This is a genomic window from Mycobacterium sp. NGS39 (genome assembly GCF_059812765.1).
On the sequence record NZ_JCALDH010000007.1, the window covers coordinates 224,183 to 275,454 of the forward strand.

Annotated in this window: 53 protein-coding genes (1 of these 53 cut by a window edge); 26 read left to right on the forward strand and 27 right to left on the reverse strand. The window is 66.1% G+C overall.

Annotation, left to right across the window (positions count from 1 at the left end; translation table 11 throughout):
- The 5 genes from AC5Y39_RS12295 to AC5Y39_RS12315 form a co-directional block, all read left to right on the forward strand.
- Positions 1–187 carry the 3' portion of a (2Fe-2S)-binding protein gene (locus AC5Y39_RS12295; RefSeq protein WP_499909511.1) on the forward strand. 26 nt of this gene lie to the left of the window's left edge, so only the last 187 of its 213 coding nucleotides appear in the window; its start codon lies off the left edge, out of view; its stop codon occupies positions 185–187.
- A gap of 172 nt (positions 188–359) precedes the next feature.
- Entirely contained in the window at positions 360–1,277 is a 918-nt protein-coding gene (gene cysD / locus AC5Y39_RS12300; RefSeq protein ID WP_500018504.1) for a sulfate adenylyltransferase subunit CysD, read from the forward strand.
- Positions 1,277–3,136, forward strand: a complete 1,860-nt coding sequence (gene cysC / locus AC5Y39_RS12305) for an adenylyl-sulfate kinase (protein ID WP_500018502.1) — start codon at positions 1,277–1,279, stop codon at positions 3,134–3,136. The genes cysD and cysC overlap by 1 nt, the downstream gene beginning before the upstream one ends.
- Positions 3,133–3,861: a 3'(2'),5'-bisphosphate nucleotidase CysQ gene (locus AC5Y39_RS12310; protein ID WP_500018500.1), complete on the forward strand. Its 729-nt coding sequence runs from the start codon at positions 3,133–3,135 to the stop codon at positions 3,859–3,861. Before cysC ends, AC5Y39_RS12310 begins: the two co-directional genes overlap by 4 nt.
- Positions 3,862–3,873: 12 nt before the next feature.
- On the forward strand, positions 3,874–4,350 hold the full coding sequence (locus AC5Y39_RS12315; protein ID WP_500018498.1) for an Rrf2 family transcriptional regulator: 477 nt from the start codon (positions 3,874–3,876) through the stop codon (positions 4,348–4,350).
- Here AC5Y39_RS12315 and AC5Y39_RS12320 read toward each other — a convergent pair.
- Both AC5Y39_RS12320 and AC5Y39_RS12325 read right to left on the reverse strand, forming a co-directional pair.
- Positions 4,335–5,726, reverse strand: a complete 1,392-nt coding sequence (locus AC5Y39_RS12320) for a hypothetical protein (protein ID WP_500018496.1) — start codon at positions 5,724–5,726, stop codon at positions 4,335–4,337. The genes AC5Y39_RS12315 and AC5Y39_RS12320 overlap by 16 nt on opposite strands.
- A gap of 50 nt (positions 5,727–5,776) precedes the next feature.
- The gene (locus AC5Y39_RS12325) at positions 5,777–6,571 is read right to left on the reverse strand and encodes a (2Z,6E)-farnesyl diphosphate synthase (RefSeq protein WP_499909499.1); all 795 of its coding nucleotides are present in this window, start codon (positions 6,569–6,571) and stop codon (positions 5,777–5,779) included.
- A gap of 251 nt (positions 6,572–6,822) precedes the next feature.
- Between AC5Y39_RS12325 and trhA the strand changes: the two genes are divergently transcribed.
- Complete coding sequence (gene trhA / locus AC5Y39_RS12330) at positions 6,823–7,563, forward strand: PAQR family membrane homeostasis protein TrhA (protein ID WP_500018828.1); 741 nt, start codon at positions 6,823–6,825, stop codon at positions 7,561–7,563.
- 88 nt (positions 7,564–7,651) lie between these two features.
- On the opposite strand, the gene AC5Y39_RS12335 is transcribed toward trhA, so the two are convergent.
- Genes AC5Y39_RS12335 through mca form a run of 4 tightly spaced genes read right to left on the reverse strand, consistent with a single transcriptional unit; the run spans position 7,652 to position 11,159 of the window.
- Entirely contained in the window at positions 7,652–8,017 is a 366-nt protein-coding gene (locus AC5Y39_RS12335; protein ID WP_500018494.1) for a nuclear transport factor 2 family protein, read from the reverse strand.
- A 10-nt stretch (positions 8,018–8,027) separates the two neighbouring features.
- Positions 8,028–10,022: a thioredoxin domain-containing protein gene (locus AC5Y39_RS12340; RefSeq protein ID WP_500018492.1), complete on the reverse strand. Its 1,995-nt coding sequence runs from the start codon at positions 10,020–10,022 to the stop codon at positions 8,028–8,030.
- Complete coding sequence (locus AC5Y39_RS12345; protein WP_500018490.1) at positions 10,006–10,290, reverse strand: hypothetical protein; 285 nt, start codon at positions 10,288–10,290, stop codon at positions 10,006–10,008. Before AC5Y39_RS12345 ends, AC5Y39_RS12340 begins: the two co-directional genes overlap by 17 nt.
- On the reverse strand, positions 10,287–11,159 hold the full coding sequence (gene mca, locus AC5Y39_RS12350; RefSeq protein WP_500018488.1) for a mycothiol conjugate amidase Mca: 873 nt from the start codon (positions 11,157–11,159) through the stop codon (positions 10,287–10,289). The genes AC5Y39_RS12345 and mca overlap by 4 nt, the downstream gene beginning before the upstream one ends.
- 86 nt (positions 11,160–11,245) lie before the next feature.
- Between mca and AC5Y39_RS12355 the strand changes: the two genes are divergently transcribed.
- The 3 genes from AC5Y39_RS12355 (at position 11,246) to AC5Y39_RS12365 (ending at position 13,059) form a co-directional block, all read left to right on the forward strand.
- Positions 11,246–11,662: a DUF4307 domain-containing protein gene (locus AC5Y39_RS12355; protein WP_500018486.1), complete on the forward strand. Its 417-nt coding sequence runs from the start codon at positions 11,246–11,248 to the stop codon at positions 11,660–11,662.
- Between the two features lie 222 nt (positions 11,663–11,884).
- A complete protein-coding gene (greA, locus tag AC5Y39_RS12360) occupies positions 11,885–12,373 on the forward strand; it encodes a transcription elongation factor GreA (RefSeq protein WP_500018484.1) in 489 nt (162 codons plus the stop codon).
- Between the two features lie 29 nt (positions 12,374–12,402).
- The gene (locus AC5Y39_RS12365; RefSeq protein ID WP_500018482.1) at positions 12,403–13,059 is read left to right on the forward strand and encodes a GOLPH3/VPS74 family protein; all 657 of its coding nucleotides are present in this window, start codon (positions 12,403–12,405) and stop codon (positions 13,057–13,059) included.
- Here AC5Y39_RS12365 and AC5Y39_RS12370 read toward each other — a convergent pair.
- Positions 13,051–14,199, reverse strand: coding sequence for a cystathionine gamma-synthase (locus AC5Y39_RS12370; protein ID WP_500018481.1), 1,149 nt, complete (start codon positions 14,197–14,199; stop codon positions 13,051–13,053). The two genes, AC5Y39_RS12365 and AC5Y39_RS12370, sit on opposite strands and share 9 nt — an antisense overlap.
- Positions 14,200–14,284: 85 nt before the next feature.
- Positions 14,285–14,872 carry a TetR/AcrR family transcriptional regulator gene (locus AC5Y39_RS12375; RefSeq protein WP_500018479.1) on the reverse strand — a complete coding sequence of 196 codons (588 nt, stop codon included), beginning with the start codon at positions 14,870–14,872 and terminating at the stop codon, positions 14,285–14,287.
- 97 nt (positions 14,873–14,969) lie between these two features.
- On the opposite strand from AC5Y39_RS12375, the gene AC5Y39_RS12380 reads away from it, so the two are divergent.
- Both AC5Y39_RS12380 and AC5Y39_RS12385 read left to right on the forward strand, forming a co-directional pair.
- Positions 14,970–15,929: an NADP-dependent oxidoreductase gene (locus AC5Y39_RS12380; protein WP_500018826.1), complete on the forward strand. Its 960-nt coding sequence runs from the start codon at positions 14,970–14,972 to the stop codon at positions 15,927–15,929.
- A 100-nt stretch (positions 15,930–16,029) separates the two neighbouring features.
- Positions 16,030–17,199, forward strand: coding sequence for an acyl-CoA dehydrogenase family protein (locus tag AC5Y39_RS12385; protein ID WP_500018477.1), 1,170 nt, complete (start codon positions 16,030–16,032; stop codon positions 17,197–17,199).
- Between the two features lie 21 nt (positions 17,200–17,220).
- Here AC5Y39_RS12385 and AC5Y39_RS12390 read toward each other — a convergent pair whose 3' ends face one another.
- The 4 genes from AC5Y39_RS12390 to AC5Y39_RS12405 all read right to left on the reverse strand — a co-directional run bounded on the left by AC5Y39_RS12390 (position 17,221) and on the right by AC5Y39_RS12405 (position 21,192).
- The gene (locus AC5Y39_RS12390) at positions 17,221–18,171 is read right to left on the reverse strand and encodes a hypothetical protein (RefSeq protein ID WP_500018475.1); all 951 of its coding nucleotides are present in this window, start codon (positions 18,169–18,171) and stop codon (positions 17,221–17,223) included.
- Positions 18,172–18,223: 52 nt separating this feature from the next.
- On the reverse strand, positions 18,224–18,574 hold the full coding sequence (locus AC5Y39_RS12395; RefSeq protein ID WP_500018473.1) for a DUF4190 domain-containing protein: 351 nt from the start codon (positions 18,572–18,574) through the stop codon (positions 18,224–18,226).
- Positions 18,575–18,680: 106 nt separating this feature from the next.
- Positions 18,681–20,087 carry a cystathionine beta-synthase gene (locus AC5Y39_RS12400; protein WP_500018471.1) on the reverse strand — a complete coding sequence of 469 codons (1,407 nt, stop codon included), beginning with the start codon at positions 20,085–20,087 and terminating at the stop codon, positions 18,681–18,683.
- Between the two features lie 52 nt (positions 20,088–20,139).
- Positions 20,140–21,192, reverse strand: a complete 1,053-nt coding sequence (locus AC5Y39_RS12405; protein WP_500018469.1) for an alpha/beta hydrolase fold domain-containing protein — start codon at positions 21,190–21,192, stop codon at positions 20,140–20,142.
- Positions 21,193–21,386: 194 nt separating this feature from the next.
- Between AC5Y39_RS12405 and AC5Y39_RS12410 the strand changes: the two genes are divergently transcribed.
- Together AC5Y39_RS12410 and AC5Y39_RS12415 are read left to right on the forward strand one after the other, a co-directional pair.
- Positions 21,387–22,346: an SGNH/GDSL hydrolase family protein gene (locus tag AC5Y39_RS12410; RefSeq protein WP_500018823.1), complete on the forward strand. Its 960-nt coding sequence runs from the start codon at positions 21,387–21,389 to the stop codon at positions 22,344–22,346.
- 41 nt (positions 22,347–22,387) lie between these two features.
- The gene (locus tag AC5Y39_RS12415; RefSeq protein ID WP_500018467.1) at positions 22,388–23,605 is read left to right on the forward strand and encodes an acetyl-CoA C-acetyltransferase; all 1,218 of its coding nucleotides are present in this window, start codon (positions 22,388–22,390) and stop codon (positions 23,603–23,605) included.
- Between the two features lie 42 nt (positions 23,606–23,647).
- On the opposite strand, the gene AC5Y39_RS12420 is transcribed toward AC5Y39_RS12415, so the two are convergent.
- Both AC5Y39_RS12420 and AC5Y39_RS12425 read right to left on the reverse strand, forming a co-directional pair.
- Complete coding sequence (locus AC5Y39_RS12420) at positions 23,648–24,469, reverse strand: type IV toxin-antitoxin system AbiEi family antitoxin (protein ID WP_500018465.1); 822 nt, start codon at positions 24,467–24,469, stop codon at positions 23,648–23,650.
- A gap of 200 nt (positions 24,470–24,669) precedes the next feature.
- A complete protein-coding gene (locus AC5Y39_RS12425) occupies positions 24,670–25,512 on the reverse strand; it encodes a Bax inhibitor-1/YccA family protein (RefSeq protein ID WP_500018463.1) in 843 nt (280 codons plus the stop codon).
- A 136-nt stretch (positions 25,513–25,648) separates the two neighbouring features.
- Between AC5Y39_RS12425 and AC5Y39_RS12430 the strand changes: the two genes are divergently transcribed.
- Genes AC5Y39_RS12430 through AC5Y39_RS12440 form a run of 3 tightly spaced genes read left to right on the forward strand, consistent with a single transcriptional unit; the run spans position 25,649 to position 29,204 of the window.
- On the forward strand, positions 25,649–26,707 hold the full coding sequence (locus AC5Y39_RS12430) for an enoyl-CoA hydratase/isomerase family protein (RefSeq protein WP_500018462.1): 1,059 nt from the start codon (positions 25,649–25,651) through the stop codon (positions 26,705–26,707).
- 6 nt (positions 26,708–26,713) lie between these two features.
- Positions 26,714–27,487, forward strand: a complete 774-nt coding sequence (locus AC5Y39_RS12435) for an enoyl-CoA hydratase (RefSeq protein ID WP_500018460.1) — start codon at positions 26,714–26,716, stop codon at positions 27,485–27,487.
- A 10-nt stretch (positions 27,488–27,497) separates the two neighbouring features.
- Positions 27,498–29,204 (forward strand): alpha/beta hydrolase, encoded by a 1,707-nt coding sequence (locus tag AC5Y39_RS12440; protein ID WP_500018458.1) that lies wholly within the window; start codon positions 27,498–27,500, stop codon positions 29,202–29,204.
- Here the strand turns inward: AC5Y39_RS12440 and AC5Y39_RS12445 are convergent.
- Together AC5Y39_RS12445 and AC5Y39_RS12450 are read right to left on the reverse strand one after the other, a co-directional pair.
- On the reverse strand, positions 29,116–29,586 hold the full coding sequence (locus AC5Y39_RS12445) for a rhodanese-like domain-containing protein (RefSeq protein WP_500018456.1): 471 nt from the start codon (positions 29,584–29,586) through the stop codon (positions 29,116–29,118). The two genes, AC5Y39_RS12440 and AC5Y39_RS12445, sit on opposite strands and share 89 nt — an antisense overlap.
- Entirely contained in the window at positions 29,583–30,155 is a 573-nt protein-coding gene (locus tag AC5Y39_RS12450) for a cysteine dioxygenase (protein ID WP_500018454.1), read from the reverse strand. Before AC5Y39_RS12450 ends, AC5Y39_RS12445 begins: the two co-directional genes overlap by 4 nt.
- 106 nt (positions 30,156–30,261) lie before the next feature.
- On the opposite strand from AC5Y39_RS12450, the gene lpqV reads away from it, so the two are divergent.
- Positions 30,262–30,687 (forward strand): lipoprotein LpqV, encoded by a 426-nt coding sequence (lpqV, locus tag AC5Y39_RS12455; RefSeq protein ID WP_500018452.1) that lies wholly within the window; start codon positions 30,262–30,264, stop codon positions 30,685–30,687.
- A gap of 19 nt (positions 30,688–30,706) precedes the next feature.
- A complete protein-coding gene (locus AC5Y39_RS12460; RefSeq protein ID WP_500018450.1) occupies positions 30,707–31,735 on the forward strand; it encodes a patatin-like phospholipase family protein in 1,029 nt (342 codons plus the stop codon).
- Positions 31,736–31,749: 14 nt separating this feature from the next.
- Here the strand turns inward: AC5Y39_RS12460 and AC5Y39_RS12465 are convergent, their stop codons facing one another.
- The 4 genes from AC5Y39_RS12465 to AC5Y39_RS12480 form a co-directional block, all read right to left on the reverse strand.
- The gene (locus tag AC5Y39_RS12465) at positions 31,750–32,241 is read right to left on the reverse strand and encodes a DUF4383 domain-containing protein (RefSeq protein WP_500018448.1); all 492 of its coding nucleotides are present in this window, start codon (positions 32,239–32,241) and stop codon (positions 31,750–31,752) included.
- Positions 32,242–32,322: 81 nt separating this feature from the next.
- Positions 32,323–33,189, reverse strand: coding sequence for a patatin-like phospholipase family protein (locus AC5Y39_RS12470; protein WP_500018446.1), 867 nt, complete (start codon positions 33,187–33,189; stop codon positions 32,323–32,325).
- A gap of 155 nt (positions 33,190–33,344) precedes the next feature.
- Entirely contained in the window at positions 33,345–34,976 is a 1,632-nt protein-coding gene (locus AC5Y39_RS12475) for a fatty acid--CoA ligase (RefSeq protein WP_500018821.1), read from the reverse strand.
- A gap of 14 nt (positions 34,977–34,990) precedes the next feature.
- On the reverse strand, positions 34,991–36,616 hold the full coding sequence (locus AC5Y39_RS12480; RefSeq protein ID WP_500018819.1) for a fatty acid--CoA ligase: 1,626 nt from the start codon (positions 36,614–36,616) through the stop codon (positions 34,991–34,993).
- 105 nt (positions 36,617–36,721) lie between these two features.
- On the opposite strand from AC5Y39_RS12480, the gene AC5Y39_RS12485 reads away from it, so the two are divergent.
- Positions 36,722–37,828, forward strand: coding sequence for an NDMA-dependent alcohol dehydrogenase (locus tag AC5Y39_RS12485; protein WP_500018444.1), 1,107 nt, complete (start codon positions 36,722–36,724; stop codon positions 37,826–37,828).
- 7 nt (positions 37,829–37,835) lie between these two features.
- Here the strand turns inward: AC5Y39_RS12485 and AC5Y39_RS12490 are convergent, their stop codons facing one another.
- A complete protein-coding gene (locus tag AC5Y39_RS12490; RefSeq protein ID WP_500018442.1) occupies positions 37,836–38,867 on the reverse strand; it encodes an MmpL3/TtfA transport complex stabilizer in 1,032 nt (343 codons plus the stop codon).
- Positions 38,868–39,220: 353 nt separating this feature from the next.
- Here AC5Y39_RS12490 and AC5Y39_RS12495 point away from each other — a divergent pair, with 353 nt between their 5' ends.
- Positions 39,221–39,922, forward strand: a complete 702-nt coding sequence (locus tag AC5Y39_RS12495; RefSeq protein WP_500018440.1) for an EthD domain-containing protein — start codon at positions 39,221–39,223, stop codon at positions 39,920–39,922.
- Positions 39,923–39,968: 46 nt separating this feature from the next.
- On the opposite strand, the gene mbp1 is transcribed toward AC5Y39_RS12495, so the two are convergent.
- Positions 39,969–40,202, reverse strand: a complete 234-nt coding sequence (gene mbp1 / locus AC5Y39_RS12500) for a microaggregate-binding protein 1 (RefSeq protein WP_499909439.1) — start codon at positions 40,200–40,202, stop codon at positions 39,969–39,971.
- A gap of 151 nt (positions 40,203–40,353) precedes the next feature.
- A complete protein-coding gene (locus tag AC5Y39_RS12505) occupies positions 40,354–43,092 on the reverse strand; it encodes a glycoside hydrolase family 2 protein (protein ID WP_500018438.1) in 2,739 nt (912 codons plus the stop codon).
- A 331-nt stretch (positions 43,093–43,423) separates the two neighbouring features.
- Between AC5Y39_RS12505 and AC5Y39_RS12510 the strand changes: the two genes are divergently transcribed.
- The 3 genes from AC5Y39_RS12510 to AC5Y39_RS12520 all read left to right on the forward strand — a co-directional run bounded on the left by AC5Y39_RS12510 (position 43,424) and on the right by AC5Y39_RS12520 (position 45,082).
- Positions 43,424–43,804, forward strand: coding sequence for a DUF4189 domain-containing protein (locus AC5Y39_RS12510; RefSeq protein WP_500018436.1), 381 nt, complete (start codon positions 43,424–43,426; stop codon positions 43,802–43,804).
- A gap of 162 nt (positions 43,805–43,966) precedes the next feature.
- Complete coding sequence (locus AC5Y39_RS12515; protein ID WP_500018434.1) at positions 43,967–44,611, forward strand: DUF3060 domain-containing protein; 645 nt, start codon at positions 43,967–43,969, stop codon at positions 44,609–44,611.
- 60 nt (positions 44,612–44,671) lie between these two features.
- Positions 44,672–45,082, forward strand: a complete 411-nt coding sequence (locus tag AC5Y39_RS12520; protein ID WP_500018432.1) for a hypothetical protein — start codon at positions 44,672–44,674, stop codon at positions 45,080–45,082.
- 76 nt (positions 45,083–45,158) lie between these two features.
- On the opposite strand, the gene AC5Y39_RS12525 is transcribed toward AC5Y39_RS12520, so the two are convergent.
- The 4 genes from AC5Y39_RS12525 to AC5Y39_RS12540 all read right to left on the reverse strand — a co-directional run bounded on the left by AC5Y39_RS12525 (position 45,159) and on the right by AC5Y39_RS12540 (position 48,436).
- On the reverse strand, positions 45,159–45,560 hold the full coding sequence (locus AC5Y39_RS12525; protein ID WP_500018430.1) for a GGDEF domain-containing protein: 402 nt from the start codon (positions 45,558–45,560) through the stop codon (positions 45,159–45,161).
- Entirely contained in the window at positions 45,557–46,249 is a 693-nt protein-coding gene (locus AC5Y39_RS12530) for a hypothetical protein (RefSeq protein WP_500018428.1), read from the reverse strand. Before AC5Y39_RS12530 ends, AC5Y39_RS12525 begins: the two co-directional genes overlap by 4 nt.
- Before the next feature lie 287 nt (positions 46,250–46,536).
- Entirely contained in the window at positions 46,537–47,190 is a 654-nt protein-coding gene (locus AC5Y39_RS12535) for a TetR/AcrR family transcriptional regulator (protein ID WP_500018426.1), read from the reverse strand.
- Positions 47,183–48,436 (reverse strand): cytochrome P450, encoded by a 1,254-nt coding sequence (locus tag AC5Y39_RS12540; RefSeq protein ID WP_500018424.1) that lies wholly within the window; start codon positions 48,434–48,436, stop codon positions 47,183–47,185. The genes AC5Y39_RS12535 and AC5Y39_RS12540 overlap by 8 nt, the downstream gene beginning before the upstream one ends.
- Positions 48,437–49,039: 603 nt before the next feature.
- Here AC5Y39_RS12540 and AC5Y39_RS12545 point away from each other — a divergent pair.
- The 3 genes from AC5Y39_RS12545 (at position 49,040) to AC5Y39_RS12555 (ending at position 51,012) form a co-directional block, all read left to right on the forward strand.
- A complete protein-coding gene (locus tag AC5Y39_RS12545; RefSeq protein WP_500018422.1) occupies positions 49,040–49,222 on the forward strand; it encodes a hypothetical protein in 183 nt (60 codons plus the stop codon).
- 116 nt (positions 49,223–49,338) lie between these two features.
- A complete protein-coding gene (locus tag AC5Y39_RS12550) occupies positions 49,339–50,130 on the forward strand; it encodes a hypothetical protein (RefSeq protein ID WP_500018420.1) in 792 nt (263 codons plus the stop codon).
- Between the two features lie 195 nt (positions 50,131–50,325).
- Positions 50,326–51,012 carry a TIGR02391 family protein gene (locus tag AC5Y39_RS12555; RefSeq protein ID WP_500018418.1) on the forward strand — a complete coding sequence of 229 codons (687 nt, stop codon included), beginning with the start codon at positions 50,326–50,328 and terminating at the stop codon, positions 51,010–51,012.
- The last annotated feature ends 260 nt before the right edge of the window (positions 51,013–51,272 follow it).

The following is a 51,272-nucleotide window of genomic DNA, read 5'->3' on the forward strand; positions in this document are numbered from 1 at the left end:
CACCACCGAGGCGGTGCGCGACGCCGTCGACAGCGGCGCGTCGACGTCGCGCCAGGTGGCGGCGGCCTGTGGCGCCGGTTCTCAGTGCGGCCGCTGCCGGCGCACGGTGCGGGCGATCATCGCCTCGCGGACGGACCCGTCACCGCGGCACGGCCTGTGGTCGCGGGTCAAACATCTCAGCGCCTGACGGCGCCGACTGATCTCTCCCAGCGTGAGCTGATTGCGGACCGCTCCGGCGTGTCGCAGCGGTGAGCTCACGTTCGCGCAAGAGATCGCGATATTGACAGCGCCGCTCGCCGTCTGGTTCCATAAATTACTATCTTGGCTAGCTTTACCAGATTAACCCGGGAGATGCCGCGATGGCTTCATTGCTCGAAGCGGGCCACTATGAGCTCAGCCACCTGAGATCTCTGGAGGCCGAGGCGATCCACATCATCCGCGAGGTCGCTGCCGAGTTCGAACGGCCGGTGCTGCTGTTCTCCGGCGGCAAGGACTCGATCGTGATGCTTCACTTGGCGCTCAAGGCTTTTCGGCCCGCACGGCTGCCGTTCCCAGTGATGCACGTCGACACCGGGCACAACTTCGACGAGGTGATCGCCACCCGCGACCAACTGGTCGCCACCCACGGCATCCGGCTGGTGGTGGCCTCCGTGCAAGACGACATCGACGCTGGCCGCGTCGTCGAGACCGGGCCCTCGCGAAACCCGCTGCAAACCGTGACGCTGCTGCGCGCAATCCGCGAGAACAAGTTCGACGCGGCATTCGGCGGCGCCCGTCGCGACGAGGAGAAGGCCCGCGCCAAGGAGCGGGTGTTCTCGTTCCGCGACGAGTTCGGACAGTGGAATCCGAAAGCCCAGCGGCCCGAACTGTGGAACCTCTACAACGGCCGGCACCGCAAGGGTGAGCACATACGGGTGTTCCCGCTGTCGAACTGGACCGAGTACGACATCTGGTCCTACATCGGTGCCGAAGACATCACGCTGCCCTCGATCTACTACGCCCATCGCAGGCCGGTGTTCGTCCGCGACGGCATGCTGCTTGCGGTGCACCGCTTCATGCAGCCCCGGCCCGACGAAGAGGTCTTCGAAACCAGCGTGCGGTTCAGGACCGTCGGCGACGTGACCTGTACCGGCTGCGTGGAATCCACCGCAGCCACCGTCGACGAGATCATCGCCGAAACCGCAGTCACGCGGCTGACCGAGCGGGGCGCCACCCGCGCCGACGACCGCATCTCCGAGGCCGGCATGGAAGACCGCAAGCGGGAGGGGTACTTCTGATGACCACGTTGTTGCGCATCGCCACCGCCGGGTCGGTCGACGACGGCAAGTCCACGCTGATCGGCCGGCTGCTGTACGACTCCAAGGCCGTGATGGAAGACCAGTTGGAGGCCGTCGAGCGGACGTCCAAGGAACGGGGCAACGACTACACCGACCTCGCGCTGGTGACCGACGGCCTGCGCTCAGAACGCGAGCAGGGCATCACGATCGACGTCGCGTATCGCTACTTCGCCACGGCCAAGCGGAAATTCATCATCGCCGACACGCCGGGCCACATCCAGTACACCCGCAACATGGTCACCGGCACGTCGACGGCGCAGCTGGTGATCGTGCTCGTCGATGCGCGGCACGGGCTGCTCGAGCAGTCACGCCGGCACGCCTTTCTGGCGTCGCTGCTCGGCGTGCAGCACATCGTGCTGGCCGTCAACAAGATGGATCTGATCGACTGGGACCGAGAGCGATTCGAGAAGATCCGCGACGAGTTCCACACATTCGCCGCGCGCCTCGACGTGCACGACGTAACGACGATCCCGATGTCGGCGCTGCACGGCGACAACGTCGTCAGCAAGTCGGACAAGGCGCCGTGGTACGAGGGCCCTGCGCTGCTGTCACACCTGGAAGAGGTGTACATCGCCGGCGACCGCAACCTCGTCGACGTCAGGTTCCCGGTCCAGTACGTGATCCGGCCGCAGACCCTCGAGCACCGCGACCACCGCAGCTATGCCGGCACCGTCGCCAGCGGCGTGATGCAGGTTGGCGACGACGTGGTCGTACTGCCGAGTGGCAAGACCACCCGCATCACCGCGATCGACTCGCCGACCGGCCCTGTGACAGAAGCGTTTCCGCCGATGGCGGTCTCGATCACGCTTGCCGACGACATCGACATCTCCCGCGGAGACTTGATCGCGCGCACCAACAACCAGCCGCGGGTGACACAGGAATTCGACGCGACCGTGTGCTGGATGGCCGACGACTCGGCGCTGGAGCCCGGCCGCGAGTACGTCATCAAGCAGACCACCCGGACCACCCGCGCGATCGTCACCGCGCTGCACTACCGGCTCGACGTCAACACTTTGCACCGCGACAAGAGGGCAACGGCGTTGAAGCTCAACGAACTCGGCCGGATCACCGTTCGCACTCAGGTTCCACTGATGCTCGACGAGTACACGCGCAACTCGAACACCGGCTCATTCATCCTCATCGACCAGGCCACCAACGGCACCGTGGCCGCCGGTATGGTGCTGCGCGACATGTCGGCCCGTGACGCCGCCGTGCGCGCGTCGAGCCCCAACACGGTCAGGCACAAATCCCTTGTGAGCGCGGCAGATCGGCTGTCACGCGGAGTCACGGTGTGGTTCACCGGGCTGTCCGGCTCAGGCAAGTCCTCGGCGGCCATGCTGGCCGAGCGCCGGTTGCTGGAATCGGGGCGCCCGGCCTACGTGCTCGACGGCGACAACCTGCGCCACGGCCTGAACGCCGATCTCGGGTTCTCGATGGCCGACCGTGCCGAGAACCTACGCCGGCTCGCGCACGTCGCGACGCTGCTCGCCGACTGCGGACAGGTGGTGCTGGTGCCGGCGATCAGCCCGCTGGCCGAGCACCGGGCGATGGCCCGGCGCATCCACGAGGAAGCCGGTGTACCGTTCTACGAAGTGTTCTGCGATACCCCGCTGGCCGAGTGCGAGAGGCGAGATCCCAAAGGCCTTTACGCGAAAGCGCGTGCCGGCGAAATCACCCACTTCACCGGTATCGACAGCCCGTACCAGCCGCCGAAGAACCCGGATCTGCGCCTGACGCCCGATCGCACCCTCGACGAATTGGCGCAGGAGATCATCGCACTGGTCGAGTCGCAGCAATGACGGACCATGACGTGGCGGCTCGGTTGGCCACCGAGGCGGGCCGGCTGCTGCTTGCCGTGCGCGAAGAATTCGCCGGTGCGTCCACCGCTGAGCGAAAAGCCGCTGGCGACAAGCGATCCCACGATTTCTTGATGGCGGCGCTGGCCGCCGAGCGGCCCGGCGATGCGGTGCTGTCGGAAGAGGGTGTCGACGACCCCGCGCGGCTGTCGGCCGACCGGGTGTGGGTTGTCGACCCGCTGGACGGCACCCGCGAGTTCTCCGAATTAGGCCGCACCGACTGGGCGGTGCACGTAGCGCTGTGGCACTCGGGCGACCTGGTGGCCGGAGCGGTTGCCCTTCCCGCACAAGGGATTACGCTCGCCACACCGCACGTACCCACGCCGCCGCCCGCCCCGTCGGCTCCGCGGATCGTGGTGTCGCGCACCCGCCCGCCTGCGATCGCGCTCGACGTGCGGGACCGTCTCGGCGGCACGCTGGTCGAAATGGGTTCGGCCGGAGCCAAGGTGGCGGCGATCGCGCAAGGCGTCGCGGACGTGTATGTCCACGCCGGCGGCCAGTACGAGTGGGACAACGCCGCCCCGGTGGCGGTCGCGCGCGCGGCCGGCCTGCACGCGTCGCGCATCGACGGCTCTGCGCTCGAGTACAACCGGCCCGATCCGCTGCTGCCGGACATCGTCGTCTGTCGACCGGAGTTGGCCGACGCGGTGCTGGCCGCGGTCAGCTGAGACAATCGGCGTATGCGGATGTCGGCCAAGGCGGAGTACGCGGTGCGGGCCATGGTCGAGTTGGCGACCGTCGACGAAGGCGTGCTGCTCAAGACCGAGGAGTTGGCGCACGCCCAGGGCATTCCCGCGCAGTTTCTGGTCGACATCCTGTCCGACCTTCGCACCGACCGCTTGGTCCGAAGCCGCCGCGGCCGCGACGGCGGCTACGAGCTCGCGCGGCCGGCTGCCGAGATCAGCATCGCCGACGTGCTGCGCTCGATCGATGGCCCGCTGGCCAGCGTCCACGACACAGGGCTGGGAGATCTGCCGTATTCCGGAGCCACCACCGCATTGACGGACGTGTGGCGCGCATTGCGGGCCAGCATGCGTTCGGTGCTCGAGCAGACCAGCCTCGCCGATGTGGCGGCGGGACAGCTGCCCGCCCACGTCGGAAAGCTCGCCGAGGACTACCTCGACCAGGAAGGGCAGCGCGGTCACCGCACCGGTTGAGGTGCCTCGCTGTTCTGGCCGACCGGGATGCGGCCACGCAGGTCGGCCGCGATCAATCGCGCCGCCGCGTTCTGCCAGTTGTGCAGCGACCGCTGCGGTACCTCGGTGACGAACCACTGCCACGCCCGCCGCGCTACCGGGTCCAGCCCTGCGGCGGTGGCGTTCTGCGCGTAGGCCCGCACCCCCACGACGTAGGGGAAATACAGCGCGTTGTAGTACCGCCATTCGTCGGTGGTGCCGAAGTCGCCGCCGTCGCGGGGCTTGAGCCGGGCGATGCTGTCGGCGAGCAGGGCCTTCAATTCGTTGGCCCGTTCCAGCGGCTGGTCGGGCGCGCCGCGACGGGCCAGCCGCTCGTCGATCTCCGGCAGCGCGGTCAGCGGGCTGGCCACGAGCTTGGACAGGTCGCCGTAGTGGCCGAGTGCGCGGCGGGTCAAGCGCACGAACGTCTCGTCGTCGAGGTCGTCGAGTGGGCTGGCCTTGCGCAACGGCAGCGCGGCCTCGGTGCTGCGAAGCGTGGCCCGGTCGGCCCGCAGGGTCGGTGAGCGCCAGAACGCCAGCCGGTCCAGAATCCCGGCGAGGGGGTCGGCGAACACGTGGATGCCGATCGCGACCGCCAGGCTGGTGAACAACAGCACGGTCAGCGCGGTCCGGCCGGAGCCGTCGGCGACGACGGCCACCCCGATCAGCGCCTGCCCGCCGAACAGCGTGGCCACCACGACCGTCGCTGCGAACGACCGCAGCATGTCCGCGCGCAGCGCCTGGCCTTCGTCGAACGCGTCCCACAGCGCGACCGCAACTCCGAGCAGCGCCACGTCGAACCCCGTCGACGCCAGCGCCAGCCAGCTGGGCATTAATCCCAGCGGAATGATCAGGATTGCGTTGCCGAGCGCGAAGAACAGCGTCGCGACGATCACGAAACCCGCGACCGGGCCCGGTTGCCTCCGGCGCAGGACCGCGACCAGCATTGCGCCGAGCGTCGACACCGAGATCACGGCGAACATCATCCAGTGGCCGGCGCGCAGGGGCCCGTCGACGCTGCCGGCCACCACCGCGCCCGCCAGCACACCGGTGGCCACGACCGCAATCACCAGGATCTCCCTCGCGCGGCTGCGCCAGCTGTCGCACGGCCGCGACAGCTCCACAAGTACCGCGAACCACGCGACGGCGGGCACCGCGACGAGGTAGATCTCGACGCGGCTCAGCGTCTCGGCGTGCGTCGTGCTGACGACCCGAACCGCGTCGAGCGCCACCACAGCCGCGAAACTCGTCAGCCCGAGCGCGGCGAGGACCAGGACCGGCTTACGCGGGTCGCGGGCCAGCAGATACAGGCCCAGCCACCAACTCAGCGTGAACACCAGCGCCGACAGGGCAGCCATGGCTCAAAGTGTCCCACGCGATGAGCCGCGTGGGCGAAGAGCAGAAGGCTCTACATGCCGTATCGGCGGTGCCGAGCGCTGTAGTCGCGCAGCGCGCGCAGAAAGTCCACCCGCCGGAACGCCGGCCAATACGCCTCGGTGAACCACATCTCCGAATACGCGCTCTGCCACAGCAGAAAACCGGACAGTCGCTGTTCTCCGCTGGTGCGGATAACGAGGTCGGGGTCGGGCTGGCCGGAGGTGTAGAGGTTTTCCGATATCGCGTCGACAGTCACGGCCTCGATCATCTGCTCGGGCGTTGCGCCGTTGGCGAGCTCCTTGGACAGCAGTGCGCGCACGGCGTCGGCGATCTCCTGGCGGCCGCCGTAGGCGACTGCGACGTTGACGTGGAAGGTTCCGGCGGGTGCCGTCGTCGTCGACTCGACGGCTTCGCGCAGCCGCCGGGCCGGCTCTTCTCCGATCAGCTCGAGGTCGCCGACGGTCTGGACGCTCCAGCGGTACGCCGGCGCGCAGATCTCCTCGACGACATCGGTGATGATTTCGATCAGCGCGTTGAGTTCGTCGCGATCGCGCTGCAGGTTCTCGGTCGACAACAGATACACCGTGGCCATCTCGATGCCGGCGTCGGCGCACCACCGCAGCATCTCGGCGATCTTCGCCGCGCCCACGCGATAGCCGTAGCTGACGTCGTTGTAACCAAGCTCACGGGCCCAGCGCCGGTTGCCGTCGCAGAGGACCGCAATGTGGCGGGGGAGCTCGGATTTTGACCGTTCCAGCCCCTGCCGCAGACGCATCTCGTAGAGCCGGTAGAGCGGATCCTTGAGGCGCGGCGGAATAATCTCCACGGAAAGCCAGACTACTGTGACGAAGTGAAGATTCTGTCGTGAAACTGTGGCCGATGAGCGCTTGCGCGAAGAGCAACAAACGACCGATGAGCGCTTGCGCGAGAAGCACACAACAGCCGATGAGCGCTCGCGCGAAGAGCAACCACGGCCGATGAGCGCTCGCGCGAAGAGCAACCACGGCCGATGAGCGCTCGCGCGAAGAGCAACCACGGCCGATGAGCGCTCGCGCGAAGAGCAACAACGGAGGTGACATGGCCCTCGAAACCACCCGAGACACCCCCACCTCGACGACCCCGCGGGCGCCTGACGCGGAAGACTTCCCCGAAGCCGTCGTCGACGGGGTCGCCCAGTTCCTCAACAAGCCGCGGGCGCGCGGGTGGATCCACGTGTACGCCGCGGTGGTCGCGCTCATCGCGGGCGCCGCGCTGGTGTCGGTGTCATGGGCGGTCGAATCGACGCGCGCCGGGCTGGCCACGCTGATCTACACGTTCACGATCGTCGCGATGTTCGCGGTCAGCGGCGCCTATCACCGCGTCGACTGGAAATCCGCGACCGCGTGCAAGTGGATGAAGCGCGCCGACCACTCGATGATTTTCGTCTTTATCGCGGGCAGCTACACGCCGTTCGCGCTGCTCGCACTGCCGCAGCACAGCGGGATGGTGTTGTTCTGGATCGTCTGGGGTGGAGCGCTGGCTGGGGTGGCGCTCAAGATGTTGTGGCCGTCGGCGCCCCGATGGGTCGGCGTGCCGCTGTATCTGGTGCTCGGCTGGGTGGCGGTGTGGTTCATCGGGCCGATCACGGAAGGCGCCGGGGTGGCGGCGACGGTGCTGCTGGCGGTCGGCGGTGCGCTGTACAGCGTCGGCGGCGTGCTGTACGGGTTGAAGTGGCCCGATCCGTGGCCCACCACGTTCGGCCACCACGAGTTCTTCCACGCGTGCACCGCGGTGGCGGCGATCTGCCACTACATCGCGATGTGGTTCGCGGTCTTTTGACGCACTGCCGATCGGCGCGAGCGTGCGCTGCGGTACGCGTCAGGCGGCGTGTCGGTGTACAGACACGCACCCTCGCGGCAGTAGGGGACTAGAGGAGGGCGAGGTCGTCTGACGACCAGAACGCCCGCATCGACGTGATCTTGGAGTCGCCGTCGAACGTCATCACGCTGATCGGCTCGACGCGGGTCCGGTTGTCGCCCATATCGACGGTCAGCCGCCACAGGAACGCGGCCTCGTTGGGCCCGACCTTCAGCGCCACCAATTCGGCTTGCTTGCCGAGGTTCTCGATCGCGGCATAGAACTCGCGAATGGCCGCGTGCCCGCGACGCAGCTCGGAGCCGACCGGGTCCTCGATTGTGGCGTCCTGCGCATAGAGTGCGACGACGTCGTCGGCGCTGCCCTTGGCGAGTACGTCGAGATAGCGGTTCACAGTCGCGGCGGGGTCACTCGGCATGAGCCGCAGGCTACACGGGCACGCCCAGCGCCGACGCCAGCTGTTCGGCGCTGGTGACCGGCAAGTCGCAGACCGGCCCGCGGCACACGTAGGCGGCATCGGCGCCGTCGACCCGGCCACGGCCCGCGAGCAGTTCCGACGAATCGGGTGGCCCGCCGACGACGATCGCGCCGCCGGGTGCCAGCACGCGCGCCTGTGCCAGCAGCTGCGACGACGAAGACTCGCATGCCACTGCGATCTGCAGCGGCCCACGGACTGCCGCCTCGGCGACGGCGAGCCAGTGCCCGGCTGCGCGGGGTGCCCGCTCGATCAGCAGGGCGTGTGCGGCCAGTGTCTGCTCGGCGGCCTGCCGGTACCGGTCGCCGTCGGGAGCAAGGTAGCCCGCGGTCAGCAGCGCCTCGGTGATCAGCGCCGCGCCGGAGGGGGTGGCGCCGTCGGCCGGATCTGAGGGGCGGGCCACCAGCTGCTCGGCGTCGGCTGCCGTGTCGAACCACCGGCCGGGGCTGTCCGGGTCGGCGTACTGGGCCAGCGCGGTGTCAAGCAAGTCGGTGGCGGCCATCAGCCACGACGCTTCGCCGGTGATCTGGTGCAGATTCAGTAGACCGGTGGCCAGCGCTCCGTAGTCCTCCAGGATCGCGGGGCTGTCCCCCACCACACCGCCGAGGCTGGCACGCCGCAGCCGCCCGTTGACCAGATGCAGGATCAGCAGCGAATCCGCGCACCGCGCGGCTGCGTCGATCAGCTCCGGCCGACGCAGCGCGACACCCGCCTCGGCCAGCGCGGTGATCGCCATGCCGTTCCAGGCGGTGACCACCTTGTCGTCGCGGTCGGGCTGCACGCGGCGCTGCCGCGCAGCCAGCAGTGTGGCACGGACGCGGGCGAACCGGTCGTCGTCGTCGGGATCCTGCGGAAGTTGCAGCACCGAGCTGCCGTGCTCGAATGTGCCCTCCGGCGTGACCGCGAAAACTGTTGCGGCCCAAGCTCCGTCGTCGTTACCCAATACCTCGCGCAACTCGGCTGGCGTCCAGACATAGGTGGAGCCCTCCCGGCCCGCGGCGTCGGCGTCCAACGATGACGCGAACATCCCTCCGGTCTCGAGCGCGTCGAGGAGGAAACGCGCGGTCTCGACTGCGACCCGGCGGGCAAGCGGGTCACCGGTGCGTCGCGCCCAATGCGCGTAGGCCCGTAACAACAGCGCGTTGTCGTACAGCATTTTCTCGAAGTGCGGCACCACCCACGACGCGTCGACGCTGTAGCGGGCGAAGCCCCCGGCCAGCTGGTCGTAGATGCCGCCACGGGCCATCGCGGTCGCCGTGCGCTGAACCGCCGCCAGCGGCGCAGGGCCGCCCGTGCGTTCGTAGGTCCGAAGCAGCGCTTCCAGCAGCGCCGACGGCGGAAACTTGGGCGCGCCGCCGAACCCGCCGCGCGCCACGTCCTCGTCGGCCAAGATCGCCTGCACCGCGCCGTCGCACAGCGCCGGCGTGACTTCCGGTCCGCCGCCCGGCAGTCCCGACGACATGCGGCGCAGTTCGACGGCAATCTGGTCGCCGGCCTGTTCGACTTCATCGCGGCGTGTGCGCCAGGTGTTGGTCACCGCCGAAAGCAGCTGCAGGAACTGGGGTTTCGGGTAGTAGGTGCCGCAGAAGAACGGCCGGCCGTCGGGAGTCAGGAAGCACGTCATCGGCCAGCCGCCCTGCCCGGTCAGCGCCACCGTGGCGTTCATGTACACCGCGTCGAGGTCGGGGCGCTCCTCCCGGTCCACCTTCACGCAGACGAAGTTGGCGTTCATCACGGCCGCCACCTCGTCGTCCTCGAACGACTCGTGCGCCATCACGTGGCACCAGTGACAGGCGGCGTAACCGATCGACAGCAGGATCGGCACGTCCCGTTCGGCGGCTTCGGCGAGCGCGTCCGGCGTCCACTGCTGCCAGTGCACCGGATTGTCGGCGTGCTGACGCAGATAGGGACTCGTGGCCTGCGCGAGAGTGTTAGCCGCCGGGCTCACGGCGCGAGTCCTTACTGTCAGCACTGTCAGCGCTGTCCGCGTCGGCGTCGGCGGCGTCTGCCTCTTCGGATCCGGGTTCCTCGCCGTCGAATCGCGACGGAAGCCGCTTCAAATGCCGGTTCATCGACCAAATCAAGGCGAACGTGCCGATCAACAACAGCACGACGATCAGCAGGCCGACCGGGCTCGCCTTACCGAAATCCGGACCGGTGTTGCGCGGCGCGTCGTCGGCGAGCAGCACCAGCGCCGCGACGGCCATGCCGGTCATGATTCGGGCTCGATTCCGGCGAACAAGTCGGTCTCCGGCAATTCCACCGGCACCCTGGATCGAGCGAGCTCGAATTCCTCTGTGGGCCAAAGCCGTTGCTGCCATTCGATGGGCGCGGCGAAGAAGTCGCCGTTGGGGTCGATCTGGGTGGCATGTGCCCGCAACGCGTCGTCACGCTGACTGAAGTACTTCGAGCATTCGATGCGGGTGGTGACGCGGTGGGCGAACACGTCGTGCTCGGGATCCCAATGCTTGAGCCACTTTTCGAACGGACCCTTCTGACCGTGCTTGGCGAATTCGTCTTGAAGCAATTGCATCCGCTTCCTCAGGAACCCGTGGTTGTAGTAGAGCTTCTTCACTTCCCACGGCTCGCCGGCGTCGGGAAACCGGTCCGGGTCACCCGCGGCTTCGAACGCTGCGACGGAAACCTGGTGGCAGCGAATGTGATCCGGGTGCGGATAGCCGCCGTTCTCGTCGTAGGTGGTCATCACGTGGGGCTTGAACTCGCGGATGACGCGCACCAGCGCCTCGGTGGGCACCTCGAGCGGGACGAGCGCGAAACAGCCTTCCGGCAGGGGCGGCGGCGGGTCGCCTTCGGGCAGTCCGGAGTCGACGAAGCCGAGCCAACGGTGTTCGACGCCTAGGATCTCGGCAGCCTTGGCCATCTCGTCGCGCCGGATCTCGGCCATCCGCGCCTTGACTTCGGGGAGATCCATCGCGGGGTTGAGAATGCTGCCGCGCTCGCCGCCGGTCAGCGTGACCACCAGCACGCGGTTGCCTTCCGCGGCATAGCGCGCCGTCGTGGCCGCGCCCTTGCTGGACTCGTCGTCCGGGTGCGCATGCACGGCCATCAACCGAAATCCACTCACGTCTGCTCTACCCTGGTCCTTCGCTGTCTTGACGGTTCCTATAGTTCCAGTCCTACTGTCTCCCCTCGACCGATGGGCACCCAAACATGACCGAGCGTCCGTCCACCCGGTACGGGCGAACCCCACGGCGCGCCCGTCGTTGGATCATCGTCGGCCTGACTCTGGCGGTCCTCGCAATAGGTGTCACGGTCGCCCTGGTCGGTTACCACCGGCTCGGCCGCAGCGACATCGAGGGCACGCTTGGCGGCTACCGGCTGATCGACGACCAGACCGTGGAGGTGACCGTCAACCTCACCCGCGACGACCCGTCGCGACCGGCCGTCTGCATCGTGCGCGCCAAATCCAAAGACGGCAGCGAGACGGGCCGGCGCGAGGTCCTGGTGCCGCCGTCGACATCAGCTGCAGTGCAGGTGACCACCGTGGTCAAGACCAGTCGGCCACCGGTGATGGGCGACGTGTACGGCTGCGGCTACGACGTGCCCGGCTATCTGGTGGCGCCCTGAGCGGCCGGCCCGAATATTGCCGAACGCTGAATTGCCGGTGACGACGCGGTGGTACCCTCGATGAATACACGGTTCCTGCTGGGACCGTGTATTGCTGCATTTGCGCTGATTACGAGTCCGCCAAAACGGCAATACACGCGGGGTGTCCGCATGCTCCCGGCAGTGAGGCGGTGAACCGCTGCCGCGAGCATTCGCGGCACGAGGAGCAAGGAGCGCGACAAGATGACCGATACCCAGGTGACCTGGTTGACCCAGGAGGCGTACGACCGCCTCAAGGCGGAACTCGACCAGTTGATCGCCAACCGCCCGGTCATCGCCGCCGAGATCAACGATCGGCGCGAAGAGGGCGACCTGCGCGAGAACGGCGGCTATCACGCCGCGCGTGAGGAGCAGGGCCAGCAGGAGGCGCGCATTCGTCAGCTGCAGGAGTTGCTCAGCAACGCCAAGGTCGGTGAGGCGCCCAAGCAGTCGGGCGTGGCGCTGCCGGGCTCGGTGGTCAAAGTGCGCTATGACGACGGCGACGAAGAGGAGTTCCTCATCGGCACCCGTCAGGAAGGCATCACCGACGGAAAGCTCGAGGTGTATTCGCCGAACTCGCCGCTGGGCGCCGCGCTGATCGACAAGAAGGTCGGCGACAAATGCAGCTACCAGCTTCCCAGTGGGAAGACGGCCACTGTAGAGCTGCTCAGCGCCGAGCCGTACCACGAGTAAGGGATTCCCGGGCGGTTAGAGTCCCGCCCATGGCGCACATCGCCGAAGACCTTTTGCTGCTGCTGCTCGACAACGCGACCAATCGGCCGGCGCTGGCACGAGAGCGCCGCGAGAAGCTGCTGGCCGCCGCGGTGCTGCTGGATCTGGCGTACGCGTGCAGGATCCGCCCGTCCGTCGACGGCGAACCGATCCCGCCGGGAAGGCTGCTATTGCTCGCGGGGCCGGACCTTGGCGACCCGATCCTTGATCCGGCGGTGCGGCGCCTGCAGCGCCGGCCGCTGAAACCGCAGACCGCGGTGGGCAAGCTGCGCCGCGGCGTCGAGCCGGCATTGTTGACCACGCTGCAAGGCCGCGGCTACGTCCGGCCAATTCACCGGCAGCGCAACCGTTCTCGGCTGTGGCCGATAGCTGACCGGTCTCGTGTCGACCACGCCCGGGCGCAGCTGCTTTCCGTGCTGTTCGACATGCGCGCGCCCACTCCGGCGACTGCGGCGATCATCTCGCTGTTGCACGTCACGGACGGCCTGGGCGCCCTGCTGAGCCTCAACGACCGGGGCCGGCGCTGGGTGCAGGCCCGTGCCGGCGACATCGCGGCGGGATGCTGGGTCGACGAATCGGGTGTGCCGGGCCTGCCGCAGGTGAACCTCGCGGTGACGACGTCGGCGCTGCGGCCTGCGTTAACCTAGCGCCTGCTCAAGATCGCCGATCAGGTCGGCGACGTCTTCGATGCCGACAGACAGCCGGACCAGGTCGTCGGGAACTTCCAGCAGCGACCCGGCTGCCGAGGCATGCGTCATCGCGCCGGGATGCTCGATGAGCGACTCCACACCGCCGAGCGACTCAGCGAGAATGAATACCTCTGTGCGAGAACACAATTCAAGTGCTGCCTGGCGACCGCCGCGCAGCCGCACAGACAGCATGCCGCCGAATCCGCTCATCTGGCGCGCGGCGACGTCGTGGCCTGGATGACTGGGCAGGCCCGGATACAACGCGACGCTGACCGCGGGATGGTCGGCGAGGAATTCGGCTACCCGCGTGGCGTTTTCGGTGTGCCGCTGCATTCGAACCACGAGCGTTTTGAGCCCCCGAAGGGTCAGGTATGCGTCGAACGGACCCGGCACCGCGCCTGCTCCGTTCTGCAGGAACCCAAACGCGGTGTCCAGTTCCTCGTCGTTGGTCAGCAGCGCACCGCCGACCACGTCGGAGTGCCCGCCGATGTACTTGGTGGTGGAATGCAGTACCACGTCCGCGCCCAGGGTGAGCGGACGCTGCAATGCGGGCGAAGCAAAAGTGTTGTCGACCAAGACTTTTGCCGAGTGCTCATGGGCCAGTTCGGCGATTGCGGCGATGTCGGCGATCGACATCAGCGGATTCGTCGGCGTCTCGACCAGAATCAGCCTGGTGGCGTCGGTGATCGCGTCGCGCACCGCGTCCAGATCGGACTGCGGCACTGCGGTATACGTCAGACCCCACAGCGTGAACACCTTGTCGATGAGCCGGAACGTTCCGCCGTACGCGTCGTTGGGGATCACGACGTGATCGCCCGGACGCAGCATCGCACGCAGCGCACAATCGGTGGCCGCCATGCCGGAACTGAAGGCTCGGCCGAACGTCGCCTCGTCGACTGCCGCCAGCGCGGTTTCCAGCGCGGCGCGAGTGGGGTTGCCCGTGCGTGAGTATTCGAAGCCGCCGCGGAGGCCGCCGACACCGTCCTGGGCGAACGTCGAGCTGGCGTAGATAGGGGCGTTGACGGCGCCGGTCGCCGGATCGGGCCGGTAACCGGCGTGGATGACCCGCGTGGCCAGACCCCTGCGCTGCTCGCTCATGAGCCACAAGCCTATGGGGACCCGCGGCCCCGACAGCGCGAAGCCCCGACCACTTCGGCAGATCACGTCCCTGAAGGCCCCGCGATTACAGCGGGTCGGCGGAAGATCTGGAGCGGAGGCCGTCCATGAAGATGTTCAACAGGCGGCTCGCCCGGGCGTCGTGGTCGGGCGGCTTCGCCATGGTGAAGATCCCGATGAGGCCCGCGGCGACGTCCTCGGCGCTGACATCGGCACGGAGTTCGCCCGTCACGCGACCGGCTTCGAGGATGTCGTCGATGGCCGCGAGCAATTGGGTCCGGGTTTGGGCGTGGGCGATCTCGCCGGCTTCGATCATCGCGGACAGCGTGTCGAGCATGCCGTTCTTCGTCGCGATCCAGTCACCGAACAGGTCCATCCAGCGCCGCATCGCCGCCGGCGGGGGAAGCTGCGCGAGCAGTTCTTGCGCGCCCGTAGTGAGCCGCGCGACCTGATCGCGGTAAACCGCGTCGACCAACGATTCGCGGGTCGGAAAGTGCCGGTAGAGGGTGGCGATACCGACCCCGGCTTCGCGCGCGATTGCGCGCATCGACGGCTCGATGTCCGAGGAGGCGAACACGCGCGTCGCCGCCTCGAGAAGTTGGGCGCGGTTGCGAGTCGCGTCCGCTCGCGGCCGACGATCCTCCGAGTCGTCCAAAGTGGATCGCGCTCCGTTTTATGTTAAGGTGAGTTGTACAAGCGGAGCATAGTCCACTTTCGCTGCACTCATCCCACCGAAGGAGAGACCAGTGAGCATTCAGGAACAGGGCGTCGACACGCCGGTGTCCACCGGCCGGGTAGTCCGCGTCGAGTCGTTCGGCGGCCCCGAGGTGCTGACCCTCCGCCAAGAGCCAGCACCGAACGCCAGCGCGGGGCAGATCCGCGTGCGAGTCAAGAGCGCCGGACTGAATCCCATGGACTGGATCATTACCTCTGATGCAGACACCGCCGCCCGATTCGGTTTGAGCCTGCCGTGCGGATTCGGCACTGACTACGCTGGCGTCGTTGACCAGGTCGGCGAGGGTGTAACCGGCTTCGCGGTCGGTGACCGGGTGTTCGGCGGCGCCCTGTCCCGCGCGGTTGCCGACTACGTGGTCATCGATGTCGGCGGAACCGTCTCGGCAGGCGGCGATGCACACCACACTCCCGACGGCGTCGACGACCGCACCGCCGCCACCCTCGCCATCGCGGGGTCCACGGCCGCCGCCGCTCTCGCCGTGGTCAATCCCGGTCCGGGCGACACGCTACTCATCGGCGGCGCGGGAGGCGGAGTCGGTGTGTTCGTCGTCCAGCTCGCGCGAATCGCGGGCGCGCGAGTGATTGGGACTGGATCGCCCTCGTCGGCCGACGCCCTACGCGCCCTCGGAGCCGAGCCCGTCGCCTACGGCGACGGCCTAGTTGAGCGGGTCCGCGCGCTGGCTCCCGCCGGCGTCACCGCCGCTATCGACCTGTATGGAACCGAGACAGTTCAGGCGGCCCGGGAACTCGGTGTGCCCGACGAGCGGATCACCACCATCGCCGCACAGGTCGACGGCATTACGTGGGCCACTGGCGCCAACGCCGCTCCCGGCGCAGTCGAGGAGATTGCTCGTCTTGTCGCAGCGGGCCGAGTTCGAGTGCCCATCGCGGCCAGCTTCCCCATGGAGCGGATCCGCGACGCGGTCGAGCTTCAAGCCAGCCGGCATGTGCACGGCAAAGTCGTCATCGATATCTAGGCCGTAGCAGACGGTCGAACCCGATCGCAAAGGCCTACGTCCGCCTGCGCTCGGGGGTGCGCTTGGCCGCAGTGCGGTGTGGGCGGTGTACACATAGCGCATGGGTACCGCCAGGATTGACGACCTCCTCGACGTCGACTCGCTGCTGTCGCCGGAGGACATCGAGTTGCGCAACACCGTCCGCCGGTTCGGCGAAGAGCGACTGCGCCCGCACATCGCCGACTGGTTCGAAGCCGGCGAGGTCCCGGTGCGTGAGTTGGCCGCCGACTTCGGCAAGCTGGGGCTGCTCGGCATGCATCTGAAGGGCTACGGCTGCGGAGGGTCCACCGCCACCGCTTACGGGCTGGTGTGTCAGGAATTGGAAGCGGTCGACAGCGGGCTGCGCAGCCTGGTGTCGGTGCAGGGGTCGCTGGCAATGTTCGCGATCTACCGGCACGGTTCAGAGGAGCAGCGCGAGCGGTGGCTGCCGTCGATGGCCACCGGCGACGCGATCGGTTGTTTCGGGCTGACCGAGCCGGACTTCGGGTCCAATCCCGCCGGCATGCGGACCACTGCGCGCCGTGACGGCAGCGACTGGATTCTCAACGGCTCCAAGATGTGGATCACCAACGGCACTGTCGCGGACGTCGCGATCGTGTGGGCCAGGACCGAGGAGGGCATCGCGGGATTCGTGGTTCCGACGGACACACCCGGCTTTTCGGCACGCACCATGACGCACAAGCTCTCGCTGCGAGCATCGGTGACGTCGGAGTTGTCTTTCGACGACATGCGGCTGCCCGCGGAGGCCAAATTGCCTGAGGCGCGCGGCTTGTCGGGTCCGCTGGCATGCCTGTCGGAGGCGCGGTTCGGGATTGTGTTCGGCGCGGTCGGGGCGGCCCGCGACTGTCTGGAAGCGACGCTGAACTACGTCACCACCAGGGAGGTGTTCGACAAGCCGCTGTCGGCCTACCAGCTGACGCAGGCCAAGCTAGCGGACATGGCGGTGGAGTTGGGCAAGGCGCAGCTGCTTGCGCTGCATCTCGGCGGTCTCAAAGACGCGGGCAAGATCCGGCCGGAGCAGATCAGCGTCGGCAAACTCAACAACGTCCGAGAAGCGATCGAAATCGCACGCCAGTGCCGAACTCTGTTGGGCGCCAACGGGATAACGCTGGAGTATCCAGTGATCCGGCACGCCAACAACCTGGAGTCGGTGTTGACGTACGAGGGCACCTCCGAGGTGCATCAACTGGTGATCGGCGAAGCGCTGACCGGGGTCAGCGCGTTTCGGTAGTTGCTCGGCGATGACCGGTCGCTACGGGGTGATCGGCGCTACCTGATTGCCGGTGAGCTTGCGGTAGGTGAACACCAGCAGCAGGCTTGCCAATGGCGCCGCCACCAGCAAACCGACACCGCACAGCAATGCGCCGACGGCCGTGATGACGCCGGCGACAAGCCAGACAAGCAACGCATTACCGACATTGCTCTTCACCGTGTCGAAACTGTTCTTGATCGCCTCGACTGGCGAGAGGTTGCGATCGAGCACCGCGATGATCGTGAACATGAGCAAGAAGCTCGCGATCAGGCCGGGGAGGTAGCACAGCGCGTTGCCGACGGACACGATCGCGCTGACGATCAGCGCCGCTACGACCACATTGCCGACGTTGCGCGGCCGGAAGAAGGTTCCCACTGTCACGTGATGCCCGTCCGCGAGCTCGAGAAGGCCGCTGATGTAGGCGGATTGGATCGTATACGCGACGAGCATCAAGATGAACGAGACGACGATGTTCATCAGGAAGCCGGTGGCGCTGAAAGCACTCCAGGAGTAGCTGAACCCGGAATCCGACGACGTGTAATCGGCTCCCGGTGACAACGCGATCATCAACCCGATCAGGATGCCGAGAACCACCAATTCGATGACGCCGTAGATGAGCGTTGCGACGACGAGCGGGCCGGCGTTCTTGCTGAACTTGTTCCACGCCCACGAGAACGCTTCGCCGAAGTCGAAACCCTGCCCTGCCCCGTAGCCGCTGTAGCCGGGGCCGCCGGCAGGCGGGTAGCCCGCAGCGGGCGGTGGATAGCCACCGGGCGGCGGAGGCGGCGGGTAACCACCTTGCGGTGGCGGTGGATAGCCCTGCTGTGGCGGTGGCGGATAGCCACCTGGGGGTGGTGGATAGCCACCACTTTGCGGCTGGCCCGGTGGCGGATAGCCACCGGAAGACGGCGGAGGCGGCGGCGGATACTCGCCGGGTGGTTGCTCGGTCATGATTCCTCTTTGATCGAATTGACCAGTGCGCCTAGGGATATCGGCCGCTGACTCAGCTCGGGAAGTAGAAGGCGACGGCGACGATGATGCCGATGATCAGCGAGACGGCGCCCACGATGATGCCGGCTAGCGCAAGTCCTCGCCCTTGTTGGCCGGTCTGCTTGACCTGGTTCAGCGCGACGATGCCGAGGACGATGCCGACGATGGACAGGACACCGATGCAGAAAACGCCCAGAACCGAGCAGACCAGCGACGCGATCGCCAGGCCGTTGGTACCAGCGGCCGGCGCAGTGCCCGGATAGCCCGACTGGGGTGGCGGATACCCACCCCCGGAAGGTGGCGGTGGCGGCGGGTAGCCCCCGGGCGGTGGTGGCGGATAACTTCCTGGCGGCTGGTCGGTCATGGTGCCTTCCCACTCAGGTGAAGTAGCCGGGTGAAGCGGTGCTCACCATACCCGAGAAGATGTTGGAGAACCGTATAAGCGAAGAAACGGCCAAAACGTTGCGCCGCTAGCTGCGTGCCGCAGCGCCCGACAGGAATCCGAGCAAATCCTGACGGGTGATGACGCCGACCGGCTTTCCCTCTTCGACCACCATGAGCGCGTCGCACTCGCGCAGCATTTTGGCGGCGGTTCCGACCAGTTCGCCTGTGCCGATCATCGGCATCGGTGGGCTCATGTGCTGGGCGACCGCGTCGGCGAGTTTGGCGCGGCCCTCGAACACCGCCGACAGCAGTTCGCGTTCCGACACGCTGCCCGCGACTTCACCTGCCATTACCGGCGGTTCGGCTCCGACGACCGGCATCTGTGACACACCGTATTCACGCAGAATGCCGATCGCATCGCGGATCGTCTCCGACGGATGGGTGTGCACCAGGTCAGGCAGCGCACCTGACTTGCCGCGCAACACATCTCCGACGGTCGGCTGCGCCACCGAGCCATCGAGGCGGGTGCGCAAGAACCCGTACGACGACATCCAGTCGTCGTTGAAGATCTTGGACAGATAGCCGCGGCCGCCGTCGGGCAACAGCACCACGACCAACGCATCCGGCCCGGCCCGCTCAGCAACCCTCACCGCAGCGACCACGGCCATGCCGCATGACCCACCGACGAGCAGCGCTTCCTCGCGGGCCAGCCGCCGAGTCATCTCGAACGAATCCGCGTCGGACACCGCGATGATCTCGTCGGGAACAGTCGGGTCGTACGCGGCGGGCCAGAAGTCTTCGCCCACGCCCTCGACCAGGTACGGGCGACCGCTTCCGCCGGAATACACCGAGCCTTCCGGGTCGGCACCGATGACGCGCACCGGTCCTTGCGGTCTGTCAGCCGAGACGTCCTTGAGGTATCGGCCGGCGCCGGTGATCGTGCCGCCGGTGCCCACGCCGGCGACGAAATGCGTGACGGCGCCGTCGGTGTCGGCCCACACTTCTGGTCCGGTCGTCTCGTAATGGCTGGCCGGCCCGTTGGGGTTCGAATACTGGTCCGGCTTCCACGCACCGTCGATCTCGTCGACCAGTCTGTCCGAGACGCTGTAGTAGCTGTCGGGATGGCCGGGCGGTACGGCCGTCGGGCAGACCACCACCTCGGCACCGTAGGCGCGCAGCACGTTCTGTTTGTCTTCGCTGACCTTGTCCGGGCAGACGAAGATGCATTTGTAGCCGCGCTGCTGGGCGATCAGCGCCAGCCCGACGCCGGTGTTACCCGACGTCGGCTCGACAATCGTTCCGCCAGGACGCAATTCACCACTCGCTTCGGCAGCGTCGATCATCTTGACGGCGATGCGGTCCTTAACGCTGCCGCCGGGATTGAGGTATTCCACCTTCGCCACAACCCGGCCGGCGCCCTCAGGCACGACCGAGTGCAACTCGACCAGAGGCGTGTTGCCGATCAGTTCGCCGATGTGCTGCGCAATCCGCATGGGTCCATGATCGCAGCCGCGGTCCGGCGCTTGTCGCGCGGACCGAACCAGGCTAGTCGGTGGCTTCGCGGATGTAGCCGCCGATCTGCCGCAGCGACCGCACAGCTTCGGGAACCAGCGGCGCGCACAGCTGGAACACGTGCATCTGCCCCGGCCACACCCGCACCTCGACCGGCACCCCGGCAGCGGCCAGCCGCCGCGCAGCCAGCCGTGCGTCGTACAGCAGAACTTCGGAACCCGAAACATGAATCAATGTGCGCGGCAAGCCCGGCTCGATGTGATCCACTGGCTCGTAGACATCTTCGGGCTCGCCGTCGACCACGCGTCGAGACGCTGCCATCGCGATCAGATCGAGCAGTGCGTCAAAAGCCTTGGGCGGGAACATCGCATCGGTGCGGATGTTCGCGTGCTGTTTCTTGGCCTCGGTCTCCAGCTGCATCAGCGGCGACAGCGATACCATTGCGGCCGGTTCTTCGCCGTCTGCAAGCAATCGTTCGGCGAGCGCCAGAGCCAGGTAGCCACCAGCCGAATCTCCTGCCAGGACAATCTGATCCGGCCCGTACCCGAGGTCACGCAGCCACTGATAGCCGTCGTAGCAGTCGTCGATGGCCTGGCCGATCGAATGCTTGGGAATCATCCGGTAATTCAGCACCAGCACGGGCGCGTCGGCGTAGTGCGAGATCATCGTCGTCAGCCGGCCGTGCGTGTTCACTCCGCAGGTGAGGAACGCGCCGCCGTGCATGTACAAGACCACGCGCCGCTTGCCATCGGCGGGCAGCACACCCTTGGCGCGGACCAGTTGCGCGGTGCACTGCGGCAGCTTCACGGTTGCCCGCACAGTGCCGGGGATGGGCAGTAAGGCCCGCGCCGCAAAGTCGATCAGCCCCCATGGCCACGGCAGAAACGGTACGTGGCTGCCAACTGTCAGCGTCGGACGAATTGTTAGCCGGGCGCCCAGCCAAGCCAGCCGCCCGGCGATGCTGGGACCGTCTTCGACGACCTCGACGGGCGCGCCGTCGCTGACTGGGTAGCGACGGGATTTCAGCGCGCGAGCTGCGCCGATGTGTGCGCAGGGCGACCCCGAGACCTTGCTTGGTGCGGTCATTTCACACTCCTACGCCGTTGTAGGCCGGTACCCCACGGGTCACGCCGTCAGTTCCCGGTAACTTAGCTTGACACCTTCAGCGTGTTCAACGATCGGCTGAGGTGTTTTGATATCGGATTCGTATTTCTCCGTGATCGCACCGAGTTTCACCTGCGTGTCGATGAGGGTGCGCCACGTAAACTCGGCTCGTGCACATGCGCGCTCCGCGGCGGTCAACCATCGCATTGGCGGCCATCGGTGTCATCGCATCATCCGGCGGCGCCTATGTGGGCGCGCGAAACTTCTTGAACGGGCAAGCAGATCAAGCGCGCAGCGTGATCCCGCGGATCTGGGAACCGCCTCCGCGCGCCGACGGCGTCTACTCCCCCGGAGGCGGTCCCGTCGACCGCTGGTCGCGAGATGTGCCGTTCGACTTGCACCTGATGGTCTTCGGGGATTCGACCGCAACGGGTTTCGGCTGCCACTGCGCCGACGAGGTTCCCGGAGTACTTCTGGCCCGCGGTCTGGCGGAAGAGACCGGCAAGCGAATTCGCTTGAGCACCAAGGCAATTTCGGGTGCAACGTCGAAAGGGCTGTCCGGTCAAGTCGACGCGATGTTCGTGGCGGGACCGCCGCCGGACGCCGCGGTCATCATGATCGGCGCCAACGACATCACCGCGCTCAATGGGGTCGGCCCGTCGGCGCGTCGTCTCGGCGCGGCGGTCAAGCGTTTGCGGGACAGCGGCGCCGTCGTGGTCGTCGGCACCTGTCCTGACTTCGGGGTGATCACCGCGATTCCGCAACCGCTCCGCTGGGCCGCCCGGACCCGGGGATTGCGGCTGGCGCGGGCGCAGGCCGCCGCGGTGCGCAACGCCGGAGGAGTTCCGGTGCCACTGGCCGACCTGCTGGCACCGGAGTTCCTGCAAGCTCCCGAGTTGTTGTTCTCCGAGGACATGTACCACCCGTCCGCGGCAGGTTATGCGTTGGCGGCCAAACAGCTTTTCCCCGCCCTGTGCAATGCGTTGGGCGAGTGGACCGGCGGGCCGGTGCCTGAGCTGCCGTGGGTGTCGCAAGCGGCCGAAGCCAGGACGTTCCGCAACAGACTGCGCCGCCTCGCGCGGATTGTCCGGCACACGACTGGGGTTCGGGCACCCGTCGTGGTGCCTGCGAACTGACGCGGACTAGGTTCGGGGTAACTCTGACCTCAGGAGGCGTCATGCCCGAAGCCGTCATCGTCTCGACCGCGCGCTCCCCCATCGGCCGCGCTGCCAAGGGATCGCTTGTCGACATGCGTCCCGACGACCTTGCCGCGCAGATGGTGCGCGCCGCCCTGGAAAAGGTGCCCGCGCTCGACCCGCGTGACCTCGACGACCTGATCATGGGGTGCGGCCAGCCCGCCGGTGAAGCCGGCTTCAACATCGGCCGCGCGGTGGCGGTCCAGCTGGGCTACGACTTCCTGCCTGGCACCACGGTGAACCGCTACTGTTCGTCGTCGCTGCAGACCACCCGCATGGCGTTTCACGCGATCAAGGCCGGTGAGGGCAGCGCCTTCGTGTCGGCGGGAGTCGAGACGGTGTCGCGGTTTCCGAAGGGCACGTCGGACGGTTGGCCGGACACCCACAACCCGCTGTTTGCCGAGGCCGAAGAGCGCACCGCCCAAGCCGCTGCAGGCGCCGACTCCTGGCACGATCCACGCGAGGACGGCGTCCTACCCGACGTCTACATCGCGATGGGCCAAACCGCGGAAAACGTTGCGCTGCTTACCGGTATCAGCCGGGAAGACCAGGACCACTGGGGTGTGCGGTCGCAGAACCGCGCAGAGCAGGCGATCGCCAACGGGTTCTTCGAGCGTGAGATCGTGCCGGTGACACTGCCCGACGGGTCGGTGGTCAGCACCGACGACGGCCCACGGCCCGGCACCACCTACGAGAAGGTCAGCCAGCTCAAGCCAGTGTTCAGGCCGAACGGGACCGTGACCGCGGGCAATGCGTGCCCGCTGAACGACGGCGCGGCTGCGGTGGTGATCGTGTCCGACGAGAAGGCCCGCGAATTGGGGCTGACCCCGCTGGCGCGGATTGTGGCGACCGGCGTTTCGGGGCTTTCGCCGGAGATCATGGGGCTCGGCCCGATCGAGGCGACGCGTAAAGCGCTGGCGAATGCGGGCATGTCGATCGGCGACATCGACCTGTTCGAGATCAACGAGGCGTTCGCGGTCCAAGTGCTGGGCTCGGCGCGCGAACTCGGCATCGACGAGGACAAGCTGAACGTCTCGGGCGGAGCGATTGCGCTCGGGCATCCGTTCGGGATGACCGGTGCGCGCATCACCGCGACGCTGCTGAACAACTTGCAGACCTACGACAAGACGTTCGGCCTGGAGACCATGTGCGTCGGCGGCGGCCAGGGCATGGCGATGGTCATCGAACGGCTGTCCTGACTTCGCGCCGAGCCTGCGTACAGATCGCGTTCGCGACCGAATTCACGATCTGTGCGCAGTCTCGATGCGGTTGACGCGGGCCTTCCACGCCCTTTCCAAGCGATCGAGGATGCTCGGTGGTGATTCCCGTGCGACGACTCGGATTGCTTTCCAGCCGAGGTCGGGCAGTCGCTCGTATCGCCGGACATCCTTGACCCACTGCACAGGATCGGTCCGGTGCTGATCGCCCTCGTACTCCAATGCGATCTGCGGCGCTTCCCAACCCATGTCGAGGTAGTACCAGCGGCGCTCGAGCGGATCCCACACCGGGATCTGTGTTCGCGGCCGCGGATATCCAGCTCGTATGACCAAGAGCCGCAGCCACGTCTCCTTCGGTGATGCCGCTCCCGCGTCGTAAAGTTCGAGCGCGGCGCGCAGTTGTCGAATGCCTCGAACTCCTGGATGCTTCTCCGCAACGCGAAGAACGTCGTCGGCCTTGAAACCCGTTGCGTTGCCCAGTGCGTCGAGTCGAGCAATGGCTTCATCGAGCCGTCCGCGCCTGCCCAAGTCGAACGCGGTGCGCTCGGGCGTCGTCACGGGAAGGCCCCTCAGTGTGCTGTATTCGCCTGCACCGAGGCGCATGTCGTAAGTGCGCAAGCCGTGCGGACGACGGGCGTTATTCCAGATCAACTCGACGGGCTCCGCGTCGGCTATCCACTTCGAGCCGTGCAGCGCGGACGCGGTGAGCCCGGCGACAATGCCACGCCGGTGAGACCACAACCAGGCAGCGACTGCACGCTGGTGCAAAGTCAGCGCCGCATCCTTCGCGACGTAGACGTCGGGGAAGACCGCGCGATAGCGAGACCTGAGCTCGTGCTTGCGCACCCGCCCGCTCTCAATGGCTTCGCTACCTCGAAACGGTCGGCCCCCCGCTGCCATAGGCCAACTCTTGCGCAACGCCGGCCTCCGAAACTGCGCACAGATCGCGATCTGTGGACGAATCGCGATCTGTGCGCAGGCTCGGCGAGGAACCCTGCAGACGACGAAGGGCCGGCACCGTAGTGCCGGCCCTTCCGTGCAGGAAATCAGTCGCGGTAGAAGTAGCTGAGCAGCTGCAGGATCTCCAGGTACAGCCACACCAGCGTGACCGTCAGCCCCAGGGCGATGCCCCATGCGGCCTTCTCCGGTGCCCCGGCGCGGATCATCTGATCGGCGGCATCGAAGTCGATCAAGAACATGAACGCCGCCAGCGCGATGCAGACCAACGAGAACACGATCGCCAGTGCGCCACCGCTGCGCAGCCCCATGCCTGCGCCTCCGTTGACGCCAAACAGCGACAGCACCAGGTTGCCGAGCATCAGCACAAGCACACCGAACAGGCCGGCCACGACCATCCGGGTGAGCTTCGGGGTGACGCGGATGGCGCCGGTCTTATAGACGACGAGCATGCCGGCGAAGACACCCAGAGTGCCTAGGACGGCTTGCGTGATCAACGTCCCGGCGCTCACGCCCGAGACGACGAAGTTGCCGAACACCCACGAGACCGCACCGAGGAACAAGCCCTCGAGCGCCGCGTAGCTCAGCACGATCGCCGGGTTGTCCTGCTTGCGGGCGAGCGTGGCGACAAGAACCAGAACCAGGCCGCCGAGTGCGCCCACCATGGTGAACAGTCCAGCCAAGGCCGGGTTCACACCCACCAGGTAGTACGACACCACCGCGACCAGCGACAACACGCCAAGCGTGATGCCGGTCTTGGTGACGACGTCGTCGACAGTCAGCGGGCGCGAAACGCCCTGCTGCACGTAAGGCTCGGTTTGATAGCCCTGATAAACCTGCTGCGCTCCGGCGGCGTAGCCGGGCCCGAACTGCGCGTATCCGCCTTGCTGCCTAGGCAGCGATCGAAATACCGGGTTGCTGGTCTCCCGCACCGTCGGTTCCTCTCCTAAATGTGTACCGAGAACAAACGTCCAACGATTGACACCTCGTCATCAGTTCCCGGCCTCTTCCCAGGCAAACCTTACCCGGGGCCGCGCCACCAGGGGAGACGATCTAGATTGCTTTCCCGTGACGGGTGACCGCTCTGCCGACGAGATCGTGACCAGCGCCCAAGACGGTGTCCGCTTCCTCACGCTGAACCGGCCCAAGGCGATCAACTCGCTGACCCACTCCATGGTCACGACCATGCATCAGAAGTTGCGCGAGTGGGCTGACGACGACGACGTGCGGGCGGTGGTGGTCAGCGGCGCCGGCGACCGGGGGCTGTGCGCGGGCGGCGACATCGTCGCGATCTACCACAGCGTGCACAACGACGGCGGCGCCGAGGCTCGGCAGTTCTGGCACGACGAATACCTCCTCAACGCCTACATCGCCCGCTATCCCAAGCCCTACATCGTGCTGATGGACGGCATCGTGATGGGCGGCGGCGTCGGGATCTCCGTGCACGGCAACACCAGGGTGGTGACGGACACGTCGAAGATCGCGATGCCCGAAGTGGGCATCGGTTTCGTCCCCGACGTCGGTGGCACCTACTACCTCGCGCGCACGCCGGGTCGGCTGGGCCTGCACGCCGCGCTCACCGGCGCACCGTTCTCCGGGTCCGACGCGATCGCGATGGGCTTCGCCGATCACTACGTCCCACACACTGCGCTCGACGACTTCGTCAAGACCGTCGTCGACGACGGAGTGGACGCCGCGGTGAAGCGTCACGCCGTCGCACCGCCGCCCAGTGAGCTTGCGGTGCAACGGAACTGGATCGACGAATGCTTCGCGGGCGACACCGTGACCGACATCGTCGCCGCGCTGCGCGGACACGACGCCGGCCCGGCCAACGACGCCGCCAACCTGATCGCCACCCGCTCTCCCACCGCCGTCTCGGTGGCCCGGGAGGCGGTGCGCCGCGCGGCGGACCTGCAAACGCTTGAAGACGTTCTGCGCCAAGAGTATCGGGTGTCGTGCGCGACGCTTCGTTCACACGACCTGATCGAGGGCATCCGCGCGCAGGTCATCGACAAAGATCGCAACCCCAAGTGGTCGCCGGCCTCCCTGGCGGAGGTCAGCGCCGAAGACGTCGAGGCGTTCTTCGCCCCCGTCGACAACGACCTGTCGTTCGAGAACGAAAGCTGAAAGCCGATGACCTACCAGACCATCCTCGTCGACCGCCAGGACCGCGTTGCCACGATCACGCTGAACCGCCCGGAGGCGCTCAACGCCCTCAACGGCCAGGTGATGGCCGAAGTCACTACGGCCGCAGCAGAATTCGACAACGACCCGGGCGTCGGCGCCATCGTGCTCACCGGATCCGCCAAAGCGTTCGCCGCCGGGGCGGACATCAAGGAGATGGCAGAGCTGTCGTTCGCCGAGGTGTTCGCTTCCGACTACTTCGCCGCCTGGGGCAAGTTCGCGGCCGTGCGCACACCGACGATCGCTGCCGTGGCCGGCTATGCACTGGGTGGCGGCTGCGAACTGGCGATGATGTGTGATCTGCTGATCGCCGCGGACACCGCGAAATTCGGCCAGCCCGAGATCAAACTCGGTGTGCTGCCGGGCATGGGCGGCTCCCAGCGGCTCACCCGCGCGATCGGCAAGGCCAAAGCGATGGACCTCATTCTGACCGGACGCAACATGGATGCCGCGGAGGCGGAACGCAGTGGGCTGGTGTCACGGGTGGTGCCGGCCGATGACCTGCAGCGCGAAGCGATGTCGGTGGCGACCACCATCGCGCAGATGTCGTTGTCGGCCGCGCGGATGGCCAAAGAAGCCGTCAACCGGGGGTTCGAAACGCCGCTCTCCGAGGGACTTCTGTACGAGCGGCGGCTTTTCCACGCCGCGTTCGCCACCGACGACCAAAGCGAGGGCATGGCGGCGTTTGTCGAGAAACGCGCCCCCAACTTCACCCATCGCTGAAGATGGGGGCATGACCGACACCGAGGCGTCCGAGGAAACACCCGAGGCGCCCGCCGAAGAGCCGTCCGAAAAGACTGCCGCAAAGCCCGATTGGTGGGTCCGGCATTACACGTTCACCGGAACGGCTGTCGGGCTGGTGTTCCTGTGGCTGTCGATGACGCCGTCGCTGCTGCCGCGCGGACCGCTGTTCCAGGGACTCGTGAGCGGCGCTGCCGGTGCCACCGGGTATGCCGTCGGCGTGTTTGCGGTCTGGTTGGCGCGGTTCATGATGTCGCGGGACAGCAGCCCCAAGCCGCCGCGCGCCGCGTGGTTCGTGCTGGTGGCGGTCGGGATGGTCGGCACGCTGGCGATGGTCGTCTGGTTTCACGTGTGGCAGGACCACGTCCGCGGTCTCATCGGCGTGCCCCGGCTAAAGTGGCATGACTATCCGCTGGCCGCAGTCCTGGCCATCGTCACGCTGTTCGTGCTCGTCGAAATCGGCCAGCTGATCGGGCGTTTCATCCGCTTGCTGGTCCGGCAACTCAATCGTGTTGCGCCGCCGCGGGTTTCGGCAGTGGTCGCAGTGCTGTTGGTCGTCGCACTGTTCGTCGCGATCCTCAACGGCGTGGTCTTGCGGTTCGCGATGAGCACGATGAACAACACCTTCGAAGCGGTCAACAACGAGCAGGATCCCGACAGCCCGCCGCCCACCAGCCCGCTGCGCTCGGGCGGACCCGGTTCGCTGGTGAGCTGGGCCTCGCTGGGCAACCAGGGCCGCATCTTCGTCGACGGCGCCCCGACCGTGGAACAGCTGTCGAAGTTCAACGGCGCACCGGCCACCGAACCGATCCGCGCGTACGCCGGACTGGAATCCGCCGACGGCATCGAGGCCGCCGCGGAGCTCGCAGCACGCGAGCTGGACCGCACAGGTGGCCTCAAGCGCAAGGTCGTCGCCGTCGCGACGACCACCGGGACCGGCTGGATCAACGCGGCCGAGGCCGACGCGCTCGAGTACATGTTCAACGGCGACACCGCGATCGTGTCGATGCAGTACTCGTTCTTGCCGAGCTGGCTGTCGTTTCTGGTCGACAAGGAGAACGCTCGGCATGCCGGGCAGGCGCTGTTCGAGGCGGTGGCGGCACGGGTGCGGGCGCTACCGGAAGGCCAACGGCCCAAGCTCGTCGTGTTCGGGGAAAGCCTGGGCTCCTTCGGCGGAGAGGCGCCGTTCCTGTCGGTCAACAACATCGTGGCCCGCACCGACGGGGCGCTGTTCTCCGGGCCAACGTTCAACAACACGATGTGGCAGGAGGCCACCGCCAACCGCGATCCCGGTTCGCCCGAGTGGCTGCCCATCTACGAGCAGGGCTACAACGTGCGCTTCGCCGCCCAGTCCGACAACCTCGCTCGTCCGGCCCAACCGTGGGGCAATCCGCGAATCGTGTACCTGCAGCACGCATCCGACCCGATCACATGGTGGAATCCGGATCTGCTGTTCTCCGAACCGGACTGGCTGAGGGAACCGCCGGGCTACGACCGGCCGCAGGACATGTTCTGGTTCCCGGTGGTGACGTTCCTGCAGGTGTCGGCCGATATGGCGGTCGCCGTGGACGTGCCCGACGGGCACGGGCACCGCTACGTCAAAGACGTGGTCAATGCGTGGGCCGCAGTGCTGCAGCCGCCCGGATGGACGCCGGAGAAGACCGGGCGCCTGCGCGAAGTGGTGAAAGCGCCCGAGTAGCAGACCTCAACGCGACCAGAGCGCCGGACTCGCGAAGCGCCCAGTAGCCGCCGACGACGTCGGTGGCGCGGTGCAGGCCGAGGTCTTGCAGCGCGGCGGCCGCGAGGCTCGAGGTGTAGCCCTCCGAGCACACCACCACCCACTCGACGTCCTCGTCGACCGCGTGCGGCAGCCGTGCGTCACTGGTGGAGTCGCAGCGCCACTCCAGCACGTTGCGCTCGACGACGAGCGCGGACGGCACCCTGCCCTCACGCTCGCGCTGGGCCTGCGGGCGGATGTCCACGAGCACCGCTCCGCGGCGGACCGCATTGGGCACATCCGGCGCAGCCAACCGCTGCAGCCGCTGCCGGGCGGCGAAGAGGACGTCGTCGATGCGGCTCACTGTCCCTCCGGAGTGTCGGTGAGTTGAGTGCGGACCCGCCGCAACGTGTTGTGCTCGGTGACGTCGTAGTAGGACATTGCGGTGAGCGGCGGCGAATACGCGTGCACGCTGAGCGTCGGCGCATGGTCCGACGGGGCCCAGGTGACGTCGTGCACCCATCCCAGCGGGAACGCTGCCTGGTCACCGGCGACCAGCCGTCGTCGGCGCAATGTCTCACCGGCCCAACGGGTTTCGTTCAATGCACCGCTGAGCAAGGTGAGTGCGCCCAGCGAGCCGCAATGGTCGTGTAATTCGGTGGATTCACCCGGCACCCAGCTGATCAGCCAGACGTCGAGTTCGTCGTCACTGCGCAGCCGGGTGAACCACCGTTCGTCCTCCGGAATGCCGTGGCGCGGGAACAGGTGGTCGTAGTCGCCGCTGAGAACGTGGTCGGCGTCGCGGTCGGTGATGTGCAGAAGATCGGGCAGCCGCAGCCTGGTGGGACCGGGCACCGCCGGAATGGTCGACGGACGCAACGCGGCGGGGCGGGCGGGCGACGACGAGCCGCTCGCGCGGAGAGCCAAAGACATGGGAATGAGACTCCGAAGGATGGGTGGACGAATCGGGGCGGGCAGTCAGGCCCGACAACACTCCCGAGTGCCGATGAGTCCCATCACGGCCAATAGTCTGGCACACATGACTGCTGCGCGCTGCTTTCAGGGTGTGCTGTTGGCCGGTGTCGGGGTCGTGACGCTGCTGGCCGGCTGCTCGACGTCGGAGAAACCGACAGATCAGGCCAAGCCGACCTCCGCCCCGCAGGCCGCGCCGTCGACCGCGCCGGCGCAGGTGGAGGTCTCACCGGCCGGCGTGACGACCGCCGTGAACGTGCCAGCGAGCTCCACCGAAGAGGAGTACTACCAGGCCTGCCACTGGGCGCGGGAATGGATGAAGGACAAGCCCGGCGACCCACACGCCCAGATCGAGCCGTACCTGGCGATGGTGCAGGCATCGGCCACCGGCGAGAAGGGCACGTGGAACACCCCGTGGACCAAGCTGACCCCGGAACGCCAGGCCGGGGTGATCGTGGCGGCGAAGGCGGCCGCGGACGCCGGCTGTGACTGAGCGCGCGCACAATGGCCAGATGGACGGCAAGCGCGTAGCGCTGGCACTCGGAAGCGGCGGCGCGCGCGGCTACGCCCACATCGGGGTGATCGCCGAGCTGCTGGAGCGCGGCTACGAGATCGTCGGTGTCGCAGGCTCGTCCATGGGCGCGCTGGTCGGCGGTCTGCATGTGGCCGGCGCCTTGGACGAATTCACGGACTGGGCCAAGACGCTGAGCCAGAGCGGTGTGCTGCGGCTGCTCGACCCGGCCTGGCGCGGTCCCGGGTTCTTCCGCGCCGAGAAGGTCCTCGACGTGGTTCGCGACCTGGTCGGCGAGGCGGACATCGAGAAGCTGCCGATCCCCTATACCGCTGTCACCACGGACTTGCTCACCGGTAAATCGCTGTGGCTGCAACGCGGTCCGCTCGATGTGGCGATTCGCGCGTCGATCGCGATACCGGGGATGATCGCGCCGTACGTCGCCGACGGTCGGGTCCTTGCCGACGGCGGCATCCTGGACCCACTGCCGGTCGGGCCACTGGCGGGCGCGAACGCCGACGTGACGATCGCGGTGAGTCTCAACGGCGACGACATCGGCAGTGAGCGCTACCGCCGCTCAGAGGAGCCCAGTGCGGCAGCGGAATGGTTCACCCGGTTGGTGCGCAGCACGTCGGCGCTCCTGGAAACTCCGGCCGCGCGTTCGGTGCTCGGCCGGTTCGGCTCGACCGCAGAGGACGAGGCGGAGGAGCAGCTGGCCGAGGCCGACCCGGAATCCGACGACGTGGCCACCGCGTCGGCGATGGTGCCCAAACTGGGCAGTTTCGAGGTGATGAACCGCACGATCGATGTCATGCAGGCGGCGCTGGCCCGTCATCAGCTCGCCGCGTATCCACCTGACATCCTCATCGAGGTGCCGCGCACGTCGTCGCGCAGTCTGGATTTCCATCGCGCCGCAGATGTGATTGACGTGGGACGCACACTCGCCGGCCAGGCGCTGGATTCGTTTGAGTCGCAGGGTGATTCGATCGACGACGCAGCCGAAGACTCACCCGCTGAGTCCGGCGACTGACCCTCTGCGCTGGATCAGACTCCCGTTCCGGTCGGGCCGGGAGCGCTCGCCCGGTTCCCTGTGGTGCGGCCCAGGAGCAGCCCGAGAAGGACCATGCCGACACCCAAAGCGAAGTGCAGCCAGTTGTCGGCGGTGTTGACGGGGATGAAGTTGGCGGCGCTGTGCTGATTGATCAGAAGCCCGTAGATCCACAGCACCAAATAGATGAGGCCGCCGGCGATCAGAAACGTCCGCGCTCCGTTAAACGTGCGCGCCATCAACAGCCCCGCCACGCCGAAGAGTAGGTGGACGATGTTGTGCAGCACCGAGACGTGGAAGAGATGCAGAAGCATCGCACCCGACTGGTGACCGGCCACTTTCATTCCGCCGTCGTAGTCGGTGACGCCCGGAATAAAGCCCAAGACGCCCACTAGCAGAAACACCGCGCCGACGACGAGCGCGGCGCCTTGAACCGTCGCCCAGCGGTCAGCCCGACCGGTGGCGCCGCCGGCAGGAGATGTCGCCATCGCTGCACCTCTCTTCTTTCGTAAAACAAGCAAGATAGAGAGGTACCCCCAGGGGATGGGCACAAACGCGGGACAGCCGCGTCAACCAGCGGCGTCGAGGAACGCGGCAACCTTCGCGGCGTCGCGCCGTCCTTGCTCTCGGCCGGCGACCGCAGAGGGCGCGCGGCAGTCCGGGTCCAGCGGATTGCGCCCGAACGCTGCGACCGACGCCTCGTCGGCGAAGATGCCCAGCGCCCGGCCGGGGAATTCGGCCAGCTCGTCGGCCAGACTCCGCCCGAACGGCGAAAACCCCGGTTCCGGACTGGGTGACAGCATCACCACCGCGTCGGCGCCGGTGACCGCGTCCACGTTGGCGCTGCTGCCGATGCCGCCGTCCATGAATCGCCGCTGCCCGATCGTCACCGCCGGCCACACCACCGGCACTGCGCAGCTGGCCGCGACGGCGTCGACCAGAGACACACCGCTGTTTCGGTCGAACAGCACGCGCTCGCCGGTGCCGACGTCGATTGCCGTGACCTCGAGCCGACGCTCCGGCCAATCGTGGGACGGCAGCCGATGCTCGATCACGGCACGACGCGCCTCTTCAGTGACCGTCTTTGCCGAAAGCGCCTGCACGCCAATCCATTTCAAGCGTTCGCGGGTCGAGACACTCGCATCGTTGGCATGCTCGAACAGCTCGATCAGTTCGTCGACGTCGATGTGGGGTGCGATCTCATGCGTCGCCGGTTCGAGCTGGCGGTCGTAGAGGCTCTGCAACGGCGTGCCGCTGGAAATCTGCGCTGCAACTGCCGAACCCGCCGACGTGCCGAGGAGAAGCTCCGCGTCGAGCAGGCGCCGGGCGGCAGCTGGCGCTACGTCCTGCACGCCGAGCAAAAAGCCTGTTTCCCAAGCGATTCCGGCGATGCCGCCGCCGGCGAGTACCAGTGCCAGCCGCTCGGTCTTCGTCACAGCGTCCCCCGTCCGGATTGTGAGGCCACCTAAACATCATGACTGACGGGCGATTGCCGTGGCTACCGAGTCGAGCCCTGACTTCCGCCGAGCAGACGCTGAATCGCATGAGAAGGCGCTGCGCGATGCGATTTGGTGTCTGCTGGCGCGGTGGGTCAGTCAGCGCATTCGACGACGTCGTAGGCGTCGTCGGCGTAGCGGGCGCGGATCACCTTCTTGTCGAACTTGCCGACGCTGGTGCGCGGCACCTCGTCGACGAAGGCCCAGCGTTCCGGCAGCCACCACCGGACAACCTTGTCGCGCAGATAATCCCGCAGCTGCGGAGCAGTGACGGTTGCGTTCTCCTTCAGCACCACCGCAGCCAGCGGCCGCTCTTGCCAGCGCTCGTCGGGCACGCCTACCACCGCCGCCTCCAGCACGTCGGGATGGCCCATTAGGTGGTTCTCCAGCTCCACCGAGGAGATCCACTCGCCGCCGGACTTGATCACGTCCTTGGCGCGGTCGGTCAGCGTGACATAGCCCAGCGCGTCGATGCGCCCGACGTCGCCGGTGCGCAGCCATCCGTCGGCGAACTTTTCGGCGTCGCGGTTCCGGTAATAGCTGCCGGTGATCCACGGCCCGCGAACCTCCAGCTCCCCCACCGACTTTCCGTCGTTGGGCAGCACGTTGCCGTCGTCGTCGACGATGCGCATTTCGACCCCGAACAGCGGCCGGCCTTGCGTCGCCCGCAACTGCCACGCCGCGTCACCGTCCACCCCGCGCGGCGGCCACGCCATCGACGCGACCGGCGACGTCTCGGTCATTCCCCACAACTGCATCAGCGTGATGCCGAACTTCTCGTCGTAGGCGCGCATCAGCGATTCCGGCACCGCCGAGCCTCCGCACAGGATCAGCCGCAACGACGAAATGTCGTGCGCTGGGTCGTGTTCCAGGCAGTGCAGGATGTCGTTCCAGATGGTCGGCACCGCGGCGGCCACCGTCGGACGACATTTCTCGATCATCTCGACCAACCGGGGTGCGTGCGCATAGCGGTCAGGCAGCAGCAGGTCGGCGCCTGCCATCAGCGCGGCGTGCGGGATGCCCCAGGCATTGGCGTGGAACATCGGCACCACCGGCAGCGCCCGGTCCCCTTCGGCCAAGGCCATTCCGTTGGTGCTGCACACCGACGTGCTGTGCAGATATGTCGACCGGTGCCCGTACACCACGCCTTTCGGGTGGCCGGTGGTGCCGCTGGTGTAACACATTGCGGCAGCAGCCCGTTCGTCAATGTCCGGCCAGTCGAAGTCGCCGGGCTGGGCGGCGAGCAGCTCGTCGTAGCGGATGACGTCCTTGCCCGCCGTTTCCAGCACCGCGGTGTCGCCGTCGCCGACGGCCACCACCGCGCGCACGGTCTCCATCTTCGGCAGCACCGCTGCCAGTTGCTTGGCCAGCGACGTGTCGGCAAGCACCACGGTGTCTTCGGCGTCGTAGGCGATGAACTCGATCTGGTCGTCAGAGAGCCGGATGTTCAGCGTGTGCAACACCGCACCCATGCACGGGATGGCGAAGTACGCCTCGAGGTGTTCCTGATTGTTCCACATGAACGTGGCGACGCGGTCGCTGGGCCGCACCCCCAGCGCACGCAAGCCGTGGGCCAGTTTCGCGACCCGCACGCCCAATTCGCGATAGCTGATCTGGCGGTAGCCGTCTTCGGTCGCGGTGATGACCACCCGGTCGCCGTGGATCGTGGTGCCGTGCCGCAGCACGGACGTCAGCGTCAGCGGAATATCTTGCATCGTGCTGTACAACACGGCTTCTCCGATCAGTGGTGGCACTCGACGATGTCGTACTGCTGATCTGCGTACCGCGCCCGGATCAGCTTCTTGTCGAACTTGCCGACGCTGGTCTTGGGAATCTCGTCGACGAAAGTCCAGCGCTCGGGCAGCCACCACCGAGCGACCTTGTCGCTCAAGAACTTACGCAATTCGTGGGCAGTGACGTCGGCGCCCTTGTCGACGACGACCGCGGCCAGTGGGCGTTCCTGCCAGCGCTCGTCGGGCACGGCGACCACGGCGGCCTCGAACACGCCGGGGTGGCCCATCAGGTGGTTCTCCAACTCGACCGACGAAATCCACTCGCCGCCGGACTTGATCACGTCCTTGGAACGGTCGGTGAGCGTGATGAAACCCCGACCGTCGATGCGGCCGACGTCGCCGGTGCGCAGCCACCCGTCATGGAACTTCGACTCGTCGGCATTCAGGTAGTACGAGCCCGTCACCCACGGTCCGCGAACTTCCACCTCGCCCACGGCTTTTCCGTCATTGGGCAGCACATTGCCGTCGTCGTCGACGATGCGCGCTTCGACGCCGCACATCGGCCGGCCCGCGGTGTTGCGCAACGCCCAATGTTCTTCTTCGCTGACGTCGCCGGGCGGCCGGGCAATGGACGCCAGCGGCGAGGTCTCGGTCATCCCCCAGGCTTGGCGGATCTCGACGCCGTGCTTGTGCTGGAACTCCTTCATCATCGCCAGCGGCACTGCCGAGCCTCCGCACGGCACCACCCGCAGCGACGAGATGTCGTACTCCGGATGCGAATTCAGGTACTTCAGCACGTCGTTCCAGATCGTGGGTACCGCGGCAGCGACCGTGGCCCGATGCTCGTGCACCATCTTCACCAGACGCTCTGCCTGCAGGAAGCGGTCCGGCATCAGCAGGCTGGCGCCCGCCATCAGCGCCGCGTACGGTTTGCCCCACGCATTGGCGTGAAACATCGGCACGATCGGCAGGACGCGGTCGTCCTCGTTGATCGCAAAGCCGGCACAAATCGCCATCGACTGCAGGAATGCCGAGCGGTGGCTGTAGACAACGCCTTTCGGGTTGCCGGTGGTGCCGCTGGTGTAACACATTGCGGCAGCGGACTTTTCGTCTACGTCAGGCCAGTCGTAGGTGGTCGGCTGGTCGGCCAGCAGGTCGTCGTAGCGGATCACCGTCTTTCCGGACTCGGTGAGCGCGTCCAGGTCGCCATCTCCGACCGCCACCACGGTGTGCACAGTCGACATCTTCGGCAGCAAAGCGGCCAGCAGCGGCGCCAGCGACAGGTCGGCCACCACAACCCTGTCCTGCGCCTCCTCGGCGATGTAGGCGAGCTGGTCGGCGGGCAGCCTGATGTTCAGGGTATGCAGCACCGCACCCATGCAGGGCGCCGCCAAGTAGGTCTCCAGGTGTTCCTGGTTGTTCCACATGAACGTCGCGACCCGTTCGTCACCGGTGATGCCCAGCTCGCGCAGCCCGTGTGCCAGCTGCGCGACGCGCTCACCGACAGTGCCGTAGCTGGCCTCGCGGTAGCCGTCGTCGGTCGCGGTGATCACCTTGCGCTCGGCATGCCAGCCGGTGCCGTGCCGCAACAGCATGGTGATCGTGAGCGGGAAGTCCTGCATGGTGCTTTCCACTGCCACCCCCTGTGCTTGCTCTTCGCCGTCTTACTTCCCATCTTGGCCCGCGCACCGGGGTGGCAGGCCAATAATCGAGCCGAACCACTAGGGAAGGGCGGATGCATGAAGACCAAGGCCGCGGTGTTGTGGGGACGGAACCAGAAGTGGGAGGTCGAAGAGATCGACCTCGATGCGCCCAAACAGGCCGAGGTGCTGGTGAAGATGACCGCCAGCGGGTTGTGCCACTCCGACCATCATCTGGTGACCGGCGACTTGCCCATGGCGTTCCCGCTGATCGGCGGGCACGAGGGCGCCGGCGAGGTCGTGGAAGTGGGCCCCGGTGTCGCGGACATCGCCGAAGGCGACCACGTGGTCTTCAGCTTCATCCCGGCGTGCGGCCGCTGTAAGCCCTGTGCCCGCGGCATGAGCAACATGTGCGAGCTGGGCGCGACGATCCTGTCCGGTCCCCAGCTCGACGGCACGTACCGGTTCCACGCGCGCGGCCACGACGTCGGCCAGTTCTGCGTGCTCGGGACGTTCTCGGAGTACACCGTGGTGCCCACCGCGTCGGTGATCAAGCTCGACCAGGAGGTCGCGCTGGACAAGGCCGCGCTGCTGGGCTGTGGCGTGACCACCGGGTGGGGCAGCGCGGTGCGCACCGGTGAAGTCCGCGCGGGCGACACCGTCGTCGTAATGGGCGTCGGCGGGGTCGGCATCAACGCGGTGCAGGGCGCACGCATCGCCGGGGCGCAGCACATCGTCGCCCTGGATCCCGTCGCCTATAAGCGCGAGCGGTCACGGGAGTTCGGCGCCAACCACGTCGCCTCGTCGGTCGACGAGGCCTGGCCGCTGGTCAACAGCCTCACCCAGGGCGAGATGGCTGACGTCTGCATCATCACCACCGACGTCGCCGAAGGGTCCTACCTGGCGCAGGCGCTGAGTTTGGTGGGCAAGCGGGGTCGTGTGGTGGTCACCGCGATCGGGCATCCGACGGAGTTCACCGCGACGATGTCGCTGTTCGACCTGACGAGCTACGAAAAGCAGGTGCGCGGGTCGTTGTTCGGGTCGTCGAACCCGCGCAGCGACATCTACCGGCTGCTGTCGCTGTATGACAACGGCCAGCTCAAGCTCGACGAACTGGTCACCCGCGAGTACACGCTCGAAGACATCAATCAGGGCTACGACGACATGCTCAGCGGAGTGAACCTGCGCGGCCTGATCCGCTACTGACGCCGGCTCAGACGCCGGCCGGCTGCAGCTCGCGCACGTCGTGCATCGCGACGGTCTCCACGTCGAGCACATCGTCGGAGTGGGCCGGCGTGGCCGCGTCGAACACGCTGACGCGACCCAAGTAGTCGGCGACGTACAGTCGCCCGTCCGGGCTCGTCGCCACACAGGACGGCTGTGCGCCGACACCGATGGTGTCGACGACCTCGTGGGTCTTGGCACACACCACGGCCACCGCGTCTCGGTACACGACATAGACGCGGGCCGCGTCGGCGCTGAGGGCCACCTGCATGGGATGTCCGCCGAGCCAGGCCGTGGCCACGGGCTTGCCGGTCGTCATGTCGATGACCTCCACCAGGCCGCCGTATTCCGGGTCGGAGCCCAGCACGTATGCCACCCGCCCGTCGCCGCGGACCACGGCATCCCGGATGGGCGACACCGTCGGCACAGTGGCCACCACGCGCGCAGTCGTGGCGTCGACCACGCTCAGGCGGGACCGCGACGTGTCGGAGGTGCCGACGTACACGAACCGGCCGTTCGGCGAGATCCGCAGCGCGTCGATGGTGCTGTCCGGATCCGCGATCGCGACCGTGTCGACATAGCCGGACGCGACGTCGACGAATGCGAGGTCGACGGTGTCGTCGCCGGCACCGCCGACGACGAGGTGGCCACCGTTGGGCCGTGCGGCGATCTTGGCCACCTGCAGCGTCAGCGGCAGGCTGGCGAGTCGGCTCGCGGAGTGGGTGTCGATGGCGGACACGTAGTCGTACGTGGGCGCGGACGCCGCGACGAATGCGCGGCCACCGGTGACTGCGACCGCGAGGGGCTCGCCGCCGACCGGCACAGTGGCCTGCGCGCGCAGGGCGTAGCCGTCGAGCAACGACACACTGTTGTCGCCTGCGTTGGCGGCGACGATCGTGACGCCGTCGCGGTCGACGGCAAGGTCGCCGATCGGACCGCGGCCCACCGCGATTGCCGTGAGTAGACGCGCGCGGCTGACCGGCCGAATGTCGGCAGCATGCAGCAGCAATGAATTGGCCATAATCATCAAAACCTCCGCCGGCAATCGTGGTGCCGGCTCCGGACTTTTCGTCTCACTGCGCCGTGCGGCGCACATCCTCGTTGAGTCTAGCCATCTGAAATCGCGGTAAACGAGAAACGAACGACCCGCGCTCGAGGGCCGATGTGCCCTTCTCAGAGTGTGCTTAAGAAACTGTCAAGCGAACCTCGTCGGCGGCTCACCGGTTACCGACTCGGGCGGGTCTGCCTGCGAAACTGCGGTGCTCGGCAACCACGTCGTCGTTGCGCGGGCAACGGTGTCGTGTAACGAATTCTTAGTATCGACAAGGTGAATGAGGGGCAAATCACACGACGCCAGCGGCTAAGTTGACTCGGGTGGAGAAGGTGATCGCCCTCTTGCGCGACGCGGAGCGTGACGAGATGTGGTGCACGCATCTGCGCGGGCCGGTGGCCGAGAAAATCCTGGCGCTCGGTGTTGCCGGGCTTGCCGTGAACGTGCGCGATGACGCCGTGCGTGGCTCGTTGATGACGCTGACGACGCTGGATCCGCCCGTGGTGGCCGTCGTGAGCATGTGGGTCCAGCAGTCGTATGGCACGCAGGTGGCAGACGCAATCGCGCTGCTGTCCGAGCACTGCGACGGCGTGGCCGCGTACCTCGTCACGGAATCCGTGCCGTTGGCGCCGCCCAGCAGCGAATCAGGCCAGCGCACAACAGGTTTGGCGAACATCGCGGTGTTGCGCCGGCCGCCTCAGCTCGACCGCGAAACGTGGCTGCTGCGCTGGCAGCTTCACCACACGAGCGTCGCCATCGAGACGCAGGCGACGTTCGGCTACACGCAGAACGTCGTGTGGCGGGCGTTGACGCCGGAGGCCCCTCCCGTCGACGGGATCGTCGAGGAGCTGTTCCCGATCGAGGCGGTCAGCGATCTGCACGCCTTCTTCGGGGCTGCCGACGACGCCGATTTGGCCGACCGGATGGGCCGGATGATCGCCAGCACGTCGGCGTTCGGCGCGAACGAGAACATCGACACCGTGCCCACCAGCCGCTATGTGCTGCGCACGCCGTTCGGCCAATAGGAACGGGCCCGGTTCTCAATGAACCGGGCCCGTGTGGGATGGGCTTCTACTGGTTTTCCTTCTGGCGCTCTTCGGCAGCCTTGGCGCCGCCGCGCGCCGACTCAGCCTCTGCCTCCTTGCGGGCGGCATCACGCTGAGCGTCGGCCTTGTCCTGCTGGGCCTGCCCCTCTTCGGTGAGGTCGTCGCGGCCGGTCACGGTCCCGACAGCCTCCTTGGCCTTGCCCTTGACGCCTTCGACGACACCCTTGATGCCTTCTTCCGGTCCACTGTTCTCAGCCATGCATCCTCCTCGTTTGGCTGTACGTTCTTGGGTGACCGGCGGGGCCGGTTCTACCCGCACACACGATGCAGGTCCCGCCGTCGGGTTCTGAGTTCCCGAAGGGCAGGCATTCAAACCAGCGCGCGCAATCCCGCTTCAGCGCCAACGACTTCTACCGGATTGGCACGCTGACGGCAGGTGTGTTGTAGCCGGTGACCCTGACCCAGGTCCCTGCGGTTCCGGGCGTCGGCACGACACCGCGGATCTCGACCGTCTCGCCGGGGAACACGGTCACGTAATTGTCGTCGTATTGGATGGGCAGGATCTCGTCGCCGTCGCGCGTCGGCAAGATCTCCGCCCGCTCGAAGAACGCGATCGACGTCGTCGGGTTGTGCAGCCGGATCGCGACGCCGTCACCGCCGTCGGCGCCCACGTGCTGGGCTGACACGTCGAGCGGAACCCGCGTCATGTAGTTCAGCGCCGTCATGTCCGCCCAGCTGGCCTGGGCGAGGTCGAACGCGGAATCGTTCTCCGGCACGCCGAGGTCGTCGCGCTGCTGCGACTGCCAGTAGACGTTCTCGGCGATCACCTTGCCCGTGCTGTCCAGCAATTCACAGCGAACGAAGTAGACCGGCGAGTCGGCCGGTCCCCGCGGCAGCGTCATCGCCCTGACCGATTCGCCCGACATCACGCTGATGTCATTCGTTGTGCGGTCTGTGCGCACGCGTCCCTGGAGGTCGTAGACGCGAACCCGCACATCGAGGTTCTTCTGGTAGGTCTGGGTCTGGTTGACGACCGTGACGTTGGCTGAAGTGTGGTCGCCGGTCGCGTAGGAGTCGAACACCACCGACAGCGGCCGCAGGCCCTTCTTGGCGCCGTAGTAGGCGCCGCCGGGCCGCAGGTAGTAGTCGAACAGGTTGCCGTAGAACGACGGCCAATGACTGTTGAGCATCCAGTAGATCGTCATCTTGTGGGTGGCCCAGCCGTCGGCGGCGAAGGTCTCGAACTGGGCGCGGGTCGCTTCGTAATGCGCCAATTGTGCTTTGGCGGCGAACATTTCGGCGCTCGTCGACGGACCGTAGCGCCGGTTGACGGCACGCTGAATGTTGGCCAACGTCGCGTTGCTGGGCTGGGCTCCGGCGTGGAAGTACCACGTGTCGTTGATCGGCCACAGCTTGTCGGGCGGGATGAACTTCTTCAGGCTCGCAAACGGCGGGATGTGTTCGTTGTTGCCCTGTTCGGCCGAGGATCCCCATGTGGCGCCGTAGCGTCCGCTGAACCAGTACGTCGGCGGCCGCCAGCTGTACGGCCCGGCCATGTCGATGCCGTCCCAGGTGGGTACGCCGTTGCCGTCGCGAGCCAACGACGACACCGTGTCGACGACCGCGTTCTGCCAGTGCAGATCAGTCAGGATCTTGCGGTATTCGGCGAGGATCGGCGGGGGTGGCAGGCCGTCGCTGCCGTTGGCCCACACGAACGCGGAGGCGTGGTTGTGCAGCGTCAGAATCTGCGAGCGCAGGCTGTCCATGGCGACGCGGTGATCTTCGGCGTCCCACTGCTCCCATTTTTCCCACTGGTTGCAGCACATCCAGCCGAACATCAGCGGAATGCCTAGTTCGTCGGCCTTCTCGACCAGGTGCTCGCTGGAGAATTTGCCCTCCAGCCGCAGCATGTTGAGGCCCAGGTCTTTCGCGTAGCGCAGCACCGCGGTCTCGCGGTCGGGGTCATACCGGTAGAGAAGGTCGGGGGTGTACGCGGCGCCGCGCACCAAGAAGTTCTTGCCGTTGACTTTCAGATAGAAGTCGCCGCCGTTGTCGGAGAACCGGGTGTCGCGGTCCTGCGTCACGGTGCGGATGCCGAACCGCTGTGTGTGGGTGTCGCTGAGCTGGTTGTTGACCCGGAATTCCACCTTGAGGTCATACAGGTTGGGTTGGCCTATGGTGTAGGGCCACCACAGGTCCGGCTTGTCGACGCGCAGCTGCTCGAATTCGTCGGGCGACAGCGTCACTTCGCGGTCTTCGCCGGGGGAAAGCATGACCGTCTTGTCCACACGGATCGCACGCTTGCCGGCGCGCGTGATGATCGCGCGCAGAACACCGCGGGTCTGCTGCGTCGAGTAGTTGTGCACATTCGCGCGGATGGTCAGCTGCGCAGAGTCGGTGCGGGGCAACGGAAGTTGACTGTTGACGAGCGCAGGACCGAGCCCCACGACGCCGGTCGCTTTCAGGTAGACGGGCTTGAAGATGCCGGCGTTGCGGTCGGACACGAACGAGTTGCCGTGCAGCGCATTCTTTCCCGGCCCCTGATAACCGAGGTAGTCCCAGTTGATCCAGTCGTTCCAGCTATCGGCCAGTTCGACGCCGTCGACGTCTTGCAGCGCGCGTTCGGGGGTGACCTTCACCGCGAGCGTGTTGGGTTGTCCTGGCGCAATCCACGGCGTCACGTTCAACTGGTGTTCGACATACATGCCGACAATTTGCTTGCTGTCGGCGACGAGATGGCCGTTCAGCCACACTTCGCCGCGATAGTTGATTCCCGGGAAATCGAGCAAATAGGTTGTGCGGCCCGCGGGCGCGGTGAAAGTGGTTCTATACCACCAATCTTGCTTGTACAGATCTTGCGGCACTTTGTCCCGAAGATTTTTGCCGACGTACAGGTCGGGATAAACGCCGTTCTCGCGAAGAATTTCCAGCACAGTCGCTGGCATGTGCCGAATTCGGTACCACGCGGAGTCGCGGTAGTCGGCACGCGAGACTGCCGGGCCCGGCGGAAGGCCGCCCGCCGGCGAGAGGCTCCAGTTCTGCGCCAACTCAAGGGTTTCCGGCGGATCCGTGCTTGCGAAGACCGGGTATGCCCCCGCGCACAGCAGCAGCGACAGCGCGATGCAGATCTTCGCGACAACCTTCAGCATGGTGTTGGAACTCCTGGCGCCCCGGCACCGCGCCACCCGGCGCTCGAGTCATCATGCCGCTGCGATCCGACACAGTAACAAGCCTTGGCCGCCGCCGGTGGTCGCGGGAGGCCCTGAGCACACTGCGCGGTCAATGCATTTCCGGCAAGTGACGCCCTTGGAATAACCCTGATGTCATTTACTGACGACGGCCGATCAAGGCCTCCTTTGAAGTCGGTCCGGGGTTAACTGTTGACGACTTTCATGATTCTCACAGCGATTTCACGGGCCCTGGATTACAGTCACTTCACCCCGGAAAGCCGGAATTCATGAACCGTCCGAAGGAGCCAGAATGTCGATCAAGCGCCTCACGGCATTAGCCGCCGGCGGCGCTGCCACCGCCGCAGTGCTGGGAGCCCTCAGCGTCGCGCCGGCCAGCGCGCAAGCCGACACCTACGTCGCAATTGCCTACTCCCCGGCCACCGGCGCCTTCGGCTGGGGAAACAACGCGTCTACCCGTGCGCAGGCCGAGGACGTCGCGATGGGTTACTGCATTCAGTACGGCGGCACCGACTGTCGCATCGCCGCGTGGGCGGTGAACGGTTGCGCGGCGCTCGCCACCTCTGCCAACAGTTGGTACGGCGGTTTCGGCGGAACTCTGGCGGCTGCTGAGAGCAATGCGCTCGGCAGAAATGGCGGTGGCGCCATTCAGATTTCGAAATGCTCGACGTAAATCGCGTCGAGCGTTAGCTGGCAGCCGGTCGGGGTGCGGTGCGGAGGTGAACGTTGCCTCCGCACCGCCGCTTTTTCTCGCCGATGACGGCGCACCTCTTTTTGCGTCAGCTATTTGTCGCGACATGCCCGTGGCCAACGCGGACCGTGGGACCATCGGGCAATGGAGCCCGACGGTGATCCCGAGGCGCGCATTCGGGAGTTGGAGCGACCCTTAGCGGCGCAGGCGCGCGCATCTGAACTGGGGGCTTCGTCGGGCGCAGCGAGTTTTGAGCCCGCAGGTGGGCCGCTCATCTACGGCGGTCCGATGCCGTCGGCTCCGCGGGCGGTGAACGCGGGTGCGTGGTGGCTGGTGGCGGTAGTGCTTGTCATCGGTTTGGTAGCGCTGGCGGCGGGTGTGGCCGGCTTCGGCGCACATGTGTTGTCCAATGGGCGCCCGACCGCCAGCCCACCGACCTCGCGCCCGAGCGTCCCGACGAGTGAGCCGCGGGCGTCGACCGGCTTCGCTCCCGCACCGACGGCGGCTTCGCCGGTTCCGCCGCCCGGCAGCAATGTGAGCGTGGCCGGAAGCAATGTCACCAAGACAATCGAGTGCAACGACAGCCTCGTCAGCGTCAGCGGATTTTCGAACACCGTCGTGATTCGGGGCCACTGCGGGCAAGTGACGGTTTCAGGGGTGCAGAACGTCGTCACCGTCGACGGCGTCGAGACCATCAGTGCGTCTGGCTTCGGCAACAAGGTCACGTATCACTCGGGATCTCCGCGAATTGACAGAAGCGGCGAGGGAAATGTCGTAGAACGGGGTTGACGATTCAGGTCACCGGCTCTCGGGTAAACCCATGAATCGCGCCAGGAGGAGGAGATGGCGATGGAAGTCAAGAAATTCGTCGCTAAAGCAATCGTTGTCGGCAGTCTCGGCCTGCCGGCCGCCGCCCTCGGGATGGGCGTGGCAAACGCAGACACGCGCCCGTCCGTGCCGACGCCGCCGCACATTCCTGTAGCGGCGGACACGATGACGCACGGCAACCGGGTCGCGCCGAACACCATCGCCAAACGATTCACATCACCGGGGACACCGCTTTCGGCTCGGGTGCAGCGGACGACGGTGAACGTGAACTCGGGGGCACCGACGACGACGGCTAACCCGTTCGGCTCCCTGGGAGGCCGGTCCGATGCCGCGGCGACGGGGCTCAACCGGCATGGGTGGGCCGACGCACGTTCGGCCGGGACATTCGGGCTGGGCCGGTTGCTCGGGTCTCTCGGTGGGTTGATGCGCTGAAAGCCCTAGGGCGACAACGTTGTTGTGGCTGCCTTTGCTCTTGTCAGCCCGCGTCTGGCGATGAGCGAGGCCTGGCTCAATCAACTGCGGGCTGGGCGGTTTTGGCGATTCTGGTCTGATTTCCACCCGCGCGTTTAGCGTCATACATGGCGGCGTCTGCGGCCGCGATCAAGGCCTCGACGAACTGGCGGTTGCCGCCGTCGGTCAGCTGTTCCAGTGATGCGCTGGCACAGCCGATGCTTGCCGTGACCGGGTGCGGACTGATGGCGATCGCATGCCGGAGCTGTTCGAGCGCTTCGAGGAACTCGCCGGCGGTGAGGGTGTCGGCGATGAGGAATTCTTCACCACCGACGCGCCCGATCGCCGCAGTCGCCCGACAGTTTGCGCGCAACGCATTGCCGACTTCGATCAAGGCTGCGTCGCCGGCGGCGTGGCCTTGGCTGTCGTTGAGCTGCTTGAAGTTGTCGAGGTCGATCATGCCACTGCCAAGAATCCGGAGTCGCCGTGCTGAGCGAGCAGAGTTTGCACCGCGGCGTGGAAGGCCCGCCGCGTCAAAAGGCCCGTCAATCCGTCGCGGCTGGAGCGGTGCAGGTCGACGCTGAGCGCATGCACCATCGACTGCACCGCAAAAGGTATGACCGTGTTCAGCATCAGAATCAGCGCCAAAGCGCAGCCGGCCAGTAAGGCTCCGGAGCGGTGCGCTACCTGGTCGAGGAGCAGCAGGGCGGTGAGCGTCGCGATCACGAAGTTGAGAACCATGTAGGGAGCGGTGTGGAAGAACGCGATGTAGCCGGCCAGTAAGGCGAACGCGCTACACCCCAGCACACCGGCCCAAGGCTCGGCCTGCACGAGACACGAAACCGCGATACCGACCTCGGCGACCAGGACGAAGAAGATGGATTGCCGACAGGTGGGCCAGCGCCACAACCACAACAGCGCCAGCACTGCGCATGTCACGACGATGATCACTGAGCAGGCACGTGCCGGCCAGAAATCACCAGGTGCCGCGGAGCTGTAGCAGGCTGCGGCCGGCAGCACAGCCAGCGACGCTATCGTCGCCGCCATCATCGTTCGCCATAACCGGTCCATGCCGCGCGAACTGACATAGCCACTGAGCCAGTCGTAGTGGTCGCTCTGCTGCCACCACCGCACCACCCAACTGCTCATGATCCAACCCGCCCGCGGACGTCGGAGCACCACCATCGCCATCGGCACTCTGCCGGGCGGATGGTACGACATCGGTGTTAACGGGGTGCTACGGCCTTTTGAGAAAGTTCATTGGTGTCCCGGCCTGCGTCGTGCCTCCAGTCGGACTCGAACCGACACTGGGCGGGTCCAAAAAAAGGACCAGCCGCTTCCGGCGACCAAGCGAACGGTTGATTTCCGTCGACGGCGGGGTACGCGAAGCCTCAACCTCTCATGGGACAACGCTTACAACGGCGAGGTTCTGTCTTCTACTGGGATGCGCCAGTCCGATGATGCGATCGTTCGTGGATCGAGAGCGACGCTATCCGTGGATAGAGGATCGCTGGGCCGAGCCATCGCGCAAGGAAGCGGCGCAGTTCGATTCCTTCCCGCGGGGGCAGCCCGGGATCGGTCAGCATGGATTGCACTGTGCGCAAGGTCATTTCGGCAAGGTCACGCAGCGCGGTTGTGTCGAAACCGTGCAGTCGCCAGTCGACATCGAAGCGGTGAAAGACCGACAGGCAGAAGCTGATCGCTGTGTCGGACGTCAGCGAGGTGACGGCTTCGCCCTCCCGGCGCCGGGTCAGCAGATTCTCCAGCTGTGGATCGCCGGCGAGGTTCTCGATTCCGAACGACACACTTTCGACGATGGCAGTGACCGGGTCGTTGAGTCCGCTGACGTGGTCGACAACTTGGTCGATGAACCCGTTGACCGCACGCATCGAGCTTGCAATCAGTAGCGCGTCAGCATTCGGGAAATAGCGGTACACCGTCTGGCGAGTGACACCGAGCTTGCGGGCGACGTCGGCAAGGCGCATCGCCGATCCGCGTTCGGCGACCACTTCGTCCACCGCATCCAGAATTCGGGCGATCGCCTCCTCGTCCGAGGCCGGTGTGGACCCCGCCCAGCCGCGACTACGCATCCGCCGTCACAAGCATTTCGACGTCGAACTCGATGGGAAGTGTTGTCGGGCCGGTCATTCCCAACACAGATTTCCACGGGGCCGCACCCACGCGATGAGGTGCACGGAGACGTCGTGTCAAGATTACAAGTGCTTCCGCCAATTCCCGGCGCGCCAGATTCGCCCCTAGGCAGTAGTGAGCGCCGCCGCCGAAGGTCAGAATCGGGGGTACGTCCTTGCGCGCGATGTCGAAGCGGTCAGCGTCGTCATAGATCGCCGGATCTCGGTTGGCTGCAAAGGTGTTTGCGAGCACGAACGTACCGACCGGGAACATGTAGCCACCGAACTCAGCATCCTCGACGGCGACCCGCGGCACGATACAGGCTGCCGGCGAGTGGCGCATGCTCTCCTCCACCGCCTGCATCGCGAGTTCTGGATGGTCGCGCAGCTTCGCCCATTGGTCTGGATGCTCGCAGAGCACCTGCACCGACGCCGCCAGTTGGTTTCGCGTGGTGTCCGTTCCCGCCATCAAGAAGCCGGCCACCAGCATGCGGAGTTCATCGAGACTCAGCCGATCGCCGTCGCTTTCGGCGCGGATGAGTTCGGAGAGCAGATCATCGGTGAGGTTGTTTCGACGGGCGGCGACCATGTCGTCGACGTAGGCGTCGAGTTCACTCCATGCGCGCATGATCGCAGCTTCATCGAAGGTGGCATCCGGCTGGAAGTTGAGAGCTTTGAAGATCTCCTCAGTCCAATCCGCGAACAGCTGCCAATCCTCGCGAGGCGCGCCGATCAGCGCGCACATGATCGGAGTCGGGTAGCGACGCGCGATGTCGGTCACGACATCGCAGCGTCCGGCGTCGATCACCCGATCGATCAGCCCATTCACCACCTCGTGGATCGTGTCGGTGAGGCGGGACGTCGCGCGGGGAGTGAATGCCTTGGAAACCAATTTGCGTAACCGGACATGCGGTGCGCCGTCAAGGCCCAGGAGGCTGCTCGCCATCTTGTCGTACAACGGGCCTGACGTAATGCCCTGCGCCGCCAGAGTGATACCGGGCGGGAGTCGAAACCTATTGTCGCGCAGGATATCCCGAGCCAACTCGTAGGACAGGATTTCCGGGCCGAGGGGGCCAATGGCAATGGGCGCGCGCGATTGCGCACTTCGCAGATCATCGAGCAGATCTCTCGGTGTGGCGGTGAGGCTGTAGTTGATCCTGGGGAGGCCAGCTTCGAAGACGCTGGGGGCGGCGCTGTGCGCGTTCATCGACGTCTCAACTTCCGTTGGGGCCCGACAGGCTCGGGTACGGACATATCTCTTAGGAATGTATGACCAGAGCCTTCGAGTGTCAATGACGTTCGGTATATCTGCTGTTCAACGGGCGACGATCGCTGAATAGCTCATACATCTAGCGCCGTAACGTCCACACCAGGAAGCCTCAGCGTGATGTGCTTCCCTTCGGTCAGCGCGATAGCCGGGGGTTGGCTGCTGGACCACGTGGCATGACGCTGGGGTGTGGACGCCGTGTGGACTCGGCGTCCCGCCGGGGCCGTGCTTCCACGCCCCTCATCGCCGCTTAGTCCTTGCCTCACCGGCAGATTTGCTTGGTGCCCCCAGTCGGACTCGAACCGACACTGGGCGGATTTCAAGAACGGACGGCGGGCTGTCGTGACCGCGACGTTTACAACCCGTGTTCACACCAATTGCGCTGATAAATCGCATGTTTCGACCTTCGCGGCTACGTTGAACTGCACTGCCCTGTCAGGGTTAGCCCTCTCAGGGTTGCGTAAGGAATGCGTAACCGAAGAACCGCCCGCAGCAAAGTCGAACGTACGGGCGAAGGCGAGACAATTTGTACGGAGGGTTGAGATGGACAGGATGACGGAGTGCGGCGGGGCGCTGGACTACGCGGATGAGTTCGAACGCGCCTACGACGACCTCATGGTCGCGTGGCTAATCGAGCACCCCGAGGCGCTAGAAGACGCCGATGCGATCCGCCGCGCCGCACTCGCCGGGATTGCAGCCGGGATTGCGGAGCTAGCCGACGCCTGACAGCACCGCGCGCGGGCTGAGCGCATGCGCCCAATTAACGGGCCAAGGCGGTGCGGTACGACACGCCCACCCATCCGCGCAGTCGAGATGTCGGCGCTTGCAGGGACGATGAAGAAATGCGCGAAACCGGCGATGCAGTCGAAGAGCTATCCGAAGAGCAGGTAGCGGCGAAGTGGTTGGAGATGGCACCGCTGATCGACCGGATGACCGAACGGATTCAAGACCCTGACGACTTCCCCGTCAGCGCCGGCTCGTCCCTGTCGGGCGATGATGCTAAGAGCAACCCGTATTGCGTCTCACACGCCGCTCGTTTGTGCCTCGTCAGCGGAGTCGACCATTTGCACGCCGCGAAGTCGCTTGTTCTCGATTTGCAGCTGTTGCACGCCTCAGCGGTCTACAGCCTTTTGCGCGGATCGTTGGAGAATCTCGCGGCGGCGTTCTGGATCCTTCACCCAACGCTGCGAAACGATCGAATCGAGCACACTCTTCGTTGGCATGCGCGGAATTTCCACGAACAGCTGATCGCCTTGGAACCGCTTGGGCTGGCCGACGAATCGACGCGCAACGCGAAGCTCGCCAAACTCGATGCGGTCGCCACGCCGCGCGGAATCTCGACAACAGATGTCCACAACGGTTACCGCAGCAGCATAGTGGTGAAGTATGCCGAGAAGCACTCACCGAGCGCCGATCCGTTGTTGCCGTGGCAGATTTGCTCAGGGTTCGCCCATGGAAGGCCCTGGGCCATTCTTGGGATGTCCGAGCAAGAGGCTTATGAGACATCGGACCCCGGCATGTTCATCATGAAGCTCACGAGCGACCTGAGCCGGGTGCTGTATCCGACGATCACGGGCTTTCATCTCATGACTGATGTCGTGAAGCTCTTGCAGCAGCGGTCTTGGCCCATCTAGTCGTCTAACCTCAACTGCACCAGATGTCACACCAGAACGCCTATACAACACAGCTTAGCGGTTTCTCAGCATTTGCATCGGCGTGGCGCGCCGGTATTCGTCGGTGTTTGGTGGAACCTTGGACGCACAGGGGTGTCGATCCGCGATGCCCAACGACGGAGACCGTGATTTCGGATGGACATCGGTAGAGCGCCGATGACGCGCACGCGCGTCGATGAGAAGGGCAACGTGACGACGGCAGAAATCCACGCCGACGATCACGGGAATGGGAAGCTCTACCTCAAGGTGGACGCCGACATCGAGGTTGGTGACGTCGTTCAGTACCAACTTCCGAACGGCAAGCCGCGCACAATGAAGATCGTCAAGCATGACGTGATGCAGGCACCGGGCGGCATGCGCATGACCTCAAACCTCGATCACACGGTATGCGAGTACGAGGTTGTCAGCGCAAAACCCTTGCGCCAGCCGAAGCGCGTCAACATTCCTGGGATGCACGACTCAATCTCTGAGGCAAGCGGCGGACAGTTCTCGGACGGGCACTATGACGACGCGGTGTTCAACGCGTTCAAGGCCGTTGAGGACCGCGTGAAATCACTCACGGGCAGCGAACTGAGTGGCAAGCCTTTGATGGCATCAATTTTCAGCGAGCAGAATCCCAAACTCGACATCACGTCGCTACGCTCACAAGGCCAGCAGAAGCAGGACGAGGCAGAGGGCTTCAAGTTCCTTTTCATGGGTGCTTCTTTGGGCTTGCGGAATCCGCGCGGTCACGGTGGCAACCTGGAGACCGACGAGCAGGAGGCGATGGAGATGCTGGCGTTTGCGAGTCTCCTGATGCGCGCCTTAGATCGTGCCGAGTTGCGACACGCCGGTCAGGAATAGCGGCGCATACGTGGTGACCTGAAATCGCCAGTACCACCTGGCTTGGCGAGTTACGGGCGACCTGGGTTGAAGTAGTCTCACGCGTCTTGAGTGTTAGGAACCAATGATGTTTGACGCTCACGTGATCGAAGTTGCGATCTCCACACCAAGCGATACCGACGAACAAGTCGAGGCGATCCGGAAAAGCCCTCGTGCCCTTAACATTTCACGGCGTAAGCGCGGCGCCGTTGTGGTTCTTTCATATCACTGGAAAAGCGATG

What these genes read in the sequence shown, in the direction of transcription:
- AC5Y39_RS12535 (WP_500018426.1), bottom strand. Translation starts at nt 47,190, where the DNA reads ATGCGTAGTCGCGGCTGGGCGGGGTCCACACCGGCCTCGGACGAGGAG.
- AC5Y39_RS12310 (WP_500018500.1), top strand. Translation starts at nt 3,133, where the DNA reads ATGACGGACCATGACGTGGCGGCTCGGTTGGCCACCGAGGCGGGCCGG.
- AC5Y39_RS12530 (WP_500018428.1), bottom strand. Translation starts at nt 46,249, where the DNA reads ATGAGCAGTTGGGTGGTGCGGTGGTGGCAGCAGAGCGACCACTACGAC.
- AC5Y39_RS12400 (WP_500018471.1), bottom strand. Translation starts at nt 20,087, where the DNA reads ATGCGGATTGCGCAGCACATCGGCGAACTGATCGGCAACACGCCTCTG.
- AC5Y39_RS12545 (WP_500018422.1), top strand. Translation starts at nt 49,040, where the DNA reads ATGGACAGGATGACGGAGTGCGGCGGGGCGCTGGACTACGCGGATGAG.
- AC5Y39_RS12435 (WP_500018460.1), top strand. Translation starts at nt 26,714, where the DNA reads ATGACCTACCAGACCATCCTCGTCGACCGCCAGGACCGCGTTGCCACG.
- AC5Y39_RS12395 (WP_500018473.1), bottom strand. Translation starts at nt 18,574, where the DNA reads ATGACCGACCAGCCGCCAGGAAGTTATCCGCCACCACCGCCCGGGGGC.
- AC5Y39_RS12525 (WP_500018430.1), bottom strand. Translation starts at nt 45,560, where the DNA reads ATGATCGACCTCGACAACTTCAAGCAGCTCAACGACAGCCAAGGCCAC.
- AC5Y39_RS12510 (WP_500018436.1), top strand. Translation starts at nt 43,424, where the DNA reads ATGTCGATCAAGCGCCTCACGGCATTAGCCGCCGGCGGCGCTGCCACC.
- AC5Y39_RS12390 (WP_500018475.1), bottom strand. Translation starts at nt 18,171, where the DNA reads ATGACCGAGCAACCACCCGGCGAGTATCCGCCGCCGCCTCCGCCGTCT.
- mbp1 (WP_499909439.1), bottom strand. Translation starts at nt 40,202, where the DNA reads ATGGCTGAGAACAGTGGACCGGAAGAAGGCATCAAGGGTGTCGTCGAA.
- AC5Y39_RS12385 (WP_500018477.1), top strand. Translation starts at nt 16,030, where the DNA reads ATGGGTACCGCCAGGATTGACGACCTCCTCGACGTCGACTCGCTGCTG.
- AC5Y39_RS12490 (WP_500018442.1), bottom strand. Translation starts at nt 38,867, where the DNA reads ATGGCCAATTCATTGCTGCTGCATGCTGCCGACATTCGGCCGGTCAGC.
- AC5Y39_RS12405 (WP_500018469.1), bottom strand. Translation starts at nt 21,192, where the DNA reads ATGACCGCACCAAGCAAGGTCTCGGGGTCGCCCTGCGCACACATCGGC.
- AC5Y39_RS12505 (WP_500018438.1), bottom strand. Translation starts at nt 43,092, where the DNA reads ATGCTGAAGGTTGTCGCGAAGATCTGCATCGCGCTGTCGCTGCTGCTG.
- AC5Y39_RS12365 (WP_500018482.1), top strand. Translation starts at nt 12,403, where the DNA reads ATGGCGCACATCGCCGAAGACCTTTTGCTGCTGCTGCTCGACAACGCG.
- AC5Y39_RS12440 (WP_500018458.1), top strand. Translation starts at nt 27,498, where the DNA reads ATGACCGACACCGAGGCGTCCGAGGAAACACCCGAGGCGCCCGCCGAA.
- AC5Y39_RS12320 (WP_500018496.1), bottom strand. Translation starts at nt 5,726, where the DNA reads ATGGCTGCCCTGTCGGCGCTGGTGTTCACGCTGAGTTGGTGGCTGGGC.
- AC5Y39_RS12520 (WP_500018432.1), top strand. Translation starts at nt 44,672, where the DNA reads ATGGAAGTCAAGAAATTCGTCGCTAAAGCAATCGTTGTCGGCAGTCTC.
- AC5Y39_RS12550 (WP_500018420.1), top strand. Translation starts at nt 49,339, where the DNA reads ATGCGCGAAACCGGCGATGCAGTCGAAGAGCTATCCGAAGAGCAGGTA.
- lpqV (WP_500018452.1), top strand. Translation starts at nt 30,262, where the DNA reads ATGACTGCTGCGCGCTGCTTTCAGGGTGTGCTGTTGGCCGGTGTCGGG.
- AC5Y39_RS12410 (WP_500018823.1), top strand. Translation starts at nt 21,387, where the DNA reads ATGCGCGCTCCGCGGCGGTCAACCATCGCATTGGCGGCCATCGGTGTC.
- AC5Y39_RS12355 (WP_500018486.1), top strand. Translation starts at nt 11,246, where the DNA reads ATGACCGAGCGTCCGTCCACCCGGTACGGGCGAACCCCACGGCGCGCC.
- AC5Y39_RS12465 (WP_500018448.1), bottom strand. Translation starts at nt 32,241, where the DNA reads ATGGCGACATCTCCTGCCGGCGGCGCCACCGGTCGGGCTGACCGCTGG.
- AC5Y39_RS12335 (WP_500018494.1), bottom strand. Translation starts at nt 8,017, where the DNA reads ATGCCGAGTGACCCCGCCGCGACTGTGAACCGCTATCTCGACGTACTC.
- cysC (WP_500018502.1), top strand. Translation starts at nt 1,277, where the DNA reads ATGACCACGTTGTTGCGCATCGCCACCGCCGGGTCGGTCGACGACGGC.
- greA (WP_500018484.1), top strand. Translation starts at nt 11,885, where the DNA reads ATGACCGATACCCAGGTGACCTGGTTGACCCAGGAGGCGTACGACCGC.
- AC5Y39_RS12345 (WP_500018490.1), bottom strand. Translation starts at nt 10,290, where the DNA reads ATGACCGGCATGGCCGTCGCGGCGCTGGTGCTGCTCGCCGACGACGCG.
- trhA (WP_500018828.1), top strand. Translation starts at nt 6,823, where the DNA reads ATGGCCCTCGAAACCACCCGAGACACCCCCACCTCGACGACCCCGCGG.
- AC5Y39_RS12460 (WP_500018450.1), top strand. Translation starts at nt 30,707, where the DNA reads ATGGACGGCAAGCGCGTAGCGCTGGCACTCGGAAGCGGCGGCGCGCGC.
- AC5Y39_RS12450 (WP_500018454.1), bottom strand. Translation starts at nt 30,155, where the DNA reads ATGTCTTTGGCTCTCCGCGCGAGCGGCTCGTCGTCGCCCGCCCGCCCC.
- AC5Y39_RS12515 (WP_500018434.1), top strand. Translation starts at nt 43,967, where the DNA reads ATGGAGCCCGACGGTGATCCCGAGGCGCGCATTCGGGAGTTGGAGCGA.
- AC5Y39_RS12540 (WP_500018424.1), bottom strand. Translation starts at nt 48,436, where the DNA reads ATGAACGCGCACAGCGCCGCCCCCAGCGTCTTCGAAGCTGGCCTCCCC.
- AC5Y39_RS12370 (WP_500018481.1), bottom strand. Translation starts at nt 14,199, where the DNA reads ATGAGCGAGCAGCGCAGGGGTCTGGCCACGCGGGTCATCCACGCCGGT.
- AC5Y39_RS12485 (WP_500018444.1), top strand. Translation starts at nt 36,722, where the DNA reads ATGAAGACCAAGGCCGCGGTGTTGTGGGGACGGAACCAGAAGTGGGAG.
- AC5Y39_RS12415 (WP_500018467.1), top strand. Translation starts at nt 22,388, where the DNA reads ATGCCCGAAGCCGTCATCGTCTCGACCGCGCGCTCCCCCATCGGCCGC.
- AC5Y39_RS12555 (WP_500018418.1), top strand. Translation starts at nt 50,326, where the DNA reads ATGACGCGCACGCGCGTCGATGAGAAGGGCAACGTGACGACGGCAGAA.
- AC5Y39_RS12315 (WP_500018498.1), top strand. Translation starts at nt 3,874, where the DNA reads ATGCGGATGTCGGCCAAGGCGGAGTACGCGGTGCGGGCCATGGTCGAG.
- cysD (WP_500018504.1), top strand. Translation starts at nt 360, where the DNA reads ATGGCTTCATTGCTCGAAGCGGGCCACTATGAGCTCAGCCACCTGAGA.